At 52.5% G+C, this 57,671-nt stretch carries 50 protein-coding genes and 1 tRNA gene (2 of these 51 only partly in view); 30 read left to right on the top strand and 21 right to left on the bottom strand.

What is annotated here, in order from left to right; translation table 11 throughout:
* The 3 genes in view from xdhA to xdhC are tightly spaced (at most 9 nt apart) and all read left to right on the top strand, a layout consistent with a single transcriptional unit that may run on beyond the window.
* On the top strand, positions 1 to 1,226 hold the 3' portion of the coding sequence (gene xdhA / locus FKW31_RS01830) for a xanthine dehydrogenase small subunit (protein ID WP_150177357.1). It extends 256 nt beyond the left edge of the window; the window shows 1,226 of its 1,482 coding nt (coding positions 257–1,482); its start codon lies beyond the left edge, outside the window; the stop codon is at positions 1,224 to 1,226.
* The gene (gene xdhB, locus FKW31_RS01825) at positions 1,219 to 3,567 is read left to right on the top strand and encodes a xanthine dehydrogenase molybdopterin binding subunit (RefSeq protein WP_150177355.1); all 2,349 of its coding nucleotides are present in this window, start codon (positions 1,219 to 1,221) and stop codon (positions 3,565 to 3,567) included. The genes xdhA and xdhB overlap by 8 nt, the downstream gene beginning before the upstream one ends.
* Positions 3,568 to 3,576: 9 nt before the next feature.
* A complete protein-coding gene (xdhC, locus tag FKW31_RS01820; protein ID WP_150177380.1) occupies positions 3,577 to 4,392 on the top strand; it encodes a xanthine dehydrogenase accessory protein XdhC in 816 nt (271 codons plus the stop codon).
* A gap of 3 nt (positions 4,393 to 4,395) precedes the next feature.
* Here xdhC and FKW31_RS01815 read toward each other — a convergent pair whose 3' ends face one another.
* The 5 genes from FKW31_RS01815 to FKW31_RS01795 are packed head-to-tail and all read right to left on the bottom strand — an operon-like array spanning position 4,396 to position 8,940.
* A complete protein-coding gene (locus tag FKW31_RS01815) occupies positions 4,396 to 5,751 on the bottom strand; it encodes an AtzE family amidohydrolase (RefSeq protein ID WP_150177353.1) in 1,356 nt (451 codons plus the stop codon).
* Positions 5,748 to 5,936 carry a DUF4089 domain-containing protein gene (locus tag FKW31_RS01810; RefSeq protein WP_035351333.1) on the bottom strand — a complete coding sequence of 63 codons (189 nt, stop codon included), beginning with the start codon at positions 5,934 to 5,936 and terminating at the stop codon, positions 5,748 to 5,750. The genes FKW31_RS01815 and FKW31_RS01810 overlap by 4 nt, the downstream gene beginning before the upstream one ends.
* Before the next feature lie 12 nt (positions 5,937 to 5,948).
* A complete protein-coding gene (hpxZ, locus tag FKW31_RS01805) occupies positions 5,949 to 6,353 on the bottom strand; it encodes an oxalurate catabolism protein HpxZ (RefSeq protein ID WP_150177351.1) in 405 nt (134 codons plus the stop codon).
* Between the two features lie 17 nt (positions 6,354 to 6,370).
* Complete coding sequence (locus FKW31_RS01800; protein ID WP_150177349.1) at positions 6,371 to 7,612, bottom strand: alanine--glyoxylate aminotransferase family protein; 1,242 nt, start codon at positions 7,610 to 7,612, stop codon at positions 6,371 to 6,373.
* Positions 7,613 to 7,614: 2 nt separating this feature from the next.
* Positions 7,615 to 8,940 (bottom strand): allantoate amidohydrolase, encoded by a 1,326-nt coding sequence (locus FKW31_RS01795; protein ID WP_150177347.1) that lies wholly within the window; start codon positions 8,938 to 8,940, stop codon positions 7,615 to 7,617.
* 330 nt (positions 8,941 to 9,270) lie between these two features.
* Here FKW31_RS01795 and FKW31_RS01790 point away from each other — a divergent pair, with 330 nt between their 5' ends.
* The gene (locus FKW31_RS01790) at positions 9,271 to 11,610 is read left to right on the top strand and encodes a TonB-dependent receptor (protein ID WP_006115345.1); all 2,340 of its coding nucleotides are present in this window, start codon (positions 9,271 to 9,273) and stop codon (positions 11,608 to 11,610) included.
* 66 nt (positions 11,611 to 11,676) lie between these two features.
* Entirely contained in the window at positions 11,677 to 13,047 is a 1,371-nt protein-coding gene (locus tag FKW31_RS01785) for an 8-oxoguanine deaminase (RefSeq protein ID WP_150177345.1), read from the top strand.
* Positions 13,048 to 13,067: 20 nt separating this feature from the next.
* On the opposite strand, the gene FKW31_RS01780 is transcribed toward FKW31_RS01785, so the two are convergent.
* The 4 genes from FKW31_RS01780 to FKW31_RS01765 form a co-directional block, all read right to left on the bottom strand.
* A complete protein-coding gene (locus FKW31_RS01780) occupies positions 13,068 to 14,078 on the bottom strand; it encodes an isopenicillin N synthase family oxygenase (protein WP_166443362.1) in 1,011 nt (336 codons plus the stop codon).
* Between the two features lie 235 nt (positions 14,079 to 14,313).
* Complete coding sequence (locus tag FKW31_RS01775; protein ID WP_150177341.1) at positions 14,314 to 15,081, bottom strand: ABC transporter permease; 768 nt, start codon at positions 15,079 to 15,081, stop codon at positions 14,314 to 14,316.
* A 3-nt stretch (positions 15,082 to 15,084) separates the two neighbouring features.
* Positions 15,085 to 15,876 (bottom strand): ABC transporter ATP-binding protein, encoded by a 792-nt coding sequence (locus FKW31_RS01770; protein ID WP_150177339.1) that lies wholly within the window; start codon positions 15,874 to 15,876, stop codon positions 15,085 to 15,087.
* 36 nt (positions 15,877 to 15,912) lie between these two features.
* Positions 15,913 to 16,443: a DUF2165 family protein gene (locus FKW31_RS01765; RefSeq protein ID WP_063354038.1), complete on the bottom strand. Its 531-nt coding sequence runs from the start codon at positions 16,441 to 16,443 to the stop codon at positions 15,913 to 15,915.
* A 148-nt stretch (positions 16,444 to 16,591) separates the two neighbouring features.
* Here FKW31_RS01765 and FKW31_RS01760 point away from each other — a divergent pair, with 148 nt between their 5' ends.
* Both FKW31_RS01760 and FKW31_RS01755 read left to right on the top strand, forming a co-directional pair.
* A complete protein-coding gene (locus tag FKW31_RS01760; RefSeq protein WP_150177337.1) occupies positions 16,592 to 17,605 on the top strand; it encodes an ABC transporter substrate-binding protein in 1,014 nt (337 codons plus the stop codon).
* Positions 17,602 to 18,972 carry an amidohydrolase family protein gene (locus FKW31_RS01755; RefSeq protein ID WP_089178977.1) on the top strand — a complete coding sequence of 457 codons (1,371 nt, stop codon included), beginning with the start codon at positions 17,602 to 17,604 and terminating at the stop codon, positions 18,970 to 18,972. The genes FKW31_RS01760 and FKW31_RS01755 overlap by 4 nt, the downstream gene beginning before the upstream one ends.
* A gap of 27 nt (positions 18,973 to 18,999) precedes the next feature.
* On the opposite strand, the gene FKW31_RS01750 is transcribed toward FKW31_RS01755, so the two are convergent.
* Together FKW31_RS01750 and FKW31_RS01745 are read right to left on the bottom strand one after the other, a co-directional pair.
* Positions 19,000 to 19,872, bottom strand: a complete 873-nt coding sequence (locus FKW31_RS01750; protein ID WP_150177335.1) for a PhzF family phenazine biosynthesis protein — start codon at positions 19,870 to 19,872, stop codon at positions 19,000 to 19,002.
* Between the two features lie 15 nt (positions 19,873 to 19,887).
* Complete coding sequence (locus FKW31_RS01745) at positions 19,888 to 20,802, bottom strand: ketopantoate reductase family protein (RefSeq protein WP_238332712.1); 915 nt, start codon at positions 20,800 to 20,802, stop codon at positions 19,888 to 19,890.
* Positions 20,803 to 21,030: 228 nt separating this feature from the next.
* Between FKW31_RS01745 and FKW31_RS01740 the strand changes: the two genes are divergently transcribed.
* Positions 21,031 to 22,335, top strand: a complete 1,305-nt coding sequence (locus FKW31_RS01740) for an aromatic amino acid transport family protein (RefSeq protein WP_150177333.1) — start codon at positions 21,031 to 21,033, stop codon at positions 22,333 to 22,335.
* Positions 22,336 to 22,394: 59 nt separating this feature from the next.
* Here the strand turns inward: FKW31_RS01740 and FKW31_RS01735 are convergent, their stop codons facing one another.
* Positions 22,395 to 22,736 (bottom strand): zinc ribbon domain-containing protein YjdM, encoded by a 342-nt coding sequence (locus FKW31_RS01735; RefSeq protein WP_150177331.1) that lies wholly within the window; start codon positions 22,734 to 22,736, stop codon positions 22,395 to 22,397.
* 216 nt (positions 22,737 to 22,952) lie between these two features.
* Between FKW31_RS01735 and FKW31_RS01730 the strand changes: the two genes are divergently transcribed.
* Positions 22,953 to 24,068, top strand: a complete 1,116-nt coding sequence (locus tag FKW31_RS01730; protein WP_063354032.1) for an S-(hydroxymethyl)glutathione dehydrogenase/class III alcohol dehydrogenase — start codon at positions 22,953 to 22,955, stop codon at positions 24,066 to 24,068.
* A gap of 15 nt (positions 24,069 to 24,083) precedes the next feature.
* Here the strand turns inward: FKW31_RS01730 and treF are convergent, their stop codons facing one another.
* The 3 genes from treF to FKW31_RS01715 form a co-directional block, all read right to left on the bottom strand.
* Positions 24,084 to 26,138, bottom strand: coding sequence for an alpha,alpha-trehalase TreF (gene treF / locus FKW31_RS01725; RefSeq protein WP_150177329.1), 2,055 nt, complete (start codon positions 26,136 to 26,138; stop codon positions 24,084 to 24,086).
* Between the two features lie 65 nt (positions 26,139 to 26,203).
* The gene (locus FKW31_RS01720) at positions 26,204 to 28,024 is read right to left on the bottom strand and encodes an ABC-F family ATP-binding cassette domain-containing protein (protein ID WP_150177327.1); all 1,821 of its coding nucleotides are present in this window, start codon (positions 28,022 to 28,024) and stop codon (positions 26,204 to 26,206) included.
* Positions 28,025 to 28,075: 51 nt separating this feature from the next.
* On the bottom strand, positions 28,076 to 28,825 hold the full coding sequence (locus FKW31_RS01715) for a response regulator (RefSeq protein WP_089178973.1): 750 nt from the start codon (positions 28,823 to 28,825) through the stop codon (positions 28,076 to 28,078).
* An 88-nt stretch (positions 28,826 to 28,913) separates the two neighbouring features.
* On the opposite strand from FKW31_RS01715, the gene FKW31_RS01710 reads away from it, so the two are divergent.
* From FKW31_RS01710 to glpK, 12 genes are all read left to right on the top strand, one after another.
* Positions 28,914 to 29,465, top strand: coding sequence for a sigma-70 family RNA polymerase sigma factor (locus FKW31_RS01710; protein WP_255446461.1), 552 nt, complete (start codon positions 28,914 to 28,916; stop codon positions 29,463 to 29,465).
* 100 nt (positions 29,466 to 29,565) lie between these two features.
* Entirely contained in the window at positions 29,566 to 30,159 is a 594-nt protein-coding gene (locus tag FKW31_RS01705) for a sigma-70 family RNA polymerase sigma factor (protein ID WP_089178971.1), read from the top strand.
* A 74-nt stretch (positions 30,160 to 30,233) separates the two neighbouring features.
* Positions 30,234 to 30,446: a NepR family anti-sigma factor gene (locus FKW31_RS16285; protein ID WP_003624310.1), complete on the top strand. Its 213-nt coding sequence runs from the start codon at positions 30,234 to 30,236 to the stop codon at positions 30,444 to 30,446.
* 101 nt (positions 30,447 to 30,547) lie between these two features.
* The gene (locus FKW31_RS01695) at positions 30,548 to 32,230 is read left to right on the top strand and encodes a sensor histidine kinase (protein ID WP_150177376.1); all 1,683 of its coding nucleotides are present in this window, start codon (positions 30,548 to 30,550) and stop codon (positions 32,228 to 32,230) included.
* A 92-nt stretch (positions 32,231 to 32,322) separates the two neighbouring features.
* Positions 32,323 to 34,044, top strand: coding sequence for a thiol reductant ABC exporter subunit CydD (gene cydD / locus FKW31_RS01690; protein ID WP_150177325.1), 1,722 nt, complete (start codon positions 32,323 to 32,325; stop codon positions 34,042 to 34,044).
* Between the two features lie 2 nt (positions 34,045 to 34,046).
* Positions 34,047 to 35,741, top strand: a complete 1,695-nt coding sequence (gene cydC / locus FKW31_RS01685; RefSeq protein ID WP_150177323.1) for a thiol reductant ABC exporter subunit CydC — start codon at positions 34,047 to 34,049, stop codon at positions 35,739 to 35,741.
* Positions 35,742 to 35,819: 78 nt separating this feature from the next.
* Positions 35,820 to 36,197, top strand: coding sequence for an OmpA family protein (locus FKW31_RS01680; protein ID WP_035351352.1), 378 nt, complete (start codon positions 35,820 to 35,822; stop codon positions 36,195 to 36,197).
* Between the two features lie 4 nt (positions 36,198 to 36,201).
* Positions 36,202 to 38,082 carry a DNA helicase RecQ gene (gene recQ, locus FKW31_RS01675; protein WP_035351354.1) on the top strand — a complete coding sequence of 627 codons (1,881 nt, stop codon included), beginning with the start codon at positions 36,202 to 36,204 and terminating at the stop codon, positions 38,080 to 38,082.
* Positions 38,079 to 38,849: a DeoR/GlpR family DNA-binding transcription regulator gene (locus FKW31_RS01670; RefSeq protein WP_006115322.1), complete on the top strand. Its 771-nt coding sequence runs from the start codon at positions 38,079 to 38,081 to the stop codon at positions 38,847 to 38,849. The genes recQ and FKW31_RS01670 overlap by 4 nt, the downstream gene beginning before the upstream one ends.
* 140 nt (positions 38,850 to 38,989) lie before the next feature.
* Positions 38,990 to 40,510, top strand: a complete 1,521-nt coding sequence (gene glpD / locus FKW31_RS01665) for a glycerol-3-phosphate dehydrogenase (protein WP_150177321.1) — start codon at positions 38,990 to 38,992, stop codon at positions 40,508 to 40,510.
* Between the two features lie 45 nt (positions 40,511 to 40,555).
* Complete coding sequence (locus FKW31_RS01660; protein ID WP_006115320.1) at positions 40,556 to 41,386, top strand: MIP/aquaporin family protein; 831 nt, start codon at positions 40,556 to 40,558, stop codon at positions 41,384 to 41,386.
* A 27-nt stretch (positions 41,387 to 41,413) separates the two neighbouring features.
* The gene (gene glpK, locus FKW31_RS01655) at positions 41,414 to 42,913 is read left to right on the top strand and encodes a glycerol kinase GlpK (RefSeq protein ID WP_006115319.1); all 1,500 of its coding nucleotides are present in this window, start codon (positions 41,414 to 41,416) and stop codon (positions 42,911 to 42,913) included.
* Positions 42,914 to 42,975: 62 nt separating this feature from the next.
* On the opposite strand, the gene FKW31_RS01650 is transcribed toward glpK, so the two are convergent.
* On the bottom strand, positions 42,976 to 43,494 hold the full coding sequence (locus FKW31_RS01650) for a copper chaperone PCu(A)C (RefSeq protein WP_035351360.1): 519 nt from the start codon (positions 43,492 to 43,494) through the stop codon (positions 42,976 to 42,978).
* Between the two features lie 138 nt (positions 43,495 to 43,632).
* Between FKW31_RS01650 and nrdR the strand changes: the two genes are divergently transcribed.
* The 3 genes from nrdR to thiL all read left to right on the top strand — a co-directional run bounded on the left by nrdR (position 43,633) and on the right by thiL (position 45,657).
* A complete protein-coding gene (nrdR, locus tag FKW31_RS01645) occupies positions 43,633 to 44,109 on the top strand; it encodes a transcriptional regulator NrdR (protein WP_006115317.1) in 477 nt (158 codons plus the stop codon).
* Positions 44,110 to 44,174: 65 nt separating this feature from the next.
* Positions 44,175 to 44,699, top strand: a complete 525-nt coding sequence (nusB, locus tag FKW31_RS01640; RefSeq protein ID WP_006115316.1) for a transcription antitermination factor NusB — start codon at positions 44,175 to 44,177, stop codon at positions 44,697 to 44,699.
* Positions 44,668 to 45,657, top strand: coding sequence for a thiamine-phosphate kinase (gene thiL / locus FKW31_RS01635; protein ID WP_150177319.1), 990 nt, complete (start codon positions 44,668 to 44,670; stop codon positions 45,655 to 45,657). Before nusB ends, thiL begins: the two co-directional genes overlap by 32 nt.
* A 24-nt stretch (positions 45,658 to 45,681) precedes the next feature.
* On the opposite strand, the gene FKW31_RS01630 is transcribed toward thiL, so the two are convergent.
* Positions 45,682 to 46,830, bottom strand: coding sequence for a hypothetical protein (locus FKW31_RS01630; protein WP_150177318.1), 1,149 nt, complete (start codon positions 46,828 to 46,830; stop codon positions 45,682 to 45,684).
* A gap of 31 nt (positions 46,831 to 46,861) precedes the next feature.
* Here FKW31_RS01630 and FKW31_RS01625 point away from each other — a divergent pair, with 31 nt between their 5' ends.
* Positions 46,862 to 47,704, top strand: coding sequence for an SDR family oxidoreductase (locus FKW31_RS01625; protein ID WP_050793082.1), 843 nt, complete (start codon positions 46,862 to 46,864; stop codon positions 47,702 to 47,704).
* 428 nt (positions 47,705 to 48,132) lie between these two features.
* Here the strand turns inward: FKW31_RS01625 and FKW31_RS01615 are convergent, their stop codons facing one another.
* Both FKW31_RS01615 and FKW31_RS01610 read right to left on the bottom strand, forming a co-directional pair.
* Positions 48,133 to 48,393 (bottom strand): hypothetical protein, encoded by a 261-nt coding sequence (locus FKW31_RS01615; protein ID WP_150177316.1) that lies wholly within the window; start codon positions 48,391 to 48,393, stop codon positions 48,133 to 48,135.
* A 358-nt stretch (positions 48,394 to 48,751) separates the two neighbouring features.
* Positions 48,752 to 48,825 (bottom strand) — tRNA-Cys (locus FKW31_RS01610).
* A 153-nt stretch (positions 48,826 to 48,978) separates the two neighbouring features.
* Between FKW31_RS01610 and FKW31_RS01605 the strand changes: the two genes are divergently transcribed.
* The 5 genes from FKW31_RS01605 to msrA all read left to right on the top strand — a co-directional run bounded on the left by FKW31_RS01605 (position 48,979) and on the right by msrA (position 55,384).
* Entirely contained in the window at positions 48,979 to 49,695 is a 717-nt protein-coding gene (locus FKW31_RS01605; protein ID WP_238332710.1) for a protein-L-isoaspartate O-methyltransferase, read from the top strand.
* 120 nt (positions 49,696 to 49,815) lie between these two features.
* On the top strand, positions 49,816 to 51,255 hold the full coding sequence (locus FKW31_RS01600; RefSeq protein WP_006115310.1) for a TolC family outer membrane protein: 1,440 nt from the start codon (positions 49,816 to 49,818) through the stop codon (positions 51,253 to 51,255).
* A gap of 36 nt (positions 51,256 to 51,291) precedes the next feature.
* The gene (locus tag FKW31_RS01595; RefSeq protein ID WP_006115309.1) at positions 51,292 to 51,933 is read left to right on the top strand and encodes a DUF2497 domain-containing protein; all 642 of its coding nucleotides are present in this window, start codon (positions 51,292 to 51,294) and stop codon (positions 51,931 to 51,933) included.
* 141 nt (positions 51,934 to 52,074) lie between these two features.
* Positions 52,075 to 54,768: a valine--tRNA ligase gene (locus tag FKW31_RS01590; RefSeq protein WP_150177314.1), complete on the top strand. Its 2,694-nt coding sequence runs from the start codon at positions 52,075 to 52,077 to the stop codon at positions 54,766 to 54,768.
* Positions 54,769 to 54,847: 79 nt separating this feature from the next.
* Positions 54,848 to 55,384, top strand: coding sequence for a peptide-methionine (S)-S-oxide reductase MsrA (msrA, locus tag FKW31_RS01585; RefSeq protein ID WP_150177312.1), 537 nt, complete (start codon positions 54,848 to 54,850; stop codon positions 55,382 to 55,384).
* A 12-nt stretch (positions 55,385 to 55,396) separates the two neighbouring features.
* Here the strand turns inward: msrA and FKW31_RS01580 are convergent, their stop codons facing one another.
* Positions 55,397 to 56,752 (bottom strand): nitrate/sulfonate/bicarbonate ABC transporter ATP-binding protein, encoded by a 1,356-nt coding sequence (locus tag FKW31_RS01580; RefSeq protein WP_006115306.1) that lies wholly within the window; start codon positions 56,750 to 56,752, stop codon positions 55,397 to 55,399.
* 15 nt (positions 56,753 to 56,767) lie between these two features.
* Positions 56,768 to 57,671, bottom strand: the 3' portion of a protein-coding gene (locus FKW31_RS01575; protein WP_150177310.1) for an ABC transporter permease subunit. It continues 845 nt past the right edge of the window; 904 of the gene's 1,749 nt are visible here — the last part of the coding sequence; the start codon falls outside the window, past its right edge — the gene reads right to left on this strand; its stop codon occupies positions 56,768 to 56,770.

Raw genomic sequence — 57,671 nt, 5'->3', positions numbered from 1 at the left:
AGTATTTGCAAAACCCGGATGGCTCCCTGCACCCCGTGCAACAGGCTATGGTGGACTTGCATGGGTCTCAATGCGGGTTTTGTACACCGGGCTTTGTGATGTCCATGGTGGCTTATGTACAAAATGGCGGGGGAGATGATCCTAAAGCCATCAACACAGCCCTTGCGGGCAATTTATGCCGTTGCACCGGCTATGCACCTATTATACGTGCCATGCAGCAGGCATGCCACACCATGCAGCAACAGGGCAACCGTTTTGATAAGGAAAAACAAGACATCATTCTGCGCCTTTCTGCCTTACAGGATGGCAGCAGTGTAGATATTCAAAACACCCAAGGCCGCATCACTTTGCCAGCCAATTCCGATGCGCTTGCAGCCGTTTATCGGGAAAACCCTACAGCCACTCTGGTTGCTGGCGCCACAGATGTTGGCTTGTGGGTGACCAAGCATTTGCGAGACCTGCCACATGTTGTTTCCGTAAAATCCGCCAAGGATCTGCATAAACTAGAACAACGTGATGGCGGTTTGTGGATAGGTGCGTCCGTAACATACACGCAGGCCCTTCCTGCCTTGGCAACCCATCTGCCCAATGCACTGGAAACCATAAAACGTATTGGTTCCACGCAGGTAAGAAACGCTGCCACTGTTTGCGGCAATATAGGCAATGCTTCACCCATTGGGGATGGGCCACCATTGTTTATAGCTGCCGGAGCCGTGCTGCATTTACGGCAAGGCAATACACGACGGCAGATTCCGCTTGAAAACTATTTTCTGGAATACGGAAAACAGGATCGCCGTCCAGCCGAATTCATAGAAGGCGTGTTTATACCAGATCAATCTGCTCAAACTGTTATGCGGGCCTATAAGGTTTCCAAACGGTTTGATCAGGACATTTCTGCAATTATGGCAGCCTTTGCGCTTTGTGTAGATACAGATGGCCACATTACAGAGGCTCGTCTGGCTTTTGGCGGAATGGCGGGCATTCCCTGCCGCGCCAAGAAAGCGGAAAAGGCTTTGGTCGGCCAGAAGTGGGATATTGTAGCATTGGAAGCTGCCCGCACGGCCATATTGGATGATTTTACACCCTTAACGGATATGCGCAGCAGTGCGTGGTATCGCTCTACAGTATCCGCCAACCTGTTAACGCGCTTTTTTGAAGAAACAGCACCACAAGAAAGCAGTCAACCTATCTGCCTGGAAGGTTGGAGAGAAATTTCCCATGCTTAGAAACCATAAAAGCGAGCAGAAAATTGTTCCCGGTGGGGCAACGCAAAGCCTGAAGCATGAAAGTGGGCGGCTGCACGTTTCCGGCAAGGCAACGTATATTGATGATATTCCGACCCCCGCAAATGTTGTGCATGTGGTGCCCGGTTTAAGCACCAAGGCACATGCACGCATTGTTTCTATAGATCTGGAACACGTTAAAAATTTTCCGGGCGTTTTATACGTTCTGACGGCCCAAGATGTGTTGGGGGAAAACCAGATCAGCCCTGTAGGCGCGGGGGACGAACCTCTTTTGGCCAAAGATGAGGTTTTCTATTACGGGCAGCCCATTTTTGCCGTCGTGGCCGAAACACGCCTGGCTGCCCGCAAAGCCGCGCGTCTGGCAAAAATTGTTTATGAGGATCTGCCTGCCGTTCTCTCCATTGAAGAAGCCCGCCAAAAAGGCGGTTCTATGGTGTGCCGTCCGTTAGAAATGGTGCGCGGCAATGCGGCAAATGCCTTGGAAAAAGCTCCTAAACGGCTTTCCGGGCGCATTACGGTTGGAGGGCAGGAGCAGTTTTATCTGGAAGGCCAAGCCGCACTGGCTACGCCGGGCGAAGAGGGAGAGATGCGCGTATGCTCCTCTACACAGCACCCCACAGAAACCCAGCACATGGTGGCACACGTTCTTAACCGCCCCAGCAATTTGGTAACCGTAGAAGTGCGCCGCATGGGCGGTGGCTTTGGGGGGAAGGAAACACAGGCAAACGCTCCAGCCTGTCTGGCCGCTCTGGCCGCAGAAATCACCCAACGTCCCGCTAAATGCCGTCTTGACCGTGATGATGATATGATCATGACAGGCAAGCGGCATGACTTTGTCATTGATTATGATGTCGGCTTTGATGCGCAAGGGCATATTCAGGGTGTTGATATGCTGCTGGCCGCACGGTGCGGATGGTCTGCTGATCTATCTGGCCCTGTCACGGACAGAGCATTGTTTCATGCAGATAATTCCTATTATTACCCGGATGTAAGGCTGCGGTCAGAACCATTTCGTACCAATACCCAATCCAACACGGCATTCCGAGGCTTTGGTGGGCCGCAAGGCATTGCCGCGGCTGAACGTGTTGTGGAGGAAATTGCTTTTGCCACAGGGCTAGACCCGCTGGATGTGCGTTTGCGCAACACATACGGCACGCAAGATAGGAACATCACACCGTATTTCATGACCGTGGAAGATTCCATTTCCCGCGAAATCATGGAACAATTGGCCGAAGAGTGTGATTACCGCAAACGCCGTAAGAAAATTCATGCCTTTAACCACACCAGCAAATACATTCGCCGGGGCATAGCACTTACACCTGTTAAATTTGGTATTTCCTTTACCGCCACGCATTTCAATCAGGCAGGCGCTCTGGTGCATGTCTATACCGATGGCTCCGTACAAGTAAACCACGGCGGTACAGAAATGGGGCAGGGATTGCATACCAAAATGGTGCAAATTGCCATGCGGGAATTTGGCCTACCCGAAAACCGCGTGCGCATTACCGCCACAACCACAGGCAAGGTGCCCAATACATCTGCCACAGCAGCATCTAGCGGAGCGGATCTGAATGGCATGGCTGTTCTGGACGCTATCAGCAAGATCAAAGGTCGGCTTATCAGCTTTGCTGCCACACACTGGCAGGTGCCAGAAAGTGCTGTGTACTTTGGAAGCAACGGCGTACAAGTAGGGGAAAGCTGCATTCCGTTTGTGGATGTGGTGAAAGCCGCCTACATGGCCCGTGTTTCGCTCTCCTCATCCGGGTTTTACAAAACACCCAAAATTTCGTGGGACCCGAAAACAGGCCGTGGCCACCCATTTTACTATTTTGCCTATGGTGCCGCATGTGCGGAAGTTGCGGTTGACCTGCTAACTGGTGAAAACCGTATGGAACGCGTAGATATTCTGCACGATGCGGGGCAATCTCTAAACCCGGTTCTGGATATTGGCCAGATAGAAGGGGGCTTTATCCAAGGGGCAGGGTGGCTGACAATGGAAGAGCTGGTATGGGATCAAACGGGTCGGCTGCGCACGCACGCTCCCAGCACCTATAAAATTCCAGCTTGTTCAGACAGACCCCCGATTTTTAATGTGAAGTTGCTAGAGAATTCCCCGAACCGGGAAGAAACCATCTTCCGTTCCAAAGCTGTGGGGGAACCCCCTTTTGTACATGGGCTGGCTGTATTGCATGCCATATCAGACGCCATAGCGAGCATTGCGGATTACCGTATCTGCCCTCAGCTAGATGCGCCTGCCACGCCAGAACAGATTTTACGCGCAGTAGAACGGCTTAAAAACCAAAAGGAAATGTCTTACGAATAGGAGCTGATGATGCGAGAGGTTGCAAGGGTTCTCCAACACTGGCACCACCATCCAGAACAGCTCATTCTTGTGCGCGTTATAGAAGCCAAAGGTTCTACCCCGCGGGAGACAGGTGCTTTTATGCTGGTAGGCACCTCTTTTCTGGCCGGAACAGTAGGGGGCGGCGCGTTAGAACATGAATGCGTATTACAGGCGCGCCAAATGCTGTGCCAACATGAAAAGCTGCGTGAGCATGAATTTATTCTGGGTGGGCAAAATACCAACCAATGCTGCGGAGGTTGGGCCCGTGTGCGGTTAGAGCGTGTAACGCCAGACATTGTGCAGGAGCTGGAAAACAACATACAGCAAGAGCGGAAATTACGCCCAGTTTTACTTATGTTTGGGGCTGGCCATGTTGGCCGCGCCTTGGCTTATGCGTTGGCACCATTACCTTTGAAGTTAACATGGGTGGACCCCAGAGCGCAGGAGTTTGGCAATGTTCCCGCTGGTGTAGAAACATGCATAACAGACCAATGGGAGCCAATATTGCACGCCACACCGGCTAAATCCGGCGTGCTGGTGCTTACCCCCAGCCACACGTTGGATGCGCTGATTATAGAATCTGCTCTTTTGCGGAATGATCTGTCTTATGTAGGACTTATTGGCTCTGCCACCAAACGCAGACGGTTTGAACACAGCTTCCGCCAGCTTGGCATGGAAGAAGAGCGTTTACAGTCCCTCATCTGCCCCATAGGAGAGCGCGGTATCAGGGATAAACGGCCAGAAGTTATCGCAGCCCTTGTAGCGGCGGAAGTGGTGGAGCATGTGCTCCACCCAGCCCAATAACGTTCAGGCCATTTCCTTTTCTGGCAGGGGTACGCACCCTGCCAAGCCGCTTTTCTTCAACGCCCGCGCAACACTAAACAGCGCGGCTTCCTGCCCCGGAGCCGCAACAAGCTGTAAACCAAGTGGCAAAGAGCCTATATTTTTCAACGGCAAACACAACACGGGCAAGCCCGGCAAGCTTAAAGGCTGTGTAAACAAGCCTAGATTGGCCCGGGCAGACACGGGTTTGCCATCCACCATAATGGTTGGCTCATCCAGCAAAGGGGCTTCTCCCATAACCGTTGGCGCTATGAGAACATCTGTTTTCTGGAATATCTCGTGGATTTTCTGCCGGAACCAGTTTCTAAACCGCTGTGCCTGCAAATAAGTGGATGATGGCAACAAGGCTCCAGCAATCAAGCGGTCTCGCGTAGCGGGATCATACTCTTCTGCCTGTTTGCGCAGGCGGGGCAGATGCAGGTTTCCACCTTCCGCCGCTGTTATCAAAAAGGATGCTGCACGTGCGCTTGCTACTTCCGGCAACTCAACAGTGCTAGAATTTTTCAGGCTGGCGCAAACACGGTTCAGTGCAGCCACAAGGGTAGGGGATAGATTAGATGCAAACCATCCTCCCAATCTGGAAATCCGAAGTGTATCTACGGCTGGTTCTGGCGCTGGAATGCTGCCATCCATCACGTAAAATGTTGTAATCAGATCATCCAGAGAGGATGCAAAACTCCCCACCACATCCAAACTGGCAGAAAACGGATAGGCACCAGCACGGGGTAGGCGGCCAAAAGTGGGCTTTATCCCCCATACACCGCATAATGATGCCGGAATACGAATAGACCCGTTGGTATCAGACCCAAGGGTAAAAGGTAGAAAACCCGCAGCAACAGCCGCAGCAGACCCACCGGAGGACCCGCCAGCCATACGGGCCAGATCATGCGGGTTATGGGTGGTGCCATAATGTGCGTTTACGGTTGCAAACCCGTAAGCAAATTCATCCATGTTCAATGTTGCCACGGGAATAGCCCCCGCAGCTTTAAGCCGCTGTACAATGGCGGCATCTTTTTGCGCTGGCGGTGTATTGCGCAGCACAATAGAGCCTGCCGTAGTGACATGGCCTGCAATATCAAACAAATCTTTTACGCCAAACGGCACCCCCGCCAAAGGGGGTAAGGTTTGGCCCGCCTGCCGCATGGCATCTATTTTATGAGCCTGCTGCAAAGCCTTATCTGCAAAAATATGCGTCACACATCGGATATCGTTATCCTGTGTACGCAACGTATTTAATGTTTCCTGGATAGTGGAAACTGCACTTTTTTTACCAGAGCGAATAGCCTCCGCAATGGCAAGCGCGCTGGAAAAATGGGTCATGGAATGTACTCGTATGCTGGTTCACACGTATCGGGCAGGGTGTGCTGTTCAACCAGTTTGGCATAGTGCGCCAAAAGGGCGGAATTGCTTATCACTCCCGGTAGGCATGAGGGAGAAAGATCAAGCCCTATGGCTGCAGCGCGTGCGCGAACAAGATTTTCCTGATTAGAGGAAGGGGCGGTCATGGGCCTATTTCCTTATAAAGCAGGGCTTTCGGTTTCTGGGCGAGCTGCCATAAGCGAGACATGTGCTGCCAGAATTTTCCATCCATTGTCTGTCCGGATCCATGTCTGCATTTGCCGACCGGTTCGGTCTGAGCCTTCACGCTGAAACTCCAGACTGACAACAGCGCTTTCAGTGCCAATAGCGGTAATGGTGCGCCGCAGGTTACGGCGTGGGGGGCTTCCTCCTTTTCTGGAGCGGCGAAAAGCTGCTATTTCTTCCGCTCCATACAGGTTTTCTCCCACGCCGTAGCGCACCACTTCCGGGCCATTCCAGAACAGATCATCCAGAACTTCCACATCATTTTCGGCCAGAGCACGTTCGTAACGGTCTGAACATGCTTCAACCTGCCGGAGTGTTTCTGGATTATTCAGTTCCATTACGCATCCCCCACTGGTTACGGCCAAGATGCCAGGGCGGCATCCACAGCAGCCCCGCGCGGTGGCTTAAACCCTTCGGCGGCTAAAGCCGCTTCCAATGCGCCCAATGTCAGCAGCACTTTGTGTTTAACGGCATTGTAACCCATGGTGCCAATACGCCAGATTTTGCCCGTTAGCGGGCCAAAAGCCGTGCCAATTTCAATGCCAAAATCCTCACGCATACGCAGTCGGACTTTATCTCCATCCACGCTGGCCGGAATCCATACCCCCGTTACGTTGGCCATACGATAGGCATCATCACCAAAAATGGTGAGCCCCATAGCACGTAGGCCTGCAATAAGCGCCGTGCTGGCCATTTTGTGGCGGGCAAAACGGTTTTCCAGCCCTTCTTCCAGCACAATACAGGCAGCCTCTCTGGCGCCATATAACATGGTGGTTGCTTCGGTATGGTGGTTCAGCCGCTTCTCAGACCAGTAATCCATCACCATAGCCAGATCGAAGTAATTGGATGGAATACGTGGCCGTTGCCCATCCGTAAGGCTTGCATTGCGGATACCCGCCTCTACATGTCGGCGGGCCATAATATGTTCAGCAGCCCGGTCCGAAATAGTAATGGGGGCAGAACCCGGCGGCCCACCCATACATTTCTGCAAACCGCCAGATACCACATCAATCCCCCACCGATCCGTGCAAACAGGCACGCCACCCAGCGTGGCCGTTACATCGGCATAGGAAAGAACATTGTATTTTTTGCACAATGCTCCAACACCATCCAAAGGCTGCGCCATTGTAGTGGAGGTATCACCATGAATACAGGCCAAAACCTGTGGCTTATGTTCCTGCAATGCTGCTTCTATCTGCGCCAGCGAGGCTACTTCACCCCACGGCAGATCCAGCGTGCAGATTTCTGCTCCAACCCGTTCGGCAATTTCAGAAAGCAGCAAGCCAAAGCGCCCGGCACGCACAATAAGAATTTTTGCACCCGGTTCCACCAAGGAAACAAGGGCTGCCTCAATCCCGGCGCGGGCCGTACCATCTACCAGAAATGTCCATTGGTTCTGTGTCATGAATACCTGGCGGTACAGCGCCATGGTTTCATTCATGTATTCTGTCATTTCCGGGTCAAACTGCCCCAGCATATCGGCAGACATGGCACGCAAAACACGAGGGTGCGCATTAATAGGGCCGGGGCCCATCAGAAACCGTTGGGGCGGATCTATCTGCTTAAACATTGGTGGAATCATACGGGTTTGCTCCATGGTTAGATGGCTTTTTCTGATGGAATATTCTGGATGAAATCGCACATGACACGTAAAGCCGTTTCTACATCCTGATCCTGCACAGCTTCGGCAGGATTGTGGCTTATGCCTTTTTCACAGCGGATAAACAGCATACATACAGGGGCCAGTGCCGCCATAATCATGGCATCATGCCCAGCACCGCTTACAAGTGGATAAGCCGTTTGCCCCGTTACCGTGTGGATGGATGCGGCAAGAATGTTGCTAAGTTGCGGGTTACACTGTGTGGCGGAAAGATCATGCTGGAGGGTAAGTTGCATCTCCACGCCGCGTTTTTGGCTGATTTCCTGCAAAGCATGAGTGAGTATTTCTGCTGCTTTGTTGCGTACATCTTCCGTGCCAGCCCGCACATCAATACTAAATTCCACCCAACCAGGTACAATATTGGGGGCACCTGGCTTTACGCTCATCTGTCCTACGGTTGCCACCAGATCATTCGGGCCGGATTGCGCAATTTTTTCTATACAGCAAATCGCTTCCGCAGCTGCGGCCAAAGCATCTTGGCGCAAATGCATGGGCAATGTGCCTGCATGCCCGGCCATGCCTTTCATCGTCACCTTAAACCGATATTGCGCGGCAATAGATGTTACCAAGCCTACCGCATGGCCCGTACTTTCCAGAACAGGGCCTTGTTCTATATGCGCTTCAAAATACGCGAGAACCTGAGAAGGCTTATAAGCCGCTTCCAGATAGCATGCGGGATCTAGCCCTCTTTCCTGAAGCGCCTGCTGGATGCTGGTGCCTTGAGTATCCTGTACGTTTGGCAACGTGTCTAAAGAGCCCGCCACAGCGCGAGATGTCAGCATGGAAACCGGAAAGCGCGAGCCTTCTTCATCTCCAAACCCAATGATTTCTATGGCGAAGGGAAAGCGCTTTTGTTGTGCATGAAAGCGCGCAATGGCCTCTATGCCCAGAATAACGCCTAATGTGCCATCATACTTGCCTGCGTTTTTTACACTATCAAGATGAGAACCAATAAGCAGGGCAGGAGCGTTAGGGGTAAGGGCCTCATAGCGGCCAATCAGATTACCTGCGGCATCTATCCGGCAGTGCATACCGGCTTCTTCCATCCATGTGCGCACCTGCTTTACGCTCGCCATATAGGCAGGAGAAAGATAGGAGCGGAACAAGCCCTCTGATGTATCTGAAAAAGGAATGTGACCTAAAAAATCACACCGTTGTACTGCCCTTTTCCCGGACGCATCTGCAACACATGGAACATTGGGCAGGATTTGCATGCGGGCCTCTAGGGTTAGGAGGTCAATAAAAAACGTTACTTCTTGCGCCATATCAAGGGCGAAACAAATTATACGCAGGTTTTTTCTGTTCTCTCAAAAGCAAAAAAAGCAATGTTGCATTGCCAAATTCAGATCAGATAGCGCTCTTAAAACGGCAACAAGAAAATGCTTTTTTTGTTTTTGTGCGATCACTTATATACCTATATATATCGATATCGTATCGTTTTATCCGCCCGCTGCCCGGAGCCTTAATCTCATGTTGGAAGCTTACTCAAAGATCTCTGCCGATTTTCAAATTACGGCTTCTACACAGGTCAATTTGAATAAACTGACCTCCTGTTTCTGCATCATTGTTAAGCTTCCCTGCTGAGGAATTTTCTCATGTCCTTTCGGATTATTGCGCCGTCCCGCCCAGTTTTGTCCCGACTGACATACCGCCAACATCTTGCAACATTGTCCTGCCTTGTCAGTGCTGTTGGATTTTGCGCCAGCCTTTCTACGGCTCAGGCACAAACGGCTACGGCAGCCAAAAAATCATCCCAGCTTACACGGGCATCTTCAACGACTTCCGCGGCGCATGCACGCCCACGCTCCACAAAAGCAATTGAGGCGCATGGGGCAGAAGAAATCTCGGTGGGTTCCACACGCCGCAAGCGCAATGGCGGTGGCGGCATGATGCGGCTTGAAACAGCCCCTCATGCGGTGCAGACAGTCACCAAAGAATATATTGATATGCGCAGCCCCGTTTCCACCGCGCTGGATCTGGTTAAAAACCTGCCGAGCGTGAACGTTACCACGCCAGATACATCGGGCATGCAGGGCGGACAGGTGCAGACACGCGGCCTGACAGACCGTGATATGGCCATTATGGTAGATGGCATTTCTGCCGGGCAGGCAAAATATCTGGCAGAAATTATTGATTCAGAAAACGTGGATGAAGTTAGCATCACCCCCGGCAGTGCCGCGCGTGATCTGCCGGTTATGTCTGCCGCTGGTGGGGTAATGAACTCCAAATCCCATGTCGCGTCACATAAATTTGGCGGTATGACGGATTTTTCCTACGGCACCAACAATCTCTCGCGCGAATTTATTCGCCTTGATTCCGGTGATATCGGCAATAGCGGTATCCGAGGCTACTTTTCCTTCTCCAACACGCATGCACGTAGCTGGATGGGCTCTGGCATTAACGAGCGTAAGCATATTGATTTTGGCGCACGCAAGGATTGGGAAAACGGTTCCAACGCCAACCTGTTTATCTCATGGAACTCGGCTGACTGGACCATTGATAACTACCCCACAGAAGATCAGTTCATGCTGTATAAGCACACGGGGCAGGGCTGGGATCGTTCATCCCATCCGGGGAATGCAAACTATTGGAAGAACAATGCTGACCACTGGAACCAGATTTTCCTGAGTGCACCGATCCACACCGTTATTACAGACAAGCTCTCGTTTGATCTGCACCCATACCTCACCTACGGGCAGGGCTGGAGCGCCAAACCCAATGGCGCGGAAGCGAATGCTGCGGGTGATATGCAGAACACAATCGGTTACTTTCAGGAGCATGGTGACCGGGTCGTGGGGGCTACGGCATCCCTCAGTTATGATATTGACAGGCACAACCACCTGACCTTCGGTTACTGGTATAATAACAGCCAGTCAGACCGTAGCTATCCTACCAGCTTTGCTATGCCTGCGGGCGGTGCCCCCAGCCCGAACTGGTCTCAGTATCGTATTGATAAAGGCGACCGGCAGGTTGCTGGGTATGAAATCCATTCGCTGTTCATTCAGGACACAGCCAAGTATCTGCACGACAAACTGCTGATTAACGGTGGCTTCAAGTTTGTTATGTCCAACGCATGGAATAAGGATTACTACGGAAGCCAAGGGCGCAATAGCACGGCGCCATTGCCTCAGCTTTCCATCAGCTACAACATTAACGATCAGAACCAGATCTATGTGAATGCGGAAGGGGATTACCGCCAGCCGACAGAAAATGATATGGGCTGGCTGTACACAAATGTGCCTATCCTGAAAAACCAGTATTCCATCAAAGAAGAACTGGGGTATCGCTACCACAACCGCTACATGATGATGGATCTGTCATTCTTCAACTACAACGTTACCAACCGTGTGGTTGACCAGTATTTGGGTATGAATAACTACCGCCCGTTCTCCATTGGCAGCCAGACCATGCGCGGGCTGGACTTCATGATTGCCGGGCGTGAAATCCACGGTTTCAGCCCCTATGCTTCTGTGGAGTATCTGCACGCCACGCAGGATAGCAACGTGTTCGATCCGTACCAGAACATCATGCTGCATTCCAAGGGCACGCAGGCCATTATGGCGCCACGGGTTATGGCTAACTTTGGTTTGACCTATAAGTATAAAGGCTTCTTTGCCAATGGTTCCGTGCATTACACCGGCCCGCAATCCGTGAGCGTTGCCGGAGACCAGAGAATACCGGGTTACGTGACCAACAGCCTGACGGTTGGGTATCACTTCAAACCATTTGGCTTTGTGAAGTCTCCCACATTCCGGTTGAACTTCACCAACCTTACGGGTTCTATTGTGCGCACAGGCGCCATGGGCGCTGTTTACAGTAAGCATGATTCCGGCACGGTTTATAGCGGTAGTTCCGCAGCATATACTGGTTACGGCAACACCTTTATGGTGGAACCACGTTTCTCCATGACAGGCACAATTTCTACCTCTTTCTAATGCCGTCCTGAACAAACTTAACGCCCCTCTCTTTGACTACAAAGGGAGGGGCTAGGTGTTTTTACCATGTCACGTCGATACTTGCTGAAAAATGCCCTCTGCCTCGTCACAATGGATGATGCCAGGCAAGAATTGAAAAACGGATGGATCGCGATAGAAGGGCGGCAGATTGTCGCCCTTGGTGGTATGGAAGACCCGCATCCCCCAGCCGATGACGTGCTTGATATGTCTGGCCATGTGGTCATGCCCGGCATGGTAAACACGCACCACCACATGTATCAGTCCTTAACGCGGGTTATTCCGCAAGCTCAGGACGCATCGCTTTTCCAGTGGCTGCAAACACTTTACCCCATTTGGGCACGCTTAACGCCAGAAATGGTAAAAGCCTCCACCCGCACAGCTATGGCGGAACTGTTGATGTCTGGCTGCACGACAACCAGTGATCATCTCTACCTTTTCCCCAATGGATGCCGCCTTGATGATGAAATTGAGGCTGGGCTTGAAATGGGCATGCGCTTTCATGCCTGCCGTGGCAGCATGAGTGTTGGAGAAAGCGCAGGAGGGCTACCACCGGATAGTTTGGTAGAAAAAGAAGCCGATATTTTGCATGATACGTTGCGCGTGATTGAAACGTACCATGACCCAGAGCCTCTGGCGATGCTAACTGTAGGAGGTGCGCCGTGCTCGCCTTTTTCTGTCAGCCCAGAGCTTATGCGTGATATGGCAGAACTGGCCCGCACCACAGGCACGCGGCTGCACACGCATCTGGCCGAAAATGAGCATGATGTCGCTTACAGCAAGGAACGCTTTGGCCAAACACCAGCAGAATATGCAGAAGATGTTGGCTGGGTTGGGGCCGATGTTTGGCATGCCCATTGCGTTAAACTAGACACCGCAGGCATGGCCCGCTTTGGCCAAACGGGTACGGGAATAGCCCATTGCCCCTGTTCTAACATGCGTTTGGCATCTGGCATTGCCCCTGTTTGGAGCATGCAGCAGCATGGTGTTTCAGTAGGGCTGGGGGTTGATGGATCTGCCTCTAATGATGGTGCGAGCATTCTGGCAGAAGCCCGGCAGGCTATGCTGGTTTCTCGCCTATTATCTGCGCAGGATGAACAGGCCATCATGCTTAAAGCGCGTGATGTGTTGGCTTTAGCCACGCGCGGAGGGGCCAAAGTTCTGGGCCGCACAGATATTGGCCAATTAGCAGTAGGAAAAGCAGCCGATATTATTGCATTTGATATGCGCAAGCTGGAATACACTGGCGCATTAAGTGACCCTGTAGCTGCTTTGGTATTTTGCACACCATCTTCCGTTGCCTTTAGCATGGTTAATGGCAAGGTGCTGATACAGGGCGGACATTTCACAAAGCTGGATGTACATGCCGTCATAGAACAGCATAACCGGCTGGCAAAAAAGCTGTATGAGGGAAGTTAAACTTCCCCCATATTTATCCTTTACTTGTGTTTTTGCACAAAGTTGGCATGTAAGCGTTGGTAAATGTAGTCTTCCGCTGTGATAGGGGGATATTTACCTTCTGGCCCTTCAATCACAGCCTCCCGGTTTGCCTGGCAGAAAAATGGAACAGACAAGCGTGGGCCAAGATATTCACCCGGTTGCGGCATACGCACACGGTGGAGGGTGGACTTAAGCTTATCATCGCTCCAACGCATCAACATATCGCCAATATTGCAGGTAACGGCACCAGCTACGGGTGTAACTTCTGTCCACGCATTGGATGAAATTTCGTTACCTGGGCAAAGCTGCAAGCCGCCTTCACCTTCGCGCAGATGCAAAAGCGTGAGACAGTCGAAATCTGAATGGGCACCGGCACGCCATTGCTTGAAATCTTCCGGTTTGGCGTTTTCCATGCTCATGTAATGGATAAGACGTAAGGTACACTGATACCCCGGAGAAGATCTTTTACAGCACTCTGCAAAAAAATCTGTTTTAAACCCAAGCTTTTCTGCAAAACAGGAAAGTATTTTCATGGCAAGTTGCCAGTTATCTTCCTCAAATTGCAGAAGTTTTTCCTGAAATCCAGGAAGAACTTGTTCATTAGGCCACAGATTATCCATTTCCGGCAAAGTAATCTGGTAAGATTCCTTGTTATCTGGCGTACCCGTGGAAGGCCTTACCTGAGAGCAATATTCCCAGCCAGCATTCACGGTTGGTTTCTTTTTGAAAACCTCTTTTTCTGACATGGGAAGAGCAAAAAATCTTTTTGCTTCTGCAAAGGCATTATCAATATCTTCCAACGAAATACCGTGATTGATAACCTGAAAAAAACCATCTTTTGTAGCGGCATTCCACAGATCATCTGCAATCTGGTTACACCTGTTCTCGTAATCTGAAAAATCAATCACCGGGATGGATCGGGCAGAGGTTGTGCCCATACTGCCAATAGTAGCCTCGCGCTTAAGCTCCTCCATAGAGTAATTTGGAGTGGTTTTGGTGTTTAGGGTCATGGCGTTTCTCACACACAAATTGCAAACTGGCCTGTAGGGCGTAGCAGTCGGCACTAACCAGCATGTGGGAAAGCATAGTATCTAGCGGCCAAAGCTTCCCCCATGCTGAATAAGACCAACATGGTGGAGCAATGCCCAGAATATTTCTATTCCGACCGCTTCTACTCACTTTCTGTAGTATAGATGAATATATTTCGAATAGTCAACAAAATTACGCTGGTAACAAAGTCAATTTTCAATGCTGAACGCGATTATATAACACCAGTTTTTTGATGCTACTGGTAGCCATATAGAGCGCAAGACCAGTAAGGGTGATCATGAACAGCGCAGCAAACATACGCGGAATATCCATCTGAAAACCAGCCTGCAAAATTTCGTAGGCCAAACCGGCACTGTTTCCCCCTGTGCCAGCCACAAACTCTGCCACTACAGCGCCAACAAGGGCCAAACCGCTGGAAATTTGCAAGCCCGCCATAAACATGGGCAAAGCGCTGGGTATTTGCAGGCGCAAAAGCGTTTTAAGGCGCGAGGCTTTATGCATACGGAAAAACGCCGCCAGCCCCGGATCAACACTTTTAAGCCCCTGCAAAGTATTGGAAATAATAGGAAAAATGGCAATCAACGTGGCGCAGATAACAAGAGCCAGAAATGTTGTTTTCACTAAAATGATAATCAACGGGGCAAGGGCTACTACAGGCGTTACCTGCATAAGCACCACATAGGGCATCAGGCTGCGTTCGATTAGCGGATGTTGCACCAATACAAAGGCAACCAAAACACCTAAAACCACAGAAACCAAAAGCGCCACCAATGTTACCGTAAGCGTGCTGTACAACGCATGGCACAAGGCGCCAATACTGCTGGCCAGAGAGTGTGCGATATCAGATGGCGCAGGCATAAGGTAAGGCGGAATATGCCAAAAATAACAGACACCCTGCCACAACAGCAGAAACAGAATGCCAACAGCAAGCGGCGCAAAAATGGATATCAGGCGGGCGGGCATAGGCTAGGCCACCTCTGCAAGAAGGGAGGAGTGAGAGGCTTCGATAAGCAGTTTGCTGAGATCCTGGCAGATCATGGCAAAGGTATCGCTTAAGCGAAAATCCTCATTTCTGGGGATAGCAGGATCAATTTTATATTCGGCAAATATACGCCCCGGATGCGCCGCCATAACCATAACACGGGTAGAAAGAAAAGCGGCCTCGTACAAAGAATGCGTTACAAACAACAGGGTAAGATCATCCTTGGCGCATAATGTGGCCATGTCTTCATCCAGCCGATTACGGGTGAGTTCATCCAAAGCGCCAAAGGGCTCATCCATTAAAAGCAGGTTCGGGCGTGTGACCAATGCCCGCGCAATAGAGACACGCATCTTCATTCCGCCTGAAAGCTGGGCGGGAAAGCGCTCTGCCGCATGGGCCAGGCCAACAATTTCCAGCGCATGCTGCACGCGTGGTTCTGATACTGCGGGAGAGATACCTTCCAGATCCAGCGGCAAACGCACGTTTTTGCGTACTGTGCTCCACGGCATAAGGGTAGGCTCCTGAAACACGAAGGACAGCCGACGGTTTTCCTTGCCTACTTCTGCAAACCCTTTGTTCCACCACTTCAAATGCCCAGAGGAAGGTTGATGTAAATTGGCAATCAGCTTTAGCAACGTGCTTTTGCCGCAACCAGAAGGGCCAATCAGGCCGATACGTTCTTTGGGATGAATATCCAAGGTAATAGGTGCCAGCCCCTGAACACCGTTTGGAAAGGTTTTTTCAGCAGACTGAATGCTGATAACGGTTTCTTGCATGATCCATCCAAACTTTGCAGAAGAAAAGGCAAAAGATTATTCGGGCTGTTGCACGTAAATACACACAGCCAGCATAGTTATAAAAAAGCGGAATGCAGGTTGCTGGCCATTCCATGCCTGTGATTGCCACATGAGAAACCACTCGGCACCTACAACAGAAAAGCCAAAAAACCAGATCAGAAACCCCAGTGCAGTGGCTACGGGCACAAACTTTTTTGCTACTCTAAACGTATCTTGCGGGGCCAGAAGGCGCGCACCCATCTGGCAAGCAGCAATGGCAAAAAGCAAACCCGTTGCAGCTTCCCCCAGAATAATCAGGCCGTAAAACAGGTGCCACAGAACAGGCTGGGATATGGCGCGCCACATCAGGCTGTTCCCACGGAAAGTTGTGTCCATGCTTAAAACATGACGTACAAACTGAAAATTGGAGTTATAATCTGTCACGTTATTCAGCGCGACAATCAGGCCAAACGTACCCAATGCCCCCACCATGGCGGTTTTAGCCAAACGAGAAAGAACAACCGGGGAAGAAAAAGCGGACAGGCGCAACATATAACATTCCTGCATAGAAATGATTTATGCAGTTTAGGCCATTCAATCCTGCGAAGATCAAGGGGGAAATCATTACAAAAAAAGCAATGGCGCGTGCTCTATTTTACAGCTTCCCAAATGCGTACGTTCTGTATGAACATACCGGATACGAAATAATCAGATCGTGCCAGTGCAGGAACTCGGAATGTCTCTTACACGTCGAACATTGCTTTCAGCTGCTGCGGCATCGTCTGTTGCTGCATTTACGCCGTTTAAACGTGCGCACGCCGCTACGCCGGTCAGGCTGCTGCTATCATGGTTTGCGCAGGCAGAAGTAGGTGGATTTTATCAGGCGCTGGCCAAGGGGTTTTACGCGCAAAAAGGGCTGGATGTACAAATAGATATGGGTGGCCCGCAGGTAAATACTATGCAAATACTGGCCGCTGGCCGCGCAGATTTTGTAACAGGTTATGATTTTCAGACCCTACGCGGCATACAGGGCGGCATGCCGTTGCTGACTGTCATGTCCTCTTTCCAGCATGATCTGCAAGGGTTGATGACGCACGATAACATTACCGATCTGGCCCAGCTACGTAATCATCCCATTCTCATTTCCAGCCCCGCCCATGCATCCTACTGGGGGTGGCTGTGCAAGAAGTTTGGTTACAGCCCAGCACAGGCAAAGCCTTACACCTTTAACCTGCAACCATTTTTTCTGGACCCGGAAATGGCTGTACAAGCCTATGCATCGTCCGAGCCCTACGAGGCCCAGCAGCGCAACGTGCCTGTAAAATTTTTTCCATTTGCAGATCTGGGCTACCCACCATACGGCACACCCGTGCTGACCACGCACGAATTTGCAGACAAAAATGATACCACCACGCAAGCCTTCGTGCATGCCTCTCTCTTAGGGTGGCAGGATTATATGCAAGACCCAGAACCCGGCAATGCCCTGATACGTAAAGCCAACCCACGCATGACAGAAGGCCAGATCATGTTTGGCCATAACGCCATGGCCAAAGCCAATGTTGTGGAAGGTGGAGATACAAAAACATTAGGGCTAGGCTGCATGACAGAAGCCCGCTGGCAGGCAACATATCAATTCATGGTGGAGAATGATCTGCTGGATAAAGCCGTAAACTGGCAATCCGCCTTTACAAGCAAATTCACAGATCTCGCCAAGGTAATGCCCGCATGAATGATCTGGTTATACGCAACGCATCCGGCATTCTCACTGGCCTGAAAGGGCCACAGGAACGGCGCACAGGAGATATCCGCATACGGGCAGGGCGCATTCTCAGTATTGGGCATATTCCCGAACAGGCAGAAGATACGGTGCTGGATGCAAAGGGTGGGGTGATTACCCCAGGCTTGGTTTCCACCCACCATCATTTGTTCCAGAGCATGCTGAAGGGCATTCCATCTGCCATTAATGCGCCCCTTGAAAAATGGCTGCGCTTGGTACCCAACACGTATTGGCGTTATCTGGATGAAGATACGCTGCAAACTGCTGCTCAGGTTGGTATGGTAGAGCTTCTTCTCTCCGGCTGCACGACGGTAGTGGATCATCATTATCTGTTTGCCCGCAGCTATCAGTATGATCCTGCCGCTGTATTGTTTGAAACAGCGGAAAAACTGGGTATGAGGCTGGTTCTGGCGCGTGGAGGCACCACCCGAACCCGCAAGTTTGATACGGATGAAATTGTTCCAGCCCCCACAGAAACGCTGGATGAAATGCTCAAGCGCGTGAGTGATCTGGTCAGCCGTTATCATGATCCGGCACCAGATAGCAGCAGACGCATTGCCATAGCGCCCAACACCCCCACATGGGGCGTAACACCGGATGAGCTACGTGCACTAGCGGAAGGCGCACGTAGCATGGGCATTGGCCTGCATACCCATCTTTCTGAAACGGAGAATTACGTTAAATACTGCAACGAAGTGTACGGCATGCGCCCCGTTCAGTTTGTAGGGGAGCATGGCTGGCTAGGCCCGGATGTCTGGTTTGCCCATTTGGTGCACCTTGATGCCAGCGAAATAGCGCTTCTGGCCCAAACTCAAACAGGCATGGCCCATTGTCCGCAAAGCAACGGGCGGCTGGGTTCTGGCATTGCGCCTGCACCGGCTTTGGAACAGGCTGGAGGGCGTGTTTCTCTAGCCGTTGATGGCGCGGCTTCAAACGAGGCCTGCGATATGGGGGCAGAAATGCATACCGCATGGCTTTTGCATCGCTTCGTGCATGGCGCAGATGCTATTCGGTGCGAAGATGTGGTGCGGTGGAGTTCTTACGAGGGCGCCCGTATTCTGGGGCTACCAGATATAGGAGCCGTGGCGGAAGGTATGGTGGCGGATCTGGTTGTGCACGATATCAATCACCCGCGTCATGCTGGGTTGGCAGATCCACTTATTGCACCTGTTGCTTCCGGAGCTGCATGTGTTCGGCACGTGCTGAAAGCGGGTAAGCCCGTTGTGTATGATGGCATCGTAAAAGGTGTAGATCTGCCAGAACTCATGCAGCATTCACGCCACGTTGTAAAACGTCTGGCAAAGGCTGTGTCTGCATAAGGGGAAGGTGTTTAAAAACAGTTTCCGTTAGTTTTGTAAAATGCCATCCACTGTTGTCACGCACTGGCCGCCAATTGCTATTTGACCATCAGGGGCAATGTGCACCGCAATACGGCCAGATCGCCCAAGGCAATGCCCTTGCGTGGCTGTATAGGCGCTAGATCTTTTAGGCAGCAGCCCATGTGCTTGGCAAAATATGGCTACACTTCCGTTTCCGCTGCCACATACCGGGTCTTCCTGCACACCTTGAGAACAGGCAAAAGACCGCACTTCTATTTGGGCATCACCTGTTGCATGCGGCCCAAAAACCGTAATTCCGGTAGCGCCAAGGCTGTGCTCAAACGCCACGGAACGTGCAAAATCTGGGCGCAAGGCACGCACTTTGGCTGCGCTGGAAAGTTGCGCAACAATCCAGACCACACCCATATCCACAATCATGGGGGTCATTTTACGCTCAACTGTAGCGCCCAAAATACCCTCCAACCTTTCAATTTGGGCTGGGTTTAACGGGGTAAGCTTTGCTGGCGGCACGGCAAAAGAGAGTGTTCTGTTTACGCCATCTCCATCCACAGCCAGCTTTACAAGCCCAACGCCACATTCCTGCACCACCACACCATTGCGTGGCGCAGCGCGCCCGACTTCCAGCACTGCATGAGCACTGCCAAGGGTTGGGTGACCGGCAAATGGGAGTTCATGCCGTGGAGTAAATATGCGTAACTGGTAATCAGCCTGCGGGTTTTGAGGAGGCAACAGAAACGTGGTTTCAGACAAATTTGTCCAACCTGCAATGGCCTGCATGGTTTTTGTATCCAGCCCATCTGCATCCAGCACAACGGCTACCGGATTACCCAGAAGAGGCGTTTTTGTAAAAACATCTACAACTTTAAACGCACGTTTCATGATTCTACTGTGCCTTTACGGATGTGCGGGGTGGAGAGAAGATAACAGAGACAAAACCAGATGGTTCAGTGGCACGTCAATTCCATGCTTTTCTGCTGCTTTCACAACGTAACCTGTTAAAGCTTCATATTCCAACTCTCGTCCAGCCTGACGATCCTGCAACATAGATGTGACACTCTCTGCCGGTATGGTTTGCAGCCATAAAAGAATATCCTCTACATGCTGCGCAGTCAGTTTTGCGCCTTCAGCTTTCCCAACCTTTACGGCTTCGGCCATAATCTGCCGTGCGGCAGCCTGAATAGCACATTCTTGCATGATGCCTGTGCGGCGGCCTGTAAGCGTGGTGATAGGGTTGGCTGTAATATTAGCCAACAATTTCAACCACAGTGCAGTGGCCATATCTGCTGTTACCTGCACCCGCATGCCTCCTTTTTGCAGAACATCCGCAAAATATTGTGCTGCGGCATCATCTGGCACGCATAAATCATACGCTCCAATACGCTTTAACGTGACCCTGCCGGGGGCAAAACGCTGCGCGTTAAAATAAACAATAGCTGGCAGAATATTGGCGTGTGGCGCATAGGCAGCCACACGCTCTTTTTGCCCAAGCCCGTTTTGTGCAACCAGAAAAGTGGCGCTGGCCCGGTTAAACGCGCTTATCCAAGCGGAGACATCTTGGGTTTGGTGAGACTTCACAGCCAGAATAGCGGTATCGCAAGGGCCAATATCTGCCGGTGTGGCAGCATGTCGGATAGAATATGTGTGGGTATCTGTTCCTTCGGTTTCTTCAATTTGAGGAAACCTCGCCCGCGCTCCACACACCACAACCTGCCATCCAGCCTGCATAAAAGCCGCAGCGAGACAAAGCCCGACAGCTCCAGCACCGATAAGGGCAACGGTTTTAGTGTTTGGAGAAAACTGTGTGTTCATTTTTATAAAAACAATATCGCTCAGAAGAAGGGATTGATGGCTAAAAACGCCCATAGCATAGACATCATTAAAATGAAGCATATTGGCCGTGTACAGCCTTTAGCTTTAACGCCTTTAATTAACGATTTTTATTCGTTGATTTATCTGATTACGTAAAATTTGTTGTTTTATGTGTTTTCTCAATCTACTCGTTCTATAAATGAGATCACCTAGATTACGGAAACATTTATGCAGCGCCCTGACACACGCATATTAAACGCTGGCCCCGATGCGCTTTCTCCCCAGCAATGGAAAGAGGCAACCCGGTTTGATGGCACAGATATTGGCTGGATTGTCATGAGCATTGGCATGGCCATTGGTGCGGGTATTGTGTTTCTGCCCGTTCAGGTAGGGCTGATGGGCGTGTGGGTTTTTTTACTGTCTGCTGTTGTCGGGTACCCCGGTATGTATCTGTTTCAGCGGCTGTTCATCAACACGCTGGCATCTGCGCGCGTAAGCCAGACATACCCAGATATGATCTCCAGCTATCTGGGGCGAGGCTGGGGCACCTTGTTAGGTGCACTGTATTTTGTCATGCTGGTTATATGGATGTTTGTATATGCCACCGCCATTACGCGGGATAGCGCATCTTACTTGCACAGCTTTGGTATAACGCCGCATCTGCTTTCCAATTATGCGTGGTACCCGCTTATTCTGCTAACCGTTCTGGTAGGCTTGGCCTCTCGTGGGGAAAAACTGCTGTTCCGCATGTCTTCCTTTATGGTGATCACCAAACTGCTGATTGTAGCGGCCATGGGCATTTTCATGATCCCACGCTGGAACACCGCCAACCTTGGCGCATTACCACCCGTTGGCACGTTGGTAACAAAAGCCGTTATCACGCTGCCTTTTACGCTTACGTCCATTTTGTTTATTCAAACTCTCAGCCCAATGGTTATTTCCTACCGGGCACGGGAAAAATCTCCAGAAGTGGCGCGTTACAAGGCCTTGCGGGCCATGAATATTGCTTTTGTCATTCTGTTTGTAACGGTCTTTTTCTACGCAATATCCTTTACACTGGCCATGAAGCCAAGTGATGCCATTGCCGCGTATCAGCAAAACATTTCTGCCTTGGCCATTATTGCGCAGGTATTTCCGACAAGTTCTATCAGCTTAATTGGCGTTATTCTGAACCTTTTTGCCGTTATGACAGCATTTTTTGGGGTCTACCTTGGTTTTCGGGAAGCCAGCGTGGGTATTTTCAGTTCCATACTGGGGCATTGGGTCAAACCTGGGCATCTGCACCGCAACTGGGTTCAGTATGGCGTTATGGGGTTTGCTATCCTCCTTTCATGGGGTGCGGTGGTTGCCAATTTGCCGGTGTTGTCTTTTACAACATTCAGCAGCCCGATTTTTGGTATTATTGGCTGCTTGCTACCCGTCTGGCTGGTGGTGAAAACGCCTGATCTGCGCAAATATCGCAAGCCCAGCCTCGTATTTATTACCCTTATTGGCGTTCTGCTTTGCATCTCACCCTTGTTGGCGTGGATGTAAACACAAAACCGAACAAACCAAAGGGCGCATGTTTGAACATACGCCCTTTGGTTGACTCATCAGGATTTCTTCACGAACTCTGATTTCAGGTTCATCGCACCAAAACCAGCTATCTTACAGGCAATGTTGTGGCCATCACCCGCATCAACCAGCCGAATGTTCTTAACCTTGGTTCCGCCTTTAACAGCCTGAGAAGATCCTTTAATTTTCAGGTCTTTCAAAACCGTCACCGTATCACCATCAGCAAGCTGGTTTCCGTTGGCATCTCGCACAACGGATGAAACCTCCGCTTCTGCAGCATCCGCTTGGGTTTCTTCATTCCATTCATGGGCACATTCCGGGCAAACCCACAAATTTCCATCATGATAGGGATACTCGGAACCACAAGAAGGGCACTTCATTTTATCATCCTTTAATTTCTCCGTCTGAAATCCTGAACCCAAAGGGCAGGGGCAGAAGGTGTTTTTGATAAATACCATTTATGATGGAGAACACGAAATACCACGATGTTTATATTTAAGCAGAAATTGTGATGGGTTCACCCTGAACTCTCAATATCAACAGGCAAGTGAATATGGCAGATTACTGCCAGCCTTGATGAACAGGAGAAGATTTTCATGAAATCACGCGCCGCAGTTGCATTCAAACCGGGCCAGCCTCTGGAAATTGTTGAAATTGATGTAGCTCCCCCACAGGCCGGGGAAGTTCTGGTTAAAATCCTGAACACTGGCGTTTGCCACACAGATGCCTTCACTCTTTCGGGGCAGGACCCAGAAGGCCTCTTTCCCGTTGTGCTGGGGCATGAGGGCGCAGGTATTGTGATGGAAGTTGGCGAAGGCGTTACCAGTGTTAAGCCCGGAGACCACGTTATTCCGCTATATACGGCAGAATGCGGTAAGTGTGAGTTCTGCACTTCTGGCAAAACCAACTTGTGTATTGCAGTGCGTGCCACGCAGGGTAAAGGCGTGATGCCGGATGGCACCAGCCGTTTTTCCTACAAAGGTCAGCCACTTTACCACTACATGGGGTGTTCCACCTTTAGTGAATACACGGTGGTAGCCGAAGTTTCCTTGGCTAAAATCAACCCAGAATCTAACCCCGAACAGGTTTGCCTACTGGGCTGTGGCGTTACCACAGGCATTGGGGCCGTACACAACACAGCTAAAGTGCAAGAAGGGGATTCTGTAGCTGTTTTTGGCTTGGGCGGTATCGGGCTAGCCGTTATTCAGGGTGCGCGCCAAGCCAAGGCCGGACGAATTTTTGCTATTGATACTAACCCGGACAAGTTTGAACTGGCCAAGGCTTTTGGAGCTACGGATTTCATCAATCCCAAGGATTATGAAGCCCCCATTCAGCAGGTTATTATTGAAATGACAGGTTGGGGCGTGGACCACAGCTTTGAATGTATCGGCAATGTTGAAGTTATGCGCGCGGCCTTGGAATGTGCACACCGCGGCTGGGGCCAATCTGTAGTTATTGGCGTAGCCGGTGCTGGAAAGGAAATTTCCACCCGTCCGTTCCAGTTGGTAACGGGCCGTACATGGAAAGGCACGGCATTTGGTGGCGTTAAAGGCCGTACACAGCTCCCCGGCATGGTGGAAGATGCCATGGCAGGCAAAATTGATCTGGCCCCATTTGTAACCCACACCATGCCACTGGAAGATATCAACACAGCGTTTGACCTGATGCACGAGGGCAAATCCATTCGGAGTGTAATTCACTACACCCCGTAATACACTAACCGGTGCTTACTGATCCTTTGGTTTAGCTGGCTGATCGCTATGCTGGATCGGTTTGTCTGATGAAGGCGCACTGTGCGGGGCATCCTGTGCAGGGGCGTCATCATCATCGTCTCCATCATCATCCTTGTTGAATTGTTCCATATTGAGGGATGACAACGGCACACCACGCAAGGGCGAACGTTCTTCCACTGGAATTTCCGGGCCCTTTGCATCCCACGCATCAATTGGGGGCAGAGGTTCTTGCGAGGGTTGATCTGCCAGTGGGTTGTTATCCAACACCTGCCGCGTATTTTGCGGATAGCGGTTCATAAAGCCCACCAAGGTGCCGTTCGTCCAACCAAAGCCAATCTGCATGGGGTATTCCCCACCACCTTTACCGCCTGTTGGGCTGATCTCGGTGGCAGAAACATCGTATTTTTCCAGCAACACACCACTGCGTTCAAAAGTGCCAATCACGCGGGCCATCCAACGGCGCGCAATATCGGCCGCAAATTCGTGGTGCCCATATTGTTCCAGCCCTTTAACGGCCATCCATTCCAACGGTGCCCAGCCATTTGGGGCATCCCACTGCTGGCCTGTTGGATGCTCTGTTGCAGTTAAACCGCCCGCATGCAGCAAGCGAGTTTTAAGGGTTTCAGCCACAGCATCGGCCTGATTGACACTGGCTTGATGCAAAAACAGCGGCATGGAGGTGGCAATGGAAAGGATATTTGTTTGCCGCCCGGTGCGCCAATTATAATCAAAATAGGCACCCTGTTTTTCGTTCCACAAAAACCGATTAATGCCAGAACGTAAAATTTCTGCCTGCTGGGCGTAATAACTGGCCTTATCTTCCTGCCCATTCAGCGCATAAGCATGAGAGAGTGTCTGATCCAGATGTACCATCAGACAGTTCAATTCAATTGTCAGCAGTGATGTAGTTTGGATTGTTGTCAGCGTTTTACCATCAGCCAACCAACGTGATGAAAAATCCCACCCGCTTTCGGCCCCAGCCCGCAAATCACGCCAGACTTCGCCAGAAGGGCGGCTTGTTTCCTGCGCTGTGGCCATATCCTGCGGCCAGCTTTCATCACGCGGGGCGCTGCGTGTATCCCAGTGGCGGAACATGAGGGTGCCATCTTGCAGGCGCACCACATGGTGCCGCGCCATGCCCGGCGGCAGATTGGCCGCACCCAAGGTCCAGTAATCATATTCCTTCTGCAGTTCCGGCAGAAAGGATGTGTAGGCAATCTGCCCATCATGGCTAGCAAGCAAATCCAGCATGAGGGAAAAAAATGGCAGGCCAGAACGGCTGAGGTAATAGGTGCGGTTGCCGTTGGGCATATGCCCATATGTATCTATAAGCGATGCAATATCGCGCACCATATCACGCATGAGATCTACATGATCATCCTCATACAGGCCGATCATGGTGAAGTAGCTGTCCCAGTAATAAATCTCTGCAAACCGCCCACCCGGAACAATATACTTATAAGGGAGGGGCAGTAGGGTAGACCACGGCATGGCCACGTCCGGGTCTCGCGTCAGAACATCCCACATGCCGGAAATGTAATCCCGCACACTTTCATCCGGTTTGCGCGTATAGGCGGCAGAGCGCAGGGCAGGGATAGTAAAATGCTCTGTTACAAAGTCTTTCAGGTTAAAGCCTGGCTTGTCTTTTTCCTGCTTCCATAATGCCACCAGATCGGTAGGAGAGCGATCGGGCACAATGTCTGAAACCACTTTGGGGTCTGTAAACATACGTGTTTGATGAATGGCTGCAAAAAGCCCATCAAACGCAATAGAAGGCGGGCGGATATCCTGTTCCACCGCTACTGGCGTTTCACTCTTGCTTTTGGCCATAACTTCTGGCGCTTTTCTCCCCTCCGGCTTTGGGGCTGCTGGCTGTGCACTCCCCGGCGGTAAAGGCGCCAGACTGAGCAATGGTTGCGCGCCTTCAGCATCCGCGGCATCAGTCATATCCTGCGCATACGCCATAGGCGCTGCGGTGAGGAGAGCAAGAAGCGCCACACTACAGAAAGGAAGAGTGCGCTTATAAAGAGAACCAGTAAAACAAGGCATACCAAAACATAGGCATTGCCACTGCTTACCTGCAAGCCGAAGATGATTGAAAAATGCGCCAGACTTTAATCTACTTGCAGGGCTTCGCGCTTCATTTCCAGTTCCAGCCAGCGTTCTTCAGATTCGGCCAGCTTTGTTTCCAGCTTTTGTAAATCAACCGAAATTTTTTCAAACTGCGCTGGGTTTTTGCCATACAGGTCTGGATCAGCCAGTTTTTCACGCAGCGTTGCAGCCTGTGCTTCCAGCTTTTCCATTTCCTTAGGCAGATTATCCAGCGCGAACTGATCCTTATAACTCAGTTTTTTGGCGGGGCCGCGTGCTGGGGCCGCATCCTTGGGTTTGGCAGGTTCATTTTCCACCACGGCAGCGGTCACGGCAGCGGTTGTAAGTGGTTTCTGGTGCCGTTGAGCCAGCATATCGCTGTATCCACCGGCATATTCTATCCAGTTACCATCTCCCTCCGTTGCCAGAACAGATGTGGCAACACGGTCCAGAAAATCACGATCATGGCTTACAAGCAGCACTGTGCCTTCATAACTTGCCAGCATATCCTGCAAGATATCGAGTGTTTCCAGATCCAGATCGTTAGTCGGTTCGTCCAGCACCAGCAGATTGGAGGGCTTGGCCAAGGCGCAGGCCAGCATCAACCGCCCACGTTCCCCACCAGATAGAGCACTTACGGGCGTGCGTGCCTGTTCCGGACGGAACAAAAAGTCTTTCATATACCCAATAACGTGGCGCTTTTCTGTGCCCACCAACACCATATCGCCGCCACCTTCGGTTAGGGTATCGGCCAATGTGCGTTCTGGGTTTAAGCTCCGGCGCTGCTGATCCAGCGTAACCATATTAAGGGATGGGCCAAGCGAGATTGTGCCGCTATCGGGCTGGTCCAGACCTGTGAGCATACGCAACAATGTGGTTTTGCCTGCACCGTTGGCCCCGACAATACCCAGCCGGTCTCCGCGCAGAACACGCAGATCCAGATGGCGAACCACCTGTTTTTCACCCCATGCCTTGCTGATATCTTCCGCTACGGCCACCAGCTTGCTGGATGTTGCGGCGGCCTGTGTGTTCAGGGTGAGGGTACCGGGGGTGCGAATAGCTTCCTTACGCGCGGTGCGCAAATCTGCCAGTTCTCGCACGCGGCGCACGTTACGTTTACGGCGTGCGGTTACGCCATAACGCATCCAGTCTTCTTCTCGCGCAATCTGGCGGTCCAATTTGTGCGCATCGCGCTCTTCCTGTTCCAGAACCTCTTCACGCCAAGCTTCAAACCGCCCAAAGCCTTCATCAAGCCTGCGGGTTACCCCCCGATCCAGCCACACAACAGAGCGTGACAGCGTAGAAAGAAGCCGCCTATCGTGGCTGATAATCACCATGGCACAACCAAGGCTCAGCAATTCACGCTCCAGCCATTCAATGGTGGGCATGTCCAGATGGTTGGTCGGTTCATCCAGCAACAGCACATCAGGGGCCGCAGCCAGCGCCCCGGCAATGGCGCAACGTCGGCCCTCACCGCCAGAAAGGTTTTGCGTGTTTTCTTTGCCCGTCAGGCCCAGCGCATCTAGCAATGGCGCAGCTCGCCATGCCATATCCGGGTCTCCTATCTGGTTCACCACGTAATCTGCTGTTGTGGTATAGGCAGTCAAATCCGGCTCCTGTGGCAGATAGCGCAGGGAAGCGCCGGGCTGCACAAAAACAGAGCCTGAATCCGGCTGAATAACACCAGCCGCTATTTTGAGAAGAGTGGACTTGCCCGATCCGTTTCTGCCCACAAGGCACAGGCGCTCACCCCGACCAACGGCAAAGCCTGCGCCATCCAGAAGTGGGTTCCCCCCCAGTGTAAGAGTGATGTCCAGCAGGTGGAGTAAAGGAGGATGCGCCATGCTTAGAAAAGATAATCCGTATTTATGAAAGAACAATAAAGGCTGATTTGGTTACGCAGCCTGTGTGCGTGCGCTACTGACAGCCTGATACGTGGCAACCGCAAGGGTAAGGGGGTCAAACGGCTTGGTAATAACAAAGCTGGGTTCCATGGTTTCCCCAGTCAGCAAGCGTTCGGGATACGCTGTTACGTAAATAACCGGCACATTGAAGGATGAGGTAATTTCTGCCACCGCCTGTATGCCATCCCCCCCAGGGCCAAGGTTGATATCTGCCAGAATAAGCCCCGGCTTAGTTTCTTTAGCTAATTTTACCGCATCTGCCTGTGTATGGGCTATGCCTGCCACCTGATGCCCGCATTGCAGCACAAGCTGTTCGATATCCATGGCAATAATGGGTTCATCTTCAATAATCAGCACAGATGTCTGTACATTTTTGTGCAAGCGGCCCTGTGCGTCTTCCAGTTCCAGTTCCGCTTGCTTGGGGGGCACGCCTGTAATCCGCGCGGCCATTTCAACCGGCACTTCTTCCAGCGTGATCAAAAGCAAAAGCTGACGCTGTGTTACAGAAAGCCCCGCAACATCATATTCCGCAGCAAATCCCTTGCGAGAAAACAGCCCTGAAATTGCCTCATAGAGCTGATAGAGGGGCGTGAAACCTTCCTTCAGCCGTTGCGCAGAAAGGCCGCGCAGGCTTTCAGCCACCAGCAGATCACCTTCTGGTTGGCTGCCTGTCAGCGCCCGCGCGTAACGTCTGCCATAAGGGAGGGCCCGGATCAGGCCGTCACGCAGCGACTCTGACATGGCAAGTCTCCTTCATAATGGGTCATGACAAAAACATGCGAGAACGCGATGATGCACGCGCACCGGCTTTCCGGAAAGGGGATTTATCCTGACTCGCACTCCACATTCCACCCATGTTGCCACGCGGCGCACGTTTCGCACAGAACTTCTTGCAATTATCCCTGCATTACGTGGGTTTGCACGCTTTCTGGCGCGTGATTCCGCCATTGCAGATGATCTGGTGCAAGATACAATTGTGCGTGCTCTGGATAAGGCAGAAAGCTTTACACCCGGCACAAACCTGCGGGCATGGTGCTTTGCCATTTTACGCAATCTGTTTTTGGAACAGCACCGCCAAGGCCGTAGGGAACGCATTGCGCTGGAAGATTACGGGCACCATCCCGCATCAACCTCCGAATCGTCACCGCACGCGCAAACCGAAATGCAGGAGCTAGAAAGCCTGTTGTGGCAGATATCTCCGCTCCTGCGTGAGGCTTTGGTGCTTGTTGGTGCGCAGGAGCTAACATATGCAGAAGCCGCAGACATATGTGGGGTGGAAGTGGGCACTATGAAGGCCCGCGTTTCCCGCGCGCGGGCCGCACTTAAAAAAGTTATGGCCACGCAGGATGGAAAAAATGGGCCGGAGGGCTCACAAACCTAAAGCTCTCGTTTTCGTGAACGCCCACTTGTTTTTAAATGTAACCTTTCCACTTCGCCGAACATTGAAGGGGTAAGAGATCCACAAGGCGGAGAACACAAAAATGACAGCCTCTTTCCATGATCAGGTTATCGCTATCCTCCCCAAACTGCGCGTGCAGGCATTGGCGCTTACCCGCAATCGTTCTGTGGCCGAAGATCTTGTGCAGGATACTGTGTGCAATGCTTTGGCGGCGCAGGACAGTTTTGTAATGGGCACCAATTTTGCGGCATGGATGCACCGTATCTTGCGTAACCGTTTTATCTCCGACCTGCGTAAAAAGCGGGAAGTCGGGAACATTGATGATACCCCTCAATCCCTGTTGTCTGTAAGCGGGCGGCATGAAGACAGGCTGGCCCTGAAGGAACTGGATGCAGCGCTTGCACGGCTGCCAGACGACCAGCGGGAAGCTTTGGTCTTGGGTGTTCTGGAGGGGATGAGCTATCAGGAACTGGCAGACGTTGCCGGATGCGCTGTGGGTACAGCAAAAAGCCGGGTTTTTCGGGCGCGCCGGCAGCTAGAAGTCTGGCTGATGGGAGAAGACGAAGACGGTGTTTCTGGCAAAACAAGCGCAGAATCCACCACAAGAGTTTCTTCTACCCGACGCAAAACCCGCACAGCCCGAAACACAACGCGTAACGCACAGCAGACGGCATAAGCGCAATGGCGTACGATACTGATGTTAGGGATCCAAAGCCCGCAGAGTCGTGCAAACACAGCACCCAACAGGCCATGCCCGGATGGATGGCATGGCAGAAACCGGAGTTCAGGATGGGAAAAAGGAGAGACGACGCCCACTCCCGAAAGCCGAAAAAAAAGCGGGATAAAGCTTTTGACCTATGGCTAAAGCGTGGCCTGCACCAGATGTTCGATAACGTTGTGAATGAACCCGTGCCTGAAGAGCTGCTTAAGCTTATTCAGGAAGATCGAGAAAAACAGGATTAAGCATTTTGCATATCAGTGGGCGAGGGGAAGGCCCTGCAAGCCGGGTAGCGGCCTCCCTTCTGTCTGGTCTGGGGCGTATTTTCAGCACTACAAGCGCACGAATGCGGCTGCTGATCTGCGTTTCAGCCGTTCCTGTTATTGCCATTGGCGCCGTACTGGCTCTGCATAATTACCGCGAAGTTACTCTTGGCAGTGCGCAGCGTGCTGGCAACGCCATTATGCGGCTAGACCTGCAATTCCGCCATGATACAGACAGATTACGTAGCGCCCTTGAAACCATAGGCCATATGGATCTGACCCCCGATCAGATCGTGCATGCCCTGCGGCTTATGGAAACCATTAGTGGGCAGCGTTACTGCTTTCTGTCCGTGCTGGATGATGAAGGAAAGCCCATACAATCCGTTTCCCCCCAAGGGCGGGGATGTGCGGAGGTAGGGGCGCTTTCTGCCCCAACCGATGTACATTCCACTCTACTTGAAGCCGTGCAGACCAGTGGTGGGCCGGGTGAAGGTGGCGCTTTTTTACGTATTACCGTACCCGCAGGGTTTCTGGCTCTACCAGAAGCACATGGTTATCTGATGGGTATTCTCCAGATATCTCGGCAAAGGGCATATCTGGGTAGCGCCTCCGGCTGGCAGGTTTTTGCAGAGGACGATAACCCCATACAGGCATGGCTGCTGATGCATAATGGGCAGTTGTTGCCTGTATGTTCAGATTGCGGGTGGCAATCTCCACCACCTTCCATTGTGCATGAACTCAAGAACGCTCTGGAAAACAGCGAGCGCAGCATTATCACACTCCCCACTGGGCTGGGGGGCTATGCTCTGGGCGCTATTGCGGGAGGAGCAGATATTCTGGTTTCCACCCAGCGCACATCCATGGAATCTGATGCTCTGCATACCATGATCCTGCAAATTGTAGGGCTGGTGCTGTTGCTGGTTATCGGGCTTGTTGCCGTTACGTTAGCGGCCAATATTGTGCTGATAGGCCCTTTGCGCCGTCTCACATACTCCGTGCAAAAATGGCAGATGGAAGGGATTTTTGATGCACGCATCACCCGCTCCATGCCGCTTGAACTCCAGCGCCTTGGGCAGGCTTTTACCCGTGCCACACGCCGCCTCTCCCGCCATGAAGCACGGCTTAAAAAAGCCATGGCGCATCAGCAACTGCTGATGAAGGAAGTGCACCACCGCGTTAAGAACAATCTCCAGATTGTGGCTTCCTTGCTCAACCTTCAGGCCAATCAGATTGAACACCCGGAAGTGCGGGCAGAATTTGCCCTGGCGCGAGATAGAATTCGGGCGTTAGCAACACTGCATCGGACACTCTATGCAGAAGATGCTCTGAACAGCCTGAACATGTCTGTCTTCCTGCAAGAGCTTTGTGAGCAGACACTTCACATTGCCGGAGAATCTGAATTCGGGCGCATTACGCTAGATGTGATTTCAGACAGTTTCTGGATGGACCCGGATCAAGCTGTGCCGCTTGCCCTGATCGTTACAGAAATTATCACCAACTCCATTAAATATGCTTTTCCGGATGGCCAGAAAGGCACCATTTTTGTGCGCCTGCACCGCAGCCACGGGCAACTCACCCTTCAGGTTGGGGATAACGGGGTAGGGTGCGCATGGGAAGAACCGCCAATACATCAAGGCATTGGCCTAAAACTTATTCACGCATTTGCGCGCCAGCTTAAAGCAACACTTACGTATAAAGGGGAAGGCGGCGTGCAATATACGTTGGTGATGCGCCTGCCAGAAAACCCGCCAGAGGCCAGAAAATAAGGCAAAAAATGCACGCTATGCCCAGATTGCAGCGGGGGATGGCTTTCTAAACTGTTTGCGTCTTGCGTCTGTCGGTATAAACGCCTTGTGTTATGAGCAACGAGAAAGCAGCAATCCGCAACTGGACACGGACACAATCGCGTCTGGGGCGTCAGGCAGCGCGATCAGTGGTTGGAGCCGGGCTGCTCTCCAGTCTTGTCGGTATAGGGCAGGTCTGGTGTGTGGCCGTTGTGCTGGGGCATGCCTTGGTTAACTGGAAGATGCCAGATGCCGCAGGCCCTATGCCTGTATGGCCTTTTCTGGCCTTTCCGGTTTTGGCCATTCTACGCGCTTTGGTTATGGTTCAGGCCGATACAGGTGCCGCGCGTGCAGGCATTGCCGCACGCCGCCGGTTGCGTGGTGAGGTTCTGGCCTCCGTTCTTACAGGTGGGCCTGCACTTTTGCGCCGCGTGCATAGCGGGGTGCTGGCTTCCACCATTGTAGATAGGGTGGAAGCGCTGGATGGCTTTTTTGGCCGTTGGATCCCGGCCTCTATTCTTTGGATTATTGCACCTGTTGCCATTCTCATTCCCATAGCCATTGTGCAGCCACATGCAGCACTGGTTCTGGGCCTATGCGGCATAGCTGTACCTTTCGGGCAGGCTCTGTTTGGCATTGGGGCGGCTGTGGCTTCCCGCAATCAATTTCTGGCCATGACACGCCTGCAAGCTCGGTTTTTAGATCGCGTTAAAGGTATTGCCACTATTGTTCTGGCTGGCCGTGCGGAAGATGAAACCCGCAAGCTGGGCGATGCAGCAGAAGAATTGCGCCAACGCACCATGAAGGTGCTGCGGGTTGCCTTTCTGTCTTCCGCCTCTATCGACTGCGCCATGGTTGTTGCTCTCATTGCCATCGCCATTATGGATGGCCGACAGGCTTTGGCCCTACAGGCGGAAGGAAGCGCCCCTGCATTGGTGCATGCCGTTACTGCAGGGCTGTTTGTTTTGCTGGCTGTGCCAGAGTTTTTTGCCCCCCTCCGTGGCTTGGCCCTTGCTTATCAAGATAGAGCACACGCCCAAGGGGCTGCTACAGCTGTGCTGGAACTCCCTGAAGCTCAAGAACGCCCTGCGCCGGAGGGTGCCCGCACCGTCAACGCCAATGGCGTGATGGTCTCCTTTGATGATGTCAGTTTTTCATGGGACCCAGCACGCGGTTTAGCGCTAGACCATGTCAGCTTTACTGTGCCTGCGGGTGAAACACTAATTCTGGCTGGGGCTTCTGGTTCTGGCAAATCCACTATCATGGAATTGCTGCTCGGCTTCATTCAGCCCGATACCGGGCGCGTTCTGTTCAACGGTGCTCCGCTAGATAGCATTGTGCCAGATGCACTGGCTCGCATGGTCTCATGGATTGGGCAAAAGCCTGTTCTGTTTGCTGGCACATTGCGTGAGAATATTCTGTTTGCAAAACCCGATGCCAGCGATGCCGAACTTCAGGCTGCGCTAAAATCTGCTGCTGTTGATCAGTTCTTGCCCAACCTGCCCGAAGGGCTTGAAACCCGGATTGGGGAAGGTGGGTTTGGTCTTTCTGGTGGGCAGGCCCAGCGTATTGCCATTGCGCGTGCTTATCTGAAAAACGCTCCAGTGCTGCTGTTGGATGAGCCCACAGCGCATCTGGACCCAGCAACAGAAAAAAGCGTGTTTGAAAGCCTGCAACGCTTGGCCGTAGGCCGCACCGTTATTTTGGCCACCCATTCTGCCGCCGTGCATATGTTCAAAGGCCGCCGCATAGATCTGGCCAGCGGCCGCGTTATCAGCCGACAGGGAGCAGCCTGAGCATGACCTCTCTCCCTAACCCACGCCCCACCGGGGAACTGACAGATTGGCAAGCCATCCGTACTGTTTTTGCGCTCTGGCGCAAACAGGGGGGGCGCCTTGCTGGCGGTATTGTTCTGGCTCTGCTGGCCTTGGCTTTTGGGCTGGCGCTCATGCAAACATCTGGGCTGCGGCTGGCTGGTTGCGTTATGGGTGAAATTGTTATTGCCACAACAGCTTTGCGCTGGATTGGTGCGGGCCGTGTGATCCTGCGTTATGCAGAACGCCTGTTTGCGCATGATGCCATGTTCCGCGCGTTGGCTGATTTGCGTGTGTGGTTTTTCCGCTCCCTCGCGCAGGGGGCTGCTGCCGGTTTGGGCTTCCGGCGGGCGGGGGATATGCTTTCCCGCCTTGTTTCAGATATTGGCACGTTGGACGGCCTTTACCTGCGCATTGTGGTGCCGCTTATCTGTGCCTGCGTTACATTTCCGGCCCTCGTTATTATTGCAGGCCATGCCAGTGTGTTGCTGGGCCTTGTTGTGGGGCTGCTATTTGCCTGCTCTGCCTTTGTGGTGCCATGGATGATTGCGCGCTCTAGCCGAGCATCTGCCAGCCAGATCGTGCATCATCTGGCCCATTTGCGCATTACGGTGCTGGATCTGGTTGGTGGCCTGCGTGAAATCCGCGCTTTTGGCGCAGAAGGCCGTATGCTGGCACGTGTGCAGGCGGCAGATGCCGCTCTCCTGCAAGATCAGCTCCGTCTGGCGCGGCGGGCAGCCCTTGCCAACGCCATGGCCTTTCTGGCCGGACAGATTGCCGTATTTGCTGTGCTACTGAGCATTGGCGGACTGTTTGCAGAACATATTCCTGCACTGGAAGGTGTGGGCATTCTGTTTTTAACCATTGCTGCTTTTGAAAGTGCCGCGGCACTTACCCGTGCAGGGCTACAGGCTGGTGCAATGGGGGCAGCAGCACGCCGCGTAGTGGAAGTGGCTGAACAACCTTCCGCCATCACCATTCCCGCGTCTGAGCAAACAGATGCACCGCTAGATACGCATATCCGTGTAGAAGGCGTAAAGTTCCGCTGGGCGGTAAATCGCCCATGGGTGTTTGATGGTCTTACACTGGATATTCCCGCAGGTGCACGCGTGGCCATTCTGGGGCCATCTGGCGTGGGCAAATCCAGCCTTGCAGCTCTCCTTCTTAAAGCTGCCACACCAGAAGCCGGAACAATCACACTGGGCGGGAAAGACATTTCCCGCATTAAGGCAGACTCTTTGCGCCAGCGTATCGCATGGCTTTCCCAAGCCACGCATCTGTTTGATGATACCATCCGCGCCAACCTGCTACTGGGCCACCCAGATGCTACGGAAGAAGACCTGTGGCAGGCGTTGGAAGAAGCCGCCATTGCAGATGTTGTGCGGAACCTGCCAGAAGGGCTGGATACATGGTTGGGTGAAGGCGGTGTTCGGCTATCTGGCGGGCAAGGGCGGCGTATTGCGCTGGCCCGCACATTACTGACACAAGCCCCCATCATGATTTTGGATGAACCCGCCACAGGGCTGGATGCCCAGACAGAGCAGGACTTCCTACGCACACTCAACACCGTTACAGAAGGGCGCACAGTTATCCTTATCGCACACCGCCTGACTGGCGTTGAAAAGCTGGATCGCATCTGGCGGCTTTCTGCCGGAGTTGCCAAGGCCGCCGTTGCATAAGCAAATCTATGTTGACGTAATGCCCCCGGCAGGGCACCAGTTAGGAAATAATGACATATCTTGATTAGGATATTTTATATGCGCCGCTTGCTTCCTGTTGCTGGTCTCTGCCTTTTGGCTGCTTGTGCTGGCAATGCACCACGCAAATACGTGGTTTTCTTCTCCGCTCGTTCAACAGAGCTGGATGACAATGCTCGCAATGTCCTGTTGCAGGTGGCAGACGAATCCAGAAAGCATCCTTCCCGCATTGTAAAGGTGGAAGGTTACGCACATGCAGGGCAGGATCTTTCTGCCGATGCGCTTTTGGCCATTCAGCGCGCTAAAACTGTTGCCCAGCAGCTAAGCGAAGATGGTGTGGCGGGTGATCATATCGTTCAGACCCCACGCGCACCTTCCAGCAGCGAAGGCATGCAGGTTGGCTCCCGCCGCGTGGAGATCGAACTGGCCAACCCCTGATAGAATGACAGAAACCGGCTCCATATCCACGCCCTCTCAGTTTTCACATAACAGGCTGGAACGGGATCGGTTTGCTGGCAAACCGCCGCAGGAGGTTCTGCAGGCGGTTTTTGGCTTTCCGGGTTTCCGCAGCCTTCAGGCGCAAGCCGTTGAATGCGTTATGGAAGGCAGAGATACACTGGTGCTTATGCCAACTGGCGGCGGCAAAAGTGTTTGTTACCAAATACCCGCCCTGTGCCGCGAAGGCATGGGGCTGGTTATTTCCCCCCTTATTGCCCTTATGGATGATCAGGTTGCAGGCCTGCGCCAACTTGGCATCAATGCAGCGGCCCTTCATTCTGAACTAGAAGGGGATGAAGCCGCCAAAATCAGATCAGATCTGGCAAATGGGCGGATAGACCTGCTGTATATCTCTCCAGAACGGCTGCTTTCATCCGGCACGCTGGACAGGCTTGTGCGCATACCGCTTTCGGTTATCGCTATTGATGAGGCTCATTGTATTTCGGCATGGGGGCATGAGTTCCGGCCAGAATACCGCGCCCTTACAGCGTTGCCACGCCATTTTCCGCATGTGCCACGTATTGCCCTTACCGCTACCGCGGATGAACGCACGCGAGAAGATATTCTAACAGCGCTGGATATGCCGCATGCCGAGGTACTGGTTTCCAGCTTTCATCGGCCTAACCTCAACATTTCCGTGCAGCCCAAAGCGTCTGAAACCCGCCAGCTTATTACAGCACTGGAACGGCATAAGGATGCCGCCAGTATTGTATATTGTGGCAGCCGTGCCCGCACAGAGCGCATGGCCGCTTCTCTGCGTGAACGCGGATGGCCTGCCTTGGCCTATCACGCCGGGCTTTCCCCCATAGAAAAACGTGCCGCGCTCCTGCGTTTTCGATCTGGTGAACCCCTTGTTATTGTTGCCACTGTCGCCTTTGGCATGGGCATAGATAGGCCAGACGTGCGCGCTGTCGTGCATCTGGACATGCCATCCTCGCCAGAGGCCTATTATCAGCAAATTGGTCGGGCAGGGCGTGATGGCCTGCCATCTGACACACTTCTGCTGTACGGCGGGGAGGACATGGCTCGCGCCCGTTATTGGCTGGATCAATCCGCCGCACCAGAAAGCGAAAAACGGATTATGCGCAGCCGGCTGGAAGCCATGATCGCACTAACCGAAACCACGGGTTGCCGCACCCGTGCGTTATTGCATTGTTTTGGTGAGGAATTGGCCGAACCCTGCGGCCATTGCGATAACTGCCTACATCCGGTGCTAACATTTGATGGCACAGAAGCCGCCCGCAAGCTGCTTTCTGCTGTATATCGCACTGGGCAATGTTTTGGTGCGCTACATGTTATCAGTGTGCTGCGCGGCAAAACCACAGAAGCCGTTAAGCGTAATGGGCATGACAAGCTGACTGTGTGGGGTATTGGTAAGGATAAAAGCGAGCAGTTCTGGCGCGGCGTGGTACGTCAGCTTATTGCGCGTGGGGCCTTGCGCACAGAAGGCCAATACGGCGGCCTGATTTTAAACCAGAATGTAGCGCGCCCCATTTTACGCGGTGAGGAAGACATTCACCTACGTGCAGATCCTGTAGTGGAAACAGCCAGCCGCATATCAGACCGCAGCAGCCAAAGCGCAGGCATTACCCTTACGGAAGATAGCAAAGCCCTGTTTGATGCCCTACGCCAATGGCGCCGGGAAGAAGCGCAGGAGCAGGAAATTCCGCCTTACGTTATTTTCCATGATTCCGTGCTGCGCGATATCGCCATGGAAAAACCCTCAGATTTGGATGAGCTGGGAGATATCAAAGGGGTAGGGCGCTCCAAACTGGAACGGTATGGAGAAGCCGTGCTGGAGGTTCTTGAGACAGCGCAGGCATGACACAGGCAGTGCAACAACGTCGGTTTCGCATTCTTAAGCTGGTGCAGCAACACGGCTATGCAACCAGCGAAGATTTGGCGCGTGAACTCAATGTTACCGTGCAAACCGTGCGCCGAGACGTCAACATCATGGCCGCACAGGGGCTGCTGGCGCGCCATCATGGTGGAGCCAGCTCTCTTTCGCCATCAGAAAATATTTCTTATTCCGATCGGCAGATCCTGAATTTGCGTGAAAAGGAAGCCATTGGGCGTAATGCCGCACAGGCCATTCCCAACGGGGCTTCGCTTTTCATCAATATTGGCACAACTACAGAAGCCTTTGCGCAATCTCTCCGCACCCATAAGGCACTGCGGGTGATTACCAACAATATTCATGTAGCCACGCTTTTGGCCCCCGCTCCAGAATGTAGCCTGATTATTACGGGTGGGCACGTTCGCCTGCGTGATGGCGGCATAGTTGGCCCTACAGCCGCCGCCATGATGGAACAATACCGGGCGGATTTTGGCGTGATCGGCATTAGCGGCATTGATGAAGACGGCACATTGCTGGATTTTGATGCAGATGAAATTAGCGCCGCGCAGGCCATTCTGCGCAATGCCCGCACTGTTTTTTTGTTGGCAGACCACACCAAGTTCCGCCGCAGACCCATGGCGCGGGTAGGGCATATTACGCAGGTCAACGCGTTTTATACCGATCAACCACCACCAGCGGGCATTCGCGCGCTGTTAAAAGAACACGATATCAAACTGCATATTGCCCAACCATGATCCATGATTTTCGTAAAGGAAAGCAGGAAGGGCCGTTAAAAACCGCCATCTGGCCATATTGACGCCATTCTTCTTGCGTTTTCTTTTCGAATACGAATAAAAGACAGAAGTTTGCGTTCTGACCGAAACCGGAAGAAACCATGACCACACCTACTGCATCTCCCGCCCGCATTTATGATCTGCTCATTGTTGGAGGAGGGGTAAACGGCGCAGGCATCGCACGAGATGCTGTTGGCCGTGGCGCCTCTGTTCTGCTGGTAGAGCAGGATGACCTTGCCAGCTACACATCATCTTCCAGCACGAAGCTTATCCACGGTGGCTTGCGTTACCTGGAATATTACGAATTCCGCCTGGTGCGCGAAGCCCTTATGGAACGTGAACGCCTGCTGAAAATGGCCCCGCATATTATGTGGCCACTCCGGTTTGTGCTGCCTCATTCCAAACTGGTGCGCCCGGCATGGATGCTTAAGGCTGGCCTGTTCCTTTACGATCACCTTGCCTCCAACATGACACTGCCGAAGTCTCGCGGCATTGATTTCCGCACGCATTCATCCGGCGCGGCTCTGAAGCCAGAATACACCAAAGGTTTTGTGTATTCCGATGGTTGGGTGCAGGACAGCCGCCTTGTGGTGCTGAACGCCATGGATGCCGCAGAACGTGGTGCAGATGTGCGTACACGCACACGCCTGATTGCGGCCAACCGCGCCAACGGTGTGTGGGAAGCCACGCTGGAAGACCGCGCAACCGGCAAAACCACAACCGTACGCGCCAAGGCGCTGGTCAACGCTGCTGGCCCGTGGGTTGCGCGTTTGCTGGCCGATACGCTGAAAATCCCGAATTCCAAATCTGTTCGGTTGGTCAAGGGCAGCCATATTATTGTGCCGCGTGTGTATGAAGGCCCGCAGGCTTACATCTTCCAGAATCCGGATAAGCGCATTGTGTTCGCTATTCCATATGAACAGAATTTCACGCTGATCGGCACCACCGATATTCCGTGGAAGCAGGAACCGGGCAAAGTGAACATTGCGCCCGATGAAGTGACTTACCTGTGTGAAAGCGTAAACCGCTACCTGAACGTGCAGGTGAAAGAAAGCGACGTGGTGTGGAGCTATGCTGGCCTACGTCCGCTGTATGATGATGCCTCTGCCAACGCTTCTGCCGTAACGCGTGATTACGTGCTGGATCTGGATACGCAGGACGGTGCGCCGCTACTTTCCATTTTTGGCGGCAAGATTACCACATACCGCAAACTGGCCGAACACGCGCTGGAAAAACTGGCGCCTGTTCTGCCCGCAGTGGGTGGCGAAAGCTGGACTGCACAGGAAGTTCTGCCCGGTGGTGACTTGGGAGATGGCGGGTTTGATCAGGCTCTGGCACGCCTGCGCCGTACAGCCCCATGGCTGCCAGAAGGTCTTGCATGGCGCCTGATGCGCAATTATGGCAGCCGCACCTACGAAATTATTGGTGAAGCCAATAGCATGCAGGATATGGGCGAAGTGCTGGGCGGTGACTTAACATCGCGTGAAGTAGATTATCTGATCTCTCGCGAATGGGCTCGCACGGCAGAAGATGTTCTGTGGCGCCGTAGCAAGCTGGGTCTGCATCTGAGCGATGCAGAAAAAGCCAATGTTGAAGCATATGTCGGGAAGAAACTTGCCTGATATCTGAGAACCATAGATACGTCCTTTCCAACAAGAAAAATAATAATGAGGAAGGTCATGGAAAAAACAGGAAAAGCCCTGCTTGGGGAAATGATAGCCGAATGTCTGGCTGTTATGATTATTGTGACTATAGGGGATTCAGTGGCAGCAATGTTCTCGCTGTATGATCCCAGCCCCTTCAAGCAGGCTTACTGGGGTGTTGCCATTACATGGGGGCTGGCTGTTACGCTGGCCATCTATGTCACTGGTTCTGTATCTGGCACGCATGCCAACCCGGCCGTTACGCTGGCTTTGGCATGCTACCGTGGTTTTTCCTGGAAAAAAGTTGTGCCTTATTGGGTGGCGCAAGTTGGGGGCGGCTTTTTAGGCGCTTCGCTTGTATATGCCCTGTATGGCTCCGTTATCCAGCATTACGCGCTCGCTAATCATCTGGATTGGGTGAATGACGGCGCAGCTTCTGGCGTTTTCTTTACCCATCCCGGTGATTTTGTAACCCCACTTCACGCCATGATGAATGAGGTTATCCTTACCGCTATTTTGGTGCTGGGTATTTTTGCCATTACCTGTGAATACAATACCGTGGCCCCGCAGGCTAATTCCGGTGCGCTGATTATTGGCTTGCTGGTTGCCATTTTGGGCGCATCTTCCGGCTTTTTGGAAGGCTGGGCCCTCAACCCTGCGCGCGATCTTGGGCCGCGCATTTTCTGTTTTGTTGCAGGATGGGGACGTGCCGCGTTTCCTTCCCCCGGCAATTATTGGTGGATGCCTATTGCTGGCCCCATGGTGGGCGGTTTAGTGGGCGCCACACTTTACCAGACACTTCTACGCCCATTTATGCCCGCAAGGGCCCGGGTGACCACGACGGCGGCAGACTGACCGCAACACGCAGAAGGATACTCCTTAATGAGTAAGCAAGACTGTGTCCTGGCTATTGATCAGGGAACGACATCAACACGCAGCATTGTCTTTGATCGTGATGCGCAGGAACTCGCTGCCGCCAGAGAGGAGTTTGCACAGCATTACCCCAAGGCGGGTTGGGTAGAACACTGCCCGGAAGATATCTGGAAAGATGTCGTTAACACCGCACGCACAGCGCTGGAGAAATCTGGCGCGGCAGACCGGGTAGCGGGCATTGGCATTACCAACCAGCGCGAAACCATTGTGGTGTGGGAACGCGCCACAGGTAAGCCTATCCACCGCGCCATTGTCTGGCAGGATCGGCGCACGGCCAATGTGTGCCAGAAACTGCGTGATGAAGGCGCAGAAACACTGGTGCGCGAACGCACCGGGCTTTTGATTGATCCGTATTTTTCTGCCACCAAGCTGGCATGGCTGCTGGATAACGTGCCTCAGGCCCGTGAGCGTGCAGAAAAAGGCGAGCTGGCTTTTGGCACCATTGATTCCTTCATTCTCTGGCGTCTGACTGGCGGCAAGGTGCATGCAACGGATGTCACCAACGCATCTCGCACCATGTTGTTTGATATCCACCGCCAACAGTGGGATGAAGACCTTCTGCGTCTTTTCCGCGTACCTGCGGCACTTTTGCCAGAAGTGAAAGATAGCAGCTGCATTTACGGTGAAACTGATCCCGAACTGTTCGGCCGATCCATTCCTATCGCAGGTATTGCGGGGGATCAGCAGGCCGCTGTGGTCGGGCAGGCGTGCTTTACACCAGGCATGGCTAAGGCCACCTATGGCACGGGCTGCTTTTTGCTGCTGAATACGGGGGATAAACCCGTAACATCTCGCAACCGCATGCTCACCACCATTGCCTACCGTATTAATGGCAAAACCACCTACGCGCTGGAAGGCTCCATTTTTGTGGCGGGTGCCGCTATCAAATGGTTGCGTGATGGGCTGCACCTGATCACCCACGCATCTCAAACCGATGATATGGCGACACGTGTGCCAGATAGCCACGGCGTTTACATGGTGCCGGGGTTTGTAGGCCTAGGCGCCCCGCATTGGGACCCTGATGCACGCGGGCTGATCTGCGGCCTAACGCTGGATTCAAGTGCTGCGCATATTGCCCGTGCTGCTTTGGAATCCGTAGCCTATCAGACGCTCGATCTGGTTACGGCCATGATGCAGGATGGCGGTGGCACCACAGATAGCATTCGCGTAGATGGCGGCATGTCTGCCAATGACTGGTACTGCCAGTTTCTTGCAGACATGCTGCAAGCCAAGGTGGAGCGTCCACGCAATGTGGAAACCACCGCTCTGGGCGCAGGCTTTCTGGCGGGCATTGCAACAGGTGTGTGGGATAGCGAGCAGACCGTGGCTTCCGAATGGGCACGGGGCTCTCTATTTGAACCTAAAATGGAAAATGAACAGCGCCGCACCATGATTGCTGGATGGCATCAGGCGGTTAAGCGCACTCTTAGCACCTATACGGGCAGCTAAAAAATAAGCTCTGGCGGGAATATTTTTCCTGCCAGAGCAACGCTTTGCTGAATATGGCGTGATCAGTCTGGCTTATGGTCGCTTTCTGCATCTGTGCCTGCATCCTGAACAGGAACAGATACGGTTTTTGAAGATCCACCCATAAATGTAAATGTAAACGGCACGTTCTGATTGGCATGCACGTTATTGGAAAGGCCAAAGCAGAGCAGGTGGTACCCGCCCGGCGGAAACACCAGTGTAGAGTTGCCCGGCAGGGCAAGATGGGTAAACAGCACCCTAGTACCGCCTGTGCTTTCCTGATCGGCATGGTGGCCCACCAGTTTCTGGCAAACGGGAGAACTCACCCCCGTAAGCAGATGCGCGGTTTCACTGGCATTGGACAGGGCAAAATAAACTGTTGCCGGTTCTCCTTCCGATGCCAGATGCAAAGATGTGTCAAATATGGTAATATCCTTTTGAGCATCCACCTGCTCCGGCAAAACGGGCTGGGAAGGCTGATTATCGGCCAACGCCTGCGGTAAGGCATAGGCTGAACAAGAAAGAGCTGCACAGAACAGAACAGCAAAATGGCTGCGTTTCATAATTTCTCCATCCAGATGGACCGCCACATGGTATGGACGAAACGGCCCAAAAGAAATAAGTGGTGCCTTTACATACGCGCTCTTTTAACAACAGAAAACGCCAGCCAAAAATGCGCCTGAGGGAAGGTTGATACCACCATGCGTTGCCCTTTTTGCGGGAACCCAGATAGTCAGGTCAAGGACAGTCGCCCCAATGAGGAAGGACTGGCCATTCGGCGGCGGCGTGCATGCCTGTCCTGCGGGCAGCGTTTTACCACGGTAGAACGTGTGCAACTACGAGAACTGGTTGTGGTGAAAAACGATGGCAGGCGCGCGCCCTTTGATCGGGAAAAAATTGCACGCTCCATCCGTATCGCCCTGCGCAAACGCCCTGTTTCCGAAGAACAGATTGAGCAGATTGTTACCGGCATTGTGCGCCAGCTTGAAGGGAACGGAGAAACCGAGGTGACATCCACCCGCATAGGTGAACTGGCAATGGATGCCCTTAAGGAAGTAGATGGCGTTGGATATGTGCGGTTTGCAAGCGTGTACCGCGATTTTACGGAAGCCAAGGATTTTTCGGAAATTCTGAACCTTATGGAATCTGGTGGCGCCCCAGCCCCCGGAAAAGACTAGACCTTAGAACAGAAAAGCGCCATGAAACCCGGCTTTGCAACTGACTGGCCGGGCAGGAGGGATGGATGACAGAACTACAGGACGAACCCCGTTTGAAAGGGGCGCAACGGCCCCGCACGGCAGCACGCGTTGCCGCTGTGCAGGCCCTGTTCCAGATTGACCAGAATGGAGACCGCCCAGAAAACGTTATTGAACAGTTTCTGGTTCATCGGTTTGGCACAACGCTGGATGGCGCAAGCTATGAAGACGGCTGCATTCCAGAGGCCGATACACAGCTTTTCAGCCACATTGTGCGGCTGGTAACCTCCCTACGCACGCAGGTTACGCAGGAAGTTGAAAAAACGCTTCCAGAAACGTGGCCCATTGCACGGTTAGACCCCGTATTGCGCGCATTGCTTCTGGCAGCCGCGGCAGAAGCAACAGAAGGCGATGCACCAGCCCCTGTGCTGATCAACGAATATATGGACGTGGCCCACGCCTTCTTCTCTGGTGACGAACCGCGCCTTGTGAACGGCGTTCTGGATACGCTCTTCAAACGTCTGGCGGCTGAACGGAACCATGATACAGAACAAACCCAGCAACCAGACTGATCTGCCGCAGGAATTTGCGTTTATCCGGCAGCACTTTTCTGCTCTGGCTGGGGCTGCTGCCCTTGAATTGAGGGATGACGCCGCTGTTTTCACGCCGCCCGAAGGGCGAGAACTGGTGATTGCAGCGGATGGTATGGTAGAAAATGTTCACTTTCTGCCAGATGATCCACCAGAAACCATTGGCCGCAAGCTGCTACGCTGTAACCTGTCTGATCTGGCTGCCATGGGCAGCCGCCCGGAAGGTTGGCTACTAACATTTGCACGCCCACCTCATACTACCGAACAGTGGGTGGCACAGTTTTGCAAAGGGCTTAAAGCGGATCAGGAGCAATTCGGGCTCCAGTTACTGGGGGGCGATACAACCTCCACCCGTGGCCCGCTGGTCTTATCCCTGACCATTCTTGGCTCTGTGTTGCCGGGGCAGGCTATCCGCCGACAAGGCACTCAGGCTGGTGATGGTTTATGGGTTACCGGCACTATTGGTGATGGCGCATTAGGCCTACGCGCCCTTAAAGGTGAGATACCTGATCCATCTGGCCATCTGGCGCAGCGTTACCGCCTGCCACAGCCCCGTATTGGTTTACCCTTATACGGCCTTGCTTCTGCTGCCATGGATATTTCAGACGGTTTGCTCCAAGATGCAGGGCATCTCGCGCGGGAAAACGCGCTGCATGTGACCATCCACGCAGATACCGTGCCTCTATCAGACGCAGCTCGCCAAGCAGGCCCCAAATGGCTGGAAACCTGCCTGACTGGCGGCGATGATTACGAGATTTTATTTGCCGTTCCCACGCAGCATGAAGCCTCATTGCTACGCAAAGGCGCGTTAGATACCGCCTGCGGCCCCATAAAAGTAACCCGTATCGGGGAATTCACGCAGGGATCTACCGGTGTAACGGTTGTAGATAGCGCAGGCAAAAGCCTGCAATTCCGTTCCCACGGGTGGAGCCACCTTTAGGCGCTCCCCCCGCCAGAGCGCGATTTATTCCACCAGAAGTTTTTCGTACATCCGGTGCCGTTTGTAAGGCGTGGGAGAAATGCGTTCAATCAGCTTACGCAGGCCTTCATGCGTTTCCAACACCCAGCCTAGCTCAATACTGCGATAAGGCAGCACATGGCCACGCTTCATCAGTTCATCAATAATCAGAGCAGGTAACATGGCGCGCAGGGCGGTGCCGAGATACTTCTTGCGCACACCCAACAGCACCACCCGTGCAGACCGGAAATCATGGCTCATTACGCGAGAGGCCAGCTTGAGCCAGCCCAGCGGAGAGGGCGCACCACCTAAGTCACCGCTGATATCAAACATGTTGGGAATAACCAGCGCAATGGCAGCCGGTTCTCCGGCTACTTCAGCCAGCACATACTGTTCTGGCCGCAAAATGGGCTTAAGGGCCTTTAGCAGGCTTTTGACCTCATCCTGCGTAAGGGGAATATTTCCCCACGTATCAGACCACGCATCATTATAGATTTCACGTAGGATTTCGGCATCTTCATTCACCTTATCCTTACGCAGGCCGCGCATGGTAATCGCACCCAAGCGCTGCCGAATGTTAGCAGGTATCTGGTTTGCACGCTCTGCAGAAGGGCTGGTTTCCATCCGGTAGGATAGCAAATCTACCGCACGCTTAAACCCAGCAGCCTCCACAGCAGGCCCCAGAGTTTTGGGGTGCCACGGTATGCCAATCATGGGGGGCTCATCTTGCCCCTCCACCATAATCCCGGATTCACCATTGCTATTCAGTGTCCACGGGCCACGTATGCGCTCAATTTTGCGCAATTTTAGCCATTGTATCGCGGCTTCAAGCAATGGGGCCACGCATTCCGGCTCCAGCGTATCCAGCGCCCCAAAAAAGCCTGTGCGCGGGCCGGGCTGCTTGAGAGCCAAAGCATCTATCTGGGCAGATATACGCCCAATGGGCTTTCCGTTCCGCCACGCAAGAAAATAACAAGCAAAGCCGTGCTCAAAAAATGGCGCATGCGTGGGTGAAAAAATATCCCGCTGCTCCATATCTAAAGGAGGCACATAACTTGGCAAGCCATCGTAAAGAAGGCGTGGTAGTTTTATAAAGAGAGAAAGCTGGCGTGAACCCGAAACAGGTATAACCGTAATCTGAGTGGGGGAAGACATTGCCACTCCGTTGTGTGAAAGCCAAAAGCCAATGGGTGATGCCTTATTACGCAGCATTGGGAAAGGGAAAAGTGTGAAAGTTGTTGCGAACGGAAAACACACCGCACGCTCTGTTCTGCTGACTGGGGCCACCGGCGGAATTGGAATGGAACTGGCCAAACGTTACGCACGACCAGGCCGGACACTGATACTATGGGGCAGAAACCCGCAACGGCTGACAGAAATTGCCACAACGTGCTGTGCACGTGGCTCTGCTGTTTTTACCCGGCAGATTGATCTGTGTGATGGTGAAGCCGCTCTGGCAGCATTTAAGGCAGATTATGCTGAGCATAAACCTGATCTGGTTATTCTGGGGGCAGGGCTATCTGACATACAGCCATTAGACAGCATGACAGAAGACCCGCAAAAGGTCTTACAGCTTGCGCAGGTTAACTATGCCACGCCTGTAGCTTTGGCCACAGCCGCTGCCCAGAATATGATTCCTAATGGAGGCGGGCATATTGCCCTTATCGGCTCTGTTGCAGGTTTTTACGAACTCCCGTGCTCTCCTGCCTATAGCAGTTCTAAATGTGGGCTGGATTTTTTTGCGCGTGCGGCAGGTCTGGCGTGGGAAGATAAAGGTGTGGGCCTTACGCTGATTGTGCCCGGCTTTATAGACACACCTATGAGCCGCAGGCTGGAAGGGCCACGGCCATTTCTGGTTTCAGCCAAAAGTGCTGCACGCCGCATTATCCGGGCCATTAACAAAAGAAAGAAAGTTTATATCTTTCCGTGGCCATTTCGGGCGCTGCGCGTTCTTGAGCGGCTGCTGCCTCAATGCCTGCGCGAACGCATTTTACGCAGCCTGATTGTTGGCCAAAAAGAGCGACAATAAGTTTTTCTGGATAGCTTGTGCTGCTTGAAAAAAGTAAAGCACAAGCTTGATGGAGCAGAAAAAACTAACTCTCACCACCCGGTAATCTGCCTTTTCCAACCCATAAGATGAGAGGAGGCAGGAAAAAATAAAATGCCATGATAAAAATAAGATCTCGCACCAGATAAGCTAGATCAATATGCAGGCCAAAATGGCAGATCAGATTAGCCAACCCCAGCATAAAACAGACACATAAAAAAGCGCCTGCGCTGGCATAAATAGTCCGCCCAGCGTTTATCTGTTCTACTTTCTCCAAAAAAACATCAGCAAATTTTTTCTGCACAAGCCAAGCCCTTATTTTACGAAATATTTATACCCGGCATGGCACACCGGAGCCCAAGATATGCGGACAGCAGCACCTTTTTCAGATTCGCTGCCCGCAGTATCTTTTATTCCGCAAAATTTGGAAGCGTGATGTTCTGATCTTTTGCCAGTTTCTGAATAGCAACCTTGGTCAGGCCCAGCAGATTGGCTGTATCAACAAACGCAGCATCGGCACTTGCGCCAGGCGTTGGGGGCAGGGTGATCGTTACAGAAAATTCAATATTCTGATCCTGCTTTGTAAAGCACAACTTAGCCTTGGTGCTTCCGTCCTTCTGCACCTTAACGGAACGCAGAATGCCATTTTGTGCTGTAGTGTCATTACCCACGAGCGTATTCCTTTGCAAAATTATGACAGCGGGAATGTGAACGCAGCAGCCACAAGTAGCAACGCTTCTACCTGCACCCCAGACCACCCAAAATATGCAGACTCCCCAAGAGATTCTGAACACACACTGTAAGCTATACGTGCAATAAGGCGGCTTTTCCTGACAGCAGAAAAATCATCTGCATTCACGCAGGTAAATCTCTTCCGAATCAGTTCATTTAAGTGGGGTTTATTTCGAGGCTTTACGCAACAAATTTCGGCATCTTCCGCCGTCTCATGCCATATCGTACGAATAAGAGCTGACAACCGCAGTTTTCTGCGGAAAATGTCAAGCATTGTCTTTTGGTTTCGTAGGGAAATGGAGGTCTGGGCGGGAATCGAACCCACATTCGCGGATTTGCAGTCCGCTGCATCACCATTCTGCCACCAGACCATCGGGTGATGGGGAGCCTTATCTCCTGTTCTGGCGCATTGGTCAAGCCGTTGTGTTGTGCGAATTTTAAATCTGTGTGTCACAAAATGTTTTGCCCTTAATCTGGCAGGCACTGCAAAGGGCATAAACCTTAACCGCAAGGGATAGGAAAACGTGACACTTCAGGCCGCAATACAGCAGAATTCCTACCCAATGCCGTATCCAAAAGATAAAGATATGGAAACCGCACGTAACCTTATGGTGGACGATCAGCTTCGTCCTTCAGAAATTACAAACCTCTCATTATTATCGGTCATGCGGGAATTGCCCCGCGAATGCTGTGTTATGCCCGATCAGCAATCTGTAGCTTATGCAGATATGACACTCTCCCTAGGGCAAGGGCGTGTATTGCCCCAACCTTTGCTCACAGCGCGCCTTGTGCAGGCCGTTATGCCAGTAGAAAAAGCGCGGGTTCTTGTTGTAGGGGCAGCAACCGGATACACAGCAGCACTTTTTGCCGCCCTAGGTGCCGATGTCACGGCGCTTGAATCAAACACACAGCTTGCCGAACAAGGGCAGCACTTCTGCCAGCAAGAGTCTCTGAACGTTTCATGGGTTATCGCCCCTCTTAGCGAGGGCATAACGGGCAACGCGCCTTATGATGTCATTTATTTTGATGGCGCCATTCTACGTTTTCCCGCTTTTTGTGCTGCGCAACTGGCCACATCCGGCATCATGGCTGGTGTTATGGCCACCCCCAATAGATTAGCAGAAGCTTTTACGGCCAGAAGAGAGCCAGAAAGTGCGTCCAGTTTTATTGTCACTAACCTTTTTGAAACACAGCTACCTTTACTGCCAGATCTTGCCGCACCCGTTACTTTTGAATTCTAGAAATAAACTTTTAGAAAGATATTCTGCCGCAGATGATTACAAACTTGTAGAAATAGGTTCAGTATCGTGGCATGAGCAGTGCCTTAAGCGGCAATACGGTAACTGAATCAGGAGTATCAGATGCGGCGTATTTGCGGAGCAGGGGTGGGTATGGCTGTTGTGCTATGCAGTTCCACTGCATGGGGGCAGAAATACGATGGCAGTGGTTCGCCAACCTTTGTGCCACATACGCTGCAGGAAGCACTTGCTGCGGCCTATCTGACAAACCCGACCCTTCAGGAAGCACGTGCCACCCTACGCGCTACCGATGAACAGGTGCCAACCGCTTTGGCTGGCTGGCGGCCAACCGTAACCGGCACAGTAGGCCTGACATACTATAAGGGTGTGAACGATTATCAGGGTGAGGCAGATCAGCCTTCTACTGGTTATATTCGCCAATATAACACCCCTGGTTATACGGCAGGCGTAAGTGTTAATCAGCCGTTATATACGGGTGGCAAAACCACATCCTCTACACATCAAGCTGTTAACAAAGTTATGGCAGCCCGCGCGCATCTGATTTCTGCCGAACAGCAAGTGTTCAAGCAGGTTGTGAATGCGTATGTTTCCGTTATTGAAGATGAACAGCTCTTGCAGTTGAACATCAACAACGAACGCGTGCTTCAACAACAGCTCCGCGCAACGAATGAACGCTTCCGGGTAGGGGAAATTACGCGCACAGACGTTGCGCAGGCTGAATCTGCTTACGCAACAGCCAAAGCTACCCGCCAGCAATCCGAAGGCACACTTCAAACTGCACAAGCCACATATATGCAGATTATCGGCATGGCGCCGCCGCCTAATCTGGTTCCGCCGCAGCCTTTGGTATTACCTGTTAAAAATGAGCAGATGGCCGCAGCTATGGCGGTTAAAAACAATCCAGATGTCATCAATGCACTCTTTACCGAATCTTCCCAAAAAGATGCAGTAGCCGTTGCAATGGCAGCCATTATGCCAAAAGTTTCCGCCACTCTGGCTTATTCCAGGCAGGTAAACCAAAGCCTGAATAACCAGATTGACGAAAACAAATACGCCATGATCAACTTCAACATCCCGGTTTATCAGGGGGGCTCAGAATACGCAGCTGTGCGGCAGGCCAAGCAGCAGGCGCAAGCTGCACACCGTGAAGTTGATGTGCAGCGCAGAACAGCCGCGCAGGATGCTGTTTCAAACTGGCAGAAACTGGTTGCCTATCAGGCTGCAATCAACAGTAACCGCGCCGCTATTCAGGCAGGCACCGTGGCTCTTGATGGGGTGGAACGTCAGGCTATTGTAGGCACCAGCACAACGCTGGAAGTGTTGCAGCAGCAGCAAACTTTGCTGCAAGCACAGGTGGCTCTTGTTCAAAGCTTAAGCAATATGGTGCTGACTTCGTACAACGTTGCCGCAGCCATTGGCCGCCTAACCGCAGCCGATCTCAAGTTGAATGTTCCTCTTTATGATGACAAAGCTTACTATAACGCTGTAAAAGATCGTCTTTGGGGGCTGAACGATTATGCGGTCAGCCAGCCAGGGCGCTAAAAGCTGAACAGCAAGGGTAAGGGCAGGGGTTATTGTATGGCATCGTCACAGGATCCATCTGAAGGCACAGGTAAATCAGTAGCAGATGTGCTGTCTTCTATACGGCAGACCCTGCATGATGAGCATCTGGCAGCCATGGCTCCCCCTTCTTCGGACACAGACTCCGCAGAGGGTGATGAAGACGATGATATGCTGGTTCTTTCCCCTTCCATGATGGAAGGGCTTGTGCAGGAATCGCAGCCGGATCATCATTCCAGCCAGCCCAATAGTTCAGCGCATCATCCAGTCAATATGGGAGAAGACACGGCTCTTGTGCAGTCATCACCTATCGCTCATGATGACGGTATCCTATCCGTAACTGATCTGAGACAGATCCCGCTAACTGAAAAGGCAGAACACGATATGTCTGGTCCTCTCCCAATCCCCCTGAATGACGAAACCATGTCAGATACATCAAATTCATTCGCTGTTCTGCAGAAAACCCTGCAGGATAAGTATCTAAGAGAGCATGAGGAGAGAAAAGTGGCTATTTCACATGAAGGGTCTCTGACTGTTGAAGATATCGTGCGCCAGGAAGTGCGCGTATTCCTTAAAAAGTGGCTGGATGCACATCTTGCAGGCATCGTGCAGGCTGCTGTCCGTAAGGAAGTGGAACGTCTGACGCAGCGCGGTCTGTAATACCGGAAACCAGACACGCCGTTACTGGGTGAACGCACACATTTCAGTAACGGGTGCTCTGCCAAAAACCGGATGATTGCTCTGCAAAGGCGGAGGCAGTACATGCCTGCCGCCTTTTTTATGTTGTGTGGTGGAATACATATGCTGAACAAGTCTTTTGAGCCGGCCCAGATAGAAACACGTCTGTACGAATTATGGGAAAGCAGAAAGGCATTTTCTGCACAGCCCAACAGCGGCAAAAAGCCGTTTACTATTATGATTCCACCGCCAAATGTTACCGGCACCCTGCACATGGGCCATGCCCTTACCATGACATTGCAGGATACGCTTATCCGCTGGAAGCGTATGCAGGGGTTTGACACCCTGTGGCAGCCCGGCACAGACCACGCAGGCATTGCCACCCAGATGGTGGTGGAACGCACCTTGGCCACCGAAGGAAAAACCCGCCAGGAAATGGGCCGTGATGCGTTTATTGAGCGCGTGTGGGAATGGAAGGAACAATCCGGCGGCGGCATTACAAAGCAGCTGCGCCGCCTTGGCTCCTCTCTTGATTGGCCGCGTGAACGCTTTACGATGGATGAAGGCCTTTCCCGCGCAGTGCGGGAAGTGTTCGTAACCCTTTATAATGAAGGGCTGATTTATCGTGATCGCCGGTTGGTAAACTGGGACCCGGTTTTCCGCTCCGCCATTTCTGATCTGGAAGTAGAAAGCAAGGATGTTGCCGGTAATCTGTGGTATATTCGCTACCCTGTTGAAGGCGCCGGGGATGCAACAATTACCGTTGCCACCACGCGGCCAGAAACCATGCTGGGCGATACCGCTGTAGCCGTTCACCCAGAAGATGAGCGCTATAAAAACCTGATTGGTAAATCCGTTCGTCTGCCACTAACTGGCCGCCTGATTCCGATTGTTGCAGATGAACATTCGGACCCGGAAAAAGGCACGGGTGCCGTTAAAATCACGCCCGCGCACGATTTTAATGATTTCGAAGTCGGCCGCCGCCACAACCTGCCCATGATCTCTGTTCTGGACGATCAGGCCCGCATTGTGCTGGATGAAATCGAGCAAGACCTCAGCGCTGTTGAAGGACTGGCTGACCCAGCCTTTGTGCGCAGTCTGGCGGGCCTTTCCCGCGAGGAAGCACGTAAAACTATTGTCGCCCGTCTGGAAGAAGATGGCTGGCTGGAAAAAATCGAACCCCATCGCCATCAGGTGCCGCATGCTGAACGTGGTGGAGCAGTTATTGAACCACGCCTAACCACGCAATGGTATTGTGATGCTGGCAAACTCTCTGGCCCAGCCGTAGAAGCCATTACATCCGGCCGCGCCAGCTTTATTCCCAAACAGTGGGAAAACACCTTCTTTGCTTGGATGCGTGATATCCAGCCTTGGTGTATTTCGCGCCAGCTTTGGTGGGGCCATCGTATTCCGGCATGGTATGGCCCGGACGAACATGTATTTGTGGCGCATGATGAAGCCGATGCTCAGGCACAGGCCAACGCTCATTACGGCAAGGTAGAAGTACTGCAGCGTGATGATGATGTACTGGACACATGGTTTTCTTCCGCCCTATGGCCGTTCTCCACATTGGGCTGGCCAGATAAAACACCAGAACTCGCCCGGTATTACCCAACTGATGTTCTGGTAACAGGCTTTGACATCATCTTCTTCTGGGTTGCCCGGATGATGATGATGGGCCAGCACTTCATGCATGATGTGCCGTTCCGCAACATTTTCATTCATGGCCTTGTGCGCGATGAGCACGGGCAGAAAATGTCCAAAAGCAAAGGCAATGGTATTGATCCACTGGAACTGATTGATCAGTACGGTGCGGACGCCATGCGCTTTACCATTTGCGCACTTACCGGTATTGGGCGAGACGTCAAACTGGGCCGCAAACGGGTAGAAGATTACCGCGCCTTCATTACCAAGCTCTGGAATGCTGCTCGCTTCTGTGAAATGAATGGCGTTAAACCTGTTGAAGGGTTTGATCCGGCAACCGTTAAATCTCCGCTTGGTCGGTGGATTATTGCCGAAGCGGCCGCTGCTATTACAGAAGCAACGCGTGCGCTGGATTCCTACCGTTTTGATGAATACGCACTCAGTTGCTACCGCTTTGTATGGAACCGATTCTGTGATTGGTTCCTTGAATTCGCAAAACCCGTATTTAACTCTACGGATGAAGCCGAAGCCGCAGAAATTCGCGCTGTAGCAGCTTATGTTTTGGGCGTTATCCTGCGCCTGCTACAGCCTGTTATTCCGTTTGTAACGGATACGCTGTGGCACTCCTTTGGATATGGGGAAGAAGGCAGCCTTATTTCTGCAAGCTGGCCAGAACCTGTTGTGCCAGCCGGTGCAGAAGCAGCTCTGGCAGAGTGCGACCAGATTATTCGCCTGATTACGGAAATCCGTACAGTGCGGGCAGAAATGAACGTGCCACCAGCACAGAAAGCCCCTGTGTTTTTGAAAGATGCCTTGCCGCAAACATTGGATCATGCACAGCGGTGGCAGGAAGCCATTGGCCGCATGGCACGTGTTTCTGAAATTGCGCCATTGCAGGGTGATATCCCGCACGGTTCTGCACAGGCTGTGGTGGATGAGGCAACTCTTATCATCCCGCTGGCCGGGTTGATTGATCTGGATGCCGAACGCGCCCGCCTGAAAAAGGAGCTGGGTAAGGCAGAAGATGAAGTTGCCAAAACTGAAAAGAAACTTGGCAACCAGAACTTTGTCACCCGCGCCAAACCCGAAGTGGTGCAGGAAATGCGGGACCGTCTGGAAGTGCAGCAGGGTGAGTGCGTGCGCCTGAAAGCAGCTCTATCTCGCATCGGGTAACAACCGCGCGATCCCATATAGCCTGCTGGCTTAATTGCTGGCAGGCTATCTGAGCATACAAGCAGGAGAGAACAGCAGCATGGAAACAGCAATACTTGGCGGTGGATGCTTCTGGTGTCTGGAAGCTGTTTACCGTGGCATGAAAGGCATTCTCTCTATTGCGCCGGGTTATGCGGGCGGCACTGTGCAGCACCCTACCTATCAGCAAGTGTGCACCGGGCAGACAGGCCATGCCGAAGTTATCCGGCTGGAGTTTGATCCTGCCATTATCAGTTATGCTGCAATCCTACGCATCTTCTTTGTTATGCATGACCCCACAACCCTGAACCGACAGGGAAATGATAAGGGCACACAGTATCGCTCTGTTATTTTCTATGAAAATAACCAGCAGAAGCAGCTTGCGGAAAGCGCCAAACAAGAAATTGCGCAGGAAAAAATCTGGGACAATCAGCCTGTGGTGACAGAAATTCAGCCTCTCACCACTTTCTGGCCAGCGGAAGAAGCGCATTTTGATTATTACGCCCGCAACCCTATGGCGGGGTACTGTCAGGTTGTTATCAGCCCCAAAGTGGCTAAAGCCCGCAAGGAATTTGCGCGTTACTTTAGCCCCACATAAAAAACAGACGGCTTATTCTGAAGTTTCATCTTCCAGAAAAAAGCGGTCTCCTTCTTCATCATAATCAAACAGTTCCGCAAACCGGCCCCAACCAATAATGGTCTGGAGTGTCTGGCGCGCGTAATCGGCAGACATACTATCTTCCAACTCACTACGGAAACGCTCTGCTTTAATGCTGTGAGATGGCCGTTCATCCAGAAGGGTGCAGATCATCCGCACCAACGGCACGTTATGGAGCAACGCGTGGCCCATAATAGCCTTGCGCTCATCCAAATCGCTCAGAACAAAATGCACGCCCTCGTTGGTGAGCAGGATATCTCCATCTTCCAGTTCTGCCAGACGCAAAAGTTCCAGAGATTCCCCTAGAGGGAACAGATCATCCAGTTCAAGCTGAAGCTTTTCTGCCAATACCGGCAAATCCGCTCGGCCATTGAGCGGGGGTGCAGCCAAGGCCTCCATCATTCCAATCATCATGGTAATGGAAACAGGCACCAAAGCACGGAAGGAGCGGGTAAGGGCAGCGCCTTGTGGCGCGCCTCGGCGTGCCAGATCGGCCTCAGAAACAATAGGGGCACGCTGCGTCATCAACGCGTAAATGTGATCTACCAGTTGGCGGAACTCTGCATCTTCGCGGTTACGCGGGTGTGCAAACGGCACGTTCAGCACATGCGCAATGCGCCCGGGGTTGGAAGATGCAATCACGATGCGATCACACATCAACACAGCTTCTTCAATATTATGCGTCACAATCAGCATACATTGAACTGGCAGCTTTTCTTCCGACCATAGCTCTATCAGATCTGTGCGCAAATTTTCCGCTGTCAGCACATCCAGGGCAGAAAAAGGCTCATCCATAAGCAGCAAGTCAGGATGCACCACCAAGGCACGGGCCAACCCTACACGCTGCTGCATGCCGCCAGAAAGCTCCTTGGGCCAAGCATTCTCATACCCACCCAAGCCAATCAGATCTATGGCATCATCAACCAGCTTGTCACGCTCTGCGGCAGGTACTCCGCGCGCATCTAGCCCCAGTGCTACGTTTTCTTCAACTGTCATCCACGGAAAGAGGGCGAAGGACTGAAAGACCACTGCAATTTCCTGCGTGGGTTTATGCAGAGGCTGCCCTTTCCACACTATCTCACCAGAAGAGGGCGGCAGCAAACCAGCTAGAATACGCAGCAGGGTAGACTTGCCCGAACCTGAACGCCCAAGCAGCCCAACTATTTCTCCGGCATGCAAGGTAAGGCTAATGTTATCCAGCACCTGCACATCAGCAGCGCTGTCCTTATGGTAAAAACGGCTGACATGACGTGCTTCTGCCAAAACAGAGCCGGATGGAAATGTTTTTTTCTCTGGGCCAGATGCCATTGCTCTCTATCCGGTTCAGTTCAGTTTTAGGCGACGAGCGACAAAGTCCGACAAAGGCCGCCATACCAAAGCATTGGTGAACATGACAAATATACACATCACCACCGTACCCAACCCAACATTACTTATGTTTCCCAGTTGAGTGCTTTGCGCAACATAAGCGCCTAGGCCGTGGGCCGTTAAGGTTGTTTCTCCCCACTGCGCCACTTCCGATGCAATGGCTGCATTCCATGCGCCACCTGCGGCCGCCATAACGCCCACAAGGTAATAAGGTGCAATGCCCGGCAGTATAATACGCCGCCACCAGAACCAGCCTCTCACTTCCAGATTTCGGCCAACTTCCAGCAAATTGGACGGGAAGGAGGACGCCCCAGCAATAACGTTGAACAGGATGTACCACTGCGCCCCCAAAATCATCAGGGGGGTGAGCCAGATATCTGGCGTCAGATGAAAATGTACAATTACCACCACAAACACCGGAAAGAACAGGTTAGCCGGAAAAGCCGCCCCATACTGTGCCAATATCTGCGCCCGGCGGGCGCGCATGGGGTCCAAACCGCACCAGATACCCACCGGCACCCATATTAACGATGCCAGCACCAACATGCTGACCACACGCAGCAATGTGATACCACCCAACCCAAACACATAGGCAATCTGGCCAAGCGTGTAATGGGTATGCGCGTAAGCCCACACCTGCCATGAAGCCGCAAGGCAGACAATTAGAAGAAAACCCCACCACAGCCAATCTGCACCATCACTGTTGTCATCCGCTGTGGCATGCACTGTATCAGGGCGAGCCCCCAGAGGCAGGTAGCTTATACGCCGCCCAACAGAAAGCAGGGCATTGCCCCCCATCCGCAGCAAACGTGTACGGCGCACCAGCCGCAAAAACCATGGCTCCACAACCTGGGCCGTA

Origin of the sequence: Acetobacter sp. DmW_136, from assembly GCF_008690365.1 — a bacterium.
Taxonomy (GTDB): domain Bacteria; phylum Pseudomonadota; class Alphaproteobacteria; order Acetobacterales; family Acetobacteraceae; genus Acetobacter; species Acetobacter oryzifermentans.
Note: the sequence above shows the minus strand (reverse complement) of the source record. Positions and strands in the feature narration are given on the sequence as shown.

Coding starts and splice junctions, on each gene's coding strand:
- FKW31_RS01735 (WP_150177331.1), bottom strand. CDS start 22,736: ATGAAGTGCCCTTCTTGTGGTTCCGAGTATCCCTATCATGATGGAAAT.
- FKW31_RS01785 (WP_150177345.1), top strand. CDS start 11,677: ATGTCACGTCGATACTTGCTGAAAAATGCCCTCTGCCTCGTCACAATG.
- FKW31_RS01740 (WP_150177333.1), top strand. CDS start 21,031: ATGCAGCGCCCTGACACACGCATATTAAACGCTGGCCCCGATGCGCTT.
- FKW31_RS01810 (WP_035351333.1), bottom strand. CDS start 5,936: ATGACCGCCCCTTCCTCTAATCAGGAAAATCTTGTTCGCGCACGCGCT.
- nusB (WP_006115316.1), top strand. CDS start 44,175: ATGACAGAACTACAGGACGAACCCCGTTTGAAAGGGGCGCAACGGCCC.
- FKW31_RS01750 (WP_150177335.1), bottom strand. CDS start 19,872: ATGAAACGTGCGTTTAAAGTTGTAGATGTTTTTACAAAAACGCCTCTT.
- FKW31_RS01715 (WP_089178973.1), bottom strand. CDS start 28,825: ATGTCAGAGTCGCTGCGTGACGGCCTGATCCGGGCCCTCCCTTATGGC.
- FKW31_RS01800 (WP_150177349.1), bottom strand. CDS start 7,612: ATGGAGCAAACCCGTATGATTCCACCAATGTTTAAGCAGATAGATCCG.
- cydD (WP_150177325.1), top strand. CDS start 32,323: ATGAGCAACGAGAAAGCAGCAATCCGCAACTGGACACGGACACAATCG.
- FKW31_RS01660 (WP_006115320.1), top strand. CDS start 40,556: ATGAGGAAGGTCATGGAAAAAACAGGAAAAGCCCTGCTTGGGGAAATG.
- FKW31_RS01780 (WP_166443362.1), bottom strand. CDS start 14,078: ATGACCCTAAACACCAAAACCACTCCAAATTACTCTATGGAGGAGCTT.
- FKW31_RS01595 (WP_006115309.1), top strand. CDS start 51,292: ATGGCATCGTCACAGGATCCATCTGAAGGCACAGGTAAATCAGTAGCA.
- FKW31_RS01600 (WP_006115310.1), top strand. CDS start 49,816: ATGCGGCGTATTTGCGGAGCAGGGGTGGGTATGGCTGTTGTGCTATGC.
- nrdR (WP_006115317.1), top strand. CDS start 43,633: ATGCGTTGCCCTTTTTGCGGGAACCCAGATAGTCAGGTCAAGGACAGT.
- msrA (WP_150177312.1), top strand. CDS start 54,848: ATGGAAACAGCAATACTTGGCGGTGGATGCTTCTGGTGTCTGGAAGCT.
- thiL (WP_150177319.1), top strand. CDS start 44,668: ATGATACAGAACAAACCCAGCAACCAGACTGATCTGCCGCAGGAATTT.
- glpD (WP_150177321.1), top strand. CDS start 38,990: ATGACCACACCTACTGCATCTCCCGCCCGCATTTATGATCTGCTCATT.
- FKW31_RS01765 (WP_063354038.1), bottom strand. CDS start 16,443: ATGCAGGAATGTTATATGTTGCGCCTGTCCGCTTTTTCTTCCCCGGTT.
- FKW31_RS01680 (WP_035351352.1), top strand. CDS start 35,820: ATGCGCCGCTTGCTTCCTGTTGCTGGTCTCTGCCTTTTGGCTGCTTGT.
- FKW31_RS01770 (WP_150177339.1), bottom strand. CDS start 15,876: ATGCAAGAAACCGTTATCAGCATTCAGTCTGCTGAAAAAACCTTTCCA.
- FKW31_RS01695 (WP_150177376.1), top strand. CDS start 30,548: ATGCGGCTGCTGATCTGCGTTTCAGCCGTTCCTGTTATTGCCATTGGC.
- FKW31_RS01730 (WP_063354032.1), top strand. CDS start 22,953: ATGAAATCACGCGCCGCAGTTGCATTCAAACCGGGCCAGCCTCTGGAA.
- hpxZ (WP_150177351.1), bottom strand. CDS start 6,353: ATGGAACTGAATAATCCAGAAACACTCCGGCAGGTTGAAGCATGTTCA.
- FKW31_RS01720 (WP_150177327.1), bottom strand. CDS start 28,024: ATGGCGCATCCTCCTTTACTCCACCTGCTGGACATCACTCTTACACTG.
- FKW31_RS01790 (WP_006115345.1), top strand. CDS start 9,271: ATGTCCTTTCGGATTATTGCGCCGTCCCGCCCAGTTTTGTCCCGACTG.
- FKW31_RS16285 (WP_003624310.1), top strand. CDS start 30,234: ATGCCCGGATGGATGGCATGGCAGAAACCGGAGTTCAGGATGGGAAAA.
- FKW31_RS01755 (WP_089178977.1), top strand. CDS start 17,602: ATGAATGATCTGGTTATACGCAACGCATCCGGCATTCTCACTGGCCTG.
- recQ (WP_035351354.1), top strand. CDS start 36,202: ATGACAGAAACCGGCTCCATATCCACGCCCTCTCAGTTTTCACATAAC.
- FKW31_RS01815 (WP_150177353.1), bottom strand. CDS start 5,751: ATGACCCATTTTTCCAGCGCGCTTGCCATTGCGGAGGCTATTCGCTCT.
- xdhB (WP_150177355.1), top strand. CDS start 1,219: ATGCTTAGAAACCATAAAAGCGAGCAGAAAATTGTTCCCGGTGGGGCA.
- xdhC (WP_150177380.1), top strand. CDS start 3,577: ATGCGAGAGGTTGCAAGGGTTCTCCAACACTGGCACCACCATCCAGAA.
- FKW31_RS01705 (WP_089178971.1), top strand. CDS start 29,566: ATGACAGCCTCTTTCCATGATCAGGTTATCGCTATCCTCCCCAAACTG.
- FKW31_RS01670 (WP_006115322.1), top strand. CDS start 38,079: ATGACACAGGCAGTGCAACAACGTCGGTTTCGCATTCTTAAGCTGGTG.
- cydC (WP_150177323.1), top strand. CDS start 34,047: ATGACCTCTCTCCCTAACCCACGCCCCACCGGGGAACTGACAGATTGG.
- FKW31_RS01590 (WP_150177314.1), top strand. CDS start 52,075: ATGCTGAACAAGTCTTTTGAGCCGGCCCAGATAGAAACACGTCTGTAC.
- FKW31_RS01745 (WP_238332712.1), bottom strand. CDS start 20,802: ATGAACACACAGTTTTCTCCAAACACTAAAACCGTTGCCCTTATCGGT.
- FKW31_RS01630 (WP_150177318.1), bottom strand. CDS start 46,830: ATGTCTTCCCCCACTCAGATTACGGTTATACCTGTTTCGGGTTCACGC.
- FKW31_RS01775 (WP_150177341.1), bottom strand. CDS start 15,081: ATGCCCGCCCGCCTGATATCCATTTTTGCGCCGCTTGCTGTTGGCATT.
- treF (WP_150177329.1), bottom strand. CDS start 26,138: ATGCCTTGTTTTACTGGTTCTCTTTATAAGCGCACTCTTCCTTTCTGT.
- FKW31_RS01625 (WP_050793082.1), top strand. CDS start 46,862: ATGGGTGATGCCTTATTACGCAGCATTGGGAAAGGGAAAAGTGTGAAA.
- glpK (WP_006115319.1), top strand. CDS start 41,414: ATGAGTAAGCAAGACTGTGTCCTGGCTATTGATCAGGGAACGACATCA.
- FKW31_RS01795 (WP_150177347.1), bottom strand. CDS start 8,940: ATGGCGCAAGAAGTAACGTTTTTTATTGACCTCCTAACCCTAGAGGCC.
- FKW31_RS01650 (WP_035351360.1), bottom strand. CDS start 43,494: ATGAAACGCAGCCATTTTGCTGTTCTGTTCTGTGCAGCTCTTTCTTGT.
- FKW31_RS01580 (WP_006115306.1), bottom strand. CDS start 56,752: ATGGCATCTGGCCCAGAGAAAAAAACATTTCCATCCGGCTCTGTTTTG.